58 protein-coding genes and 1 riboswitch (2 of these 59 running past the window's edge) are annotated in these 55,157 nt (G+C 73.5%); of the genes, 18 read left to right on the forward strand and 40 right to left on the reverse strand.

Annotated features, from left to right (window positions below; genetic code table 11):
* The 12 genes from AMK25_RS02210 to AMK25_RS02260 form a co-directional block, all read right to left on the reverse strand.
* Positions 1 to 666, reverse strand: the beginning of a protein-coding gene (locus AMK25_RS02210) for a glycoside hydrolase family 130 protein (protein ID WP_073827035.1). 831 nt of this gene lie to the left of the window's left edge; only the first 666 of its 1,497 coding nucleotides appear in the window; its start codon is at positions 664 to 666; its stop codon lies off the left edge, out of view.
* Positions 663 to 1,715: a glycosyltransferase gene (locus tag AMK25_RS02215; protein ID WP_443189896.1), complete on the reverse strand. Its 1,053-nt coding sequence runs from the start codon at positions 1,713 to 1,715 to the stop codon at positions 663 to 665. The genes AMK25_RS02210 and AMK25_RS02215 overlap by 4 nt, the downstream gene beginning before the upstream one ends.
* On the reverse strand, positions 1,712 to 2,848 hold the full coding sequence (locus tag AMK25_RS02220) for a glycosyltransferase (RefSeq protein WP_073825758.1): 1,137 nt from the start codon (positions 2,846 to 2,848) through the stop codon (positions 1,712 to 1,714). Before AMK25_RS02220 ends, AMK25_RS02215 begins: the two co-directional genes overlap by 4 nt.
* A 132-nt stretch (positions 2,849 to 2,980) precedes the next feature.
* Complete coding sequence (locus AMK25_RS02225) at positions 2,981 to 3,994, reverse strand: glycosyltransferase family 4 protein (RefSeq protein ID WP_073825761.1); 1,014 nt, start codon at positions 3,992 to 3,994, stop codon at positions 2,981 to 2,983.
* Entirely contained in the window at positions 3,991 to 4,164 is a 174-nt protein-coding gene (locus tag AMK25_RS32285; RefSeq protein ID WP_167796972.1) for a hypothetical protein, read from the reverse strand. Before AMK25_RS32285 ends, AMK25_RS02225 begins: the two co-directional genes overlap by 4 nt.
* Before the next feature lie 67 nt (positions 4,165 to 4,231).
* The gene (locus AMK25_RS02230; RefSeq protein WP_073825763.1) at positions 4,232 to 4,597 is read right to left on the reverse strand and encodes a DUF5994 family protein; all 366 of its coding nucleotides are present in this window, start codon (positions 4,595 to 4,597) and stop codon (positions 4,232 to 4,234) included.
* Complete coding sequence (locus AMK25_RS02235; protein WP_143194665.1) at positions 4,597 to 4,989, reverse strand: lipopolysaccharide assembly protein LapA domain-containing protein; 393 nt, start codon at positions 4,987 to 4,989, stop codon at positions 4,597 to 4,599. Before AMK25_RS02235 ends, AMK25_RS02230 begins: the two co-directional genes overlap by 1 nt.
* A gap of 166 nt (positions 4,990 to 5,155) precedes the next feature.
* The gene (locus tag AMK25_RS02240) at positions 5,156 to 5,956 is read right to left on the reverse strand and encodes a SigB/SigF/SigG family RNA polymerase sigma factor (protein WP_083664596.1); all 801 of its coding nucleotides are present in this window, start codon (positions 5,954 to 5,956) and stop codon (positions 5,156 to 5,158) included.
* 140 nt (positions 5,957 to 6,096) lie between these two features.
* On the reverse strand, positions 6,097 to 6,828 hold the full coding sequence (locus AMK25_RS02245; RefSeq protein WP_073825769.1) for a GAF and ANTAR domain-containing protein: 732 nt from the start codon (positions 6,826 to 6,828) through the stop codon (positions 6,097 to 6,099).
* Between the two features lie 139 nt (positions 6,829 to 6,967).
* Positions 6,968 to 7,186 (reverse strand): hypothetical protein, encoded by a 219-nt coding sequence (locus tag AMK25_RS02250; protein WP_241826216.1) that lies wholly within the window; start codon positions 7,184 to 7,186, stop codon positions 6,968 to 6,970.
* 119 nt (positions 7,187 to 7,305) lie between these two features.
* Entirely contained in the window at positions 7,306 to 8,373 is a 1,068-nt protein-coding gene (locus AMK25_RS02255; protein WP_073825772.1) for a DUF2855 family protein, read from the reverse strand.
* Between the two features lie 73 nt (positions 8,374 to 8,446).
* Positions 8,447 to 9,352 carry an oxidoreductase gene (locus tag AMK25_RS02260; RefSeq protein WP_073825776.1) on the reverse strand — a complete coding sequence of 302 codons (906 nt, stop codon included), beginning with the start codon at positions 9,350 to 9,352 and terminating at the stop codon, positions 8,447 to 8,449.
* Positions 9,353 to 9,483: 131 nt separating this feature from the next.
* Here AMK25_RS02260 and AMK25_RS02265 point away from each other — a divergent pair, with 131 nt between their 5' ends.
* Entirely contained in the window at positions 9,484 to 10,368 is an 885-nt protein-coding gene (locus AMK25_RS02265; RefSeq protein ID WP_073825780.1) for a helix-turn-helix transcriptional regulator, read from the forward strand.
* 12 nt (positions 10,369 to 10,380) lie between these two features.
* Here AMK25_RS02265 and AMK25_RS02270 read toward each other — a convergent pair whose 3' ends face one another.
* The gene (locus AMK25_RS02270; protein ID WP_073825783.1) at positions 10,381 to 10,857 is read right to left on the reverse strand and encodes a TspO/MBR family protein; all 477 of its coding nucleotides are present in this window, start codon (positions 10,855 to 10,857) and stop codon (positions 10,381 to 10,383) included.
* Between the two features lie 170 nt (positions 10,858 to 11,027).
* On the opposite strand from AMK25_RS02270, the gene AMK25_RS02275 reads away from it, so the two are divergent.
* The 3 genes from AMK25_RS02275 (at position 11,028) to AMK25_RS02285 (ending at position 13,719) form a co-directional block, all read left to right on the forward strand.
* Positions 11,028 to 12,191, forward strand: a complete 1,164-nt coding sequence (locus tag AMK25_RS02275) for a peptidoglycan DD-metalloendopeptidase family protein (RefSeq protein WP_073825786.1) — start codon at positions 11,028 to 11,030, stop codon at positions 12,189 to 12,191.
* A 166-nt stretch (positions 12,192 to 12,357) separates the two neighbouring features.
* Positions 12,358 to 13,155: a S1 family peptidase gene (locus tag AMK25_RS02280; protein ID WP_073825789.1), complete on the forward strand. Its 798-nt coding sequence runs from the start codon at positions 12,358 to 12,360 to the stop codon at positions 13,153 to 13,155.
* 123 nt (positions 13,156 to 13,278) lie between these two features.
* Positions 13,279 to 13,719, forward strand: coding sequence for a hypothetical protein (locus tag AMK25_RS02285; RefSeq protein ID WP_073825792.1), 441 nt, complete (start codon positions 13,279 to 13,281; stop codon positions 13,717 to 13,719).
* 7 nt (positions 13,720 to 13,726) lie between these two features.
* Here AMK25_RS02285 and AMK25_RS02290 read toward each other — a convergent pair whose 3' ends face one another.
* The 5 genes from AMK25_RS02290 to AMK25_RS02310 are packed head-to-tail and all read right to left on the reverse strand — an operon-like array spanning position 13,727 to position 18,857.
* Positions 13,727 to 14,437, reverse strand: coding sequence for an ABC transporter ATP-binding protein (locus AMK25_RS02290; protein ID WP_073825795.1), 711 nt, complete (start codon positions 14,435 to 14,437; stop codon positions 13,727 to 13,729).
* Positions 14,434 to 15,402 carry an ABC transporter ATP-binding protein gene (locus tag AMK25_RS02295; RefSeq protein ID WP_073825798.1) on the reverse strand — a complete coding sequence of 323 codons (969 nt, stop codon included), beginning with the start codon at positions 15,400 to 15,402 and terminating at the stop codon, positions 14,434 to 14,436. Before AMK25_RS02295 ends, AMK25_RS02290 begins: the two co-directional genes overlap by 4 nt.
* On the reverse strand, positions 15,399 to 16,265 hold the full coding sequence (locus tag AMK25_RS02300; RefSeq protein ID WP_073825801.1) for an ABC transporter permease: 867 nt from the start codon (positions 16,263 to 16,265) through the stop codon (positions 15,399 to 15,401). The genes AMK25_RS02295 and AMK25_RS02300 overlap by 4 nt, the downstream gene beginning before the upstream one ends.
* Entirely contained in the window at positions 16,258 to 17,277 is a 1,020-nt protein-coding gene (locus AMK25_RS02305; RefSeq protein WP_241826217.1) for an ABC transporter permease, read from the reverse strand. Before AMK25_RS02305 ends, AMK25_RS02300 begins: the two co-directional genes overlap by 8 nt.
* Positions 17,259 to 18,857 carry an ABC transporter substrate-binding protein gene (locus AMK25_RS02310; RefSeq protein WP_073825807.1) on the reverse strand — a complete coding sequence of 533 codons (1,599 nt, stop codon included), beginning with the start codon at positions 18,855 to 18,857 and terminating at the stop codon, positions 17,259 to 17,261. The genes AMK25_RS02305 and AMK25_RS02310 overlap by 19 nt, the downstream gene beginning before the upstream one ends.
* A gap of 208 nt (positions 18,858 to 19,065) precedes the next feature.
* On the opposite strand from AMK25_RS02310, the gene AMK25_RS02315 reads away from it, so the two are divergent.
* Positions 19,066 to 20,334, forward strand: coding sequence for a PP2C family protein-serine/threonine phosphatase (locus AMK25_RS02315; protein ID WP_073825810.1), 1,269 nt, complete (start codon positions 19,066 to 19,068; stop codon positions 20,332 to 20,334).
* On the opposite strand, the gene AMK25_RS02320 is transcribed toward AMK25_RS02315, so the two are convergent.
* Positions 20,314 to 20,655 (reverse strand): STAS domain-containing protein, encoded by a 342-nt coding sequence (locus AMK25_RS02320; RefSeq protein ID WP_241826218.1) that lies wholly within the window; start codon positions 20,653 to 20,655, stop codon positions 20,314 to 20,316. The genes AMK25_RS02315 and AMK25_RS02320 overlap by 21 nt on opposite strands.
* Positions 20,656 to 20,920: 265 nt before the next feature.
* On the opposite strand from AMK25_RS02320, the gene AMK25_RS02325 reads away from it, so the two are divergent.
* Entirely contained in the window at positions 20,921 to 22,510 is a 1,590-nt protein-coding gene (locus AMK25_RS02325) for a DUF4139 domain-containing protein (protein ID WP_073825813.1), read from the forward strand.
* Positions 22,511 to 22,582: 72 nt separating this feature from the next.
* Here AMK25_RS02325 and AMK25_RS02330 read toward each other — a convergent pair whose 3' ends face one another.
* The 9 genes from AMK25_RS02330 to kdpF form a co-directional block, all read right to left on the reverse strand.
* Positions 22,583 to 22,852, reverse strand: coding sequence for a GlsB/YeaQ/YmgE family stress response membrane protein (locus AMK25_RS02330; protein ID WP_073825816.1), 270 nt, complete (start codon positions 22,850 to 22,852; stop codon positions 22,583 to 22,585).
* A 109-nt stretch (positions 22,853 to 22,961) separates the two neighbouring features.
* A complete protein-coding gene (locus AMK25_RS02335; protein WP_274534135.1) occupies positions 22,962 to 23,921 on the reverse strand; it encodes an ion transporter in 960 nt (319 codons plus the stop codon).
* Positions 23,922 to 24,020: 99 nt separating this feature from the next.
* Positions 24,021 to 25,127: a magnesium and cobalt transport protein CorA gene (locus AMK25_RS02340; RefSeq protein ID WP_073825822.1), complete on the reverse strand. Its 1,107-nt coding sequence runs from the start codon at positions 25,125 to 25,127 to the stop codon at positions 24,021 to 24,023.
* 58 nt (positions 25,128 to 25,185) lie between these two features.
* Entirely contained in the window at positions 25,186 to 25,866 is a 681-nt protein-coding gene (locus AMK25_RS02345) for a response regulator (RefSeq protein ID WP_030503484.1), read from the reverse strand.
* The gene (locus AMK25_RS02350; protein ID WP_073825825.1) at positions 25,863 to 28,409 is read right to left on the reverse strand and encodes a sensor histidine kinase; all 2,547 of its coding nucleotides are present in this window, start codon (positions 28,407 to 28,409) and stop codon (positions 25,863 to 25,865) included. The genes AMK25_RS02345 and AMK25_RS02350 overlap by 4 nt, the downstream gene beginning before the upstream one ends.
* 80 nt (positions 28,410 to 28,489) lie before the next feature.
* A complete protein-coding gene (locus tag AMK25_RS02355; RefSeq protein WP_073825828.1) occupies positions 28,490 to 29,371 on the reverse strand; it encodes a potassium-transporting ATPase subunit C in 882 nt (293 codons plus the stop codon).
* A complete protein-coding gene (gene kdpB, locus AMK25_RS02360) occupies positions 29,371 to 31,545 on the reverse strand; it encodes a potassium-transporting ATPase subunit KdpB (RefSeq protein WP_073825830.1) in 2,175 nt (724 codons plus the stop codon). Before kdpB ends, AMK25_RS02355 begins: the two co-directional genes overlap by 1 nt.
* A 20-nt stretch (positions 31,546 to 31,565) precedes the next feature.
* Positions 31,566 to 33,221, reverse strand: a complete 1,656-nt coding sequence (gene kdpA, locus AMK25_RS02365; protein ID WP_073825832.1) for a potassium-transporting ATPase subunit KdpA — start codon at positions 33,219 to 33,221, stop codon at positions 31,566 to 31,568.
* The gene (gene kdpF / locus AMK25_RS02370) at positions 33,221 to 33,310 is read right to left on the reverse strand and encodes a K(+)-transporting ATPase subunit F (RefSeq protein WP_036343797.1); all 90 of its coding nucleotides are present in this window, start codon (positions 33,308 to 33,310) and stop codon (positions 33,221 to 33,223) included. Before kdpF ends, kdpA begins: the two co-directional genes overlap by 1 nt.
* A 287-nt stretch (positions 33,311 to 33,597) precedes the next feature.
* Here kdpF and AMK25_RS02375 point away from each other — a divergent pair, with 287 nt between their 5' ends.
* Positions 33,598 to 36,831 (forward strand): ATP-binding protein, encoded by a 3,234-nt coding sequence (locus AMK25_RS02375; RefSeq protein ID WP_073827040.1) that lies wholly within the window; start codon positions 33,598 to 33,600, stop codon positions 36,829 to 36,831.
* Here AMK25_RS02375 and AMK25_RS02380 read toward each other — a convergent pair.
* The 3 genes from AMK25_RS02380 to AMK25_RS02390 form a co-directional block, all read right to left on the reverse strand.
* A complete protein-coding gene (locus AMK25_RS02380) occupies positions 36,773 to 37,567 on the reverse strand; it encodes an ABC transporter permease (RefSeq protein WP_073825834.1) in 795 nt (264 codons plus the stop codon). The genes AMK25_RS02375 and AMK25_RS02380 overlap by 59 nt on opposite strands.
* Positions 37,564 to 38,517 (reverse strand): ATP-binding cassette domain-containing protein, encoded by a 954-nt coding sequence (locus tag AMK25_RS02385; protein WP_073825837.1) that lies wholly within the window; start codon positions 38,515 to 38,517, stop codon positions 37,564 to 37,566. The genes AMK25_RS02380 and AMK25_RS02385 overlap by 4 nt, the downstream gene beginning before the upstream one ends.
* Positions 38,518 to 38,687: 170 nt before the next feature.
* Complete coding sequence (locus tag AMK25_RS02390) at positions 38,688 to 38,906, reverse strand: hypothetical protein (RefSeq protein WP_073825840.1); 219 nt, start codon at positions 38,904 to 38,906, stop codon at positions 38,688 to 38,690.
* Between the two features lie 83 nt (positions 38,907 to 38,989).
* Here AMK25_RS02390 and AMK25_RS02395 point away from each other — a divergent pair, with 83 nt between their 5' ends.
* Both AMK25_RS02395 and AMK25_RS02400 read left to right on the forward strand, forming a co-directional pair.
* Positions 38,990 to 39,745: an SAM-dependent methyltransferase gene (locus tag AMK25_RS02395; protein WP_073825843.1), complete on the forward strand. Its 756-nt coding sequence runs from the start codon at positions 38,990 to 38,992 to the stop codon at positions 39,743 to 39,745.
* Between the two features lie 37 nt (positions 39,746 to 39,782).
* Positions 39,783 to 40,208, forward strand: a complete 426-nt coding sequence (locus tag AMK25_RS02400) for an ATP-binding protein (RefSeq protein WP_073825846.1) — start codon at positions 39,783 to 39,785, stop codon at positions 40,206 to 40,208.
* A 28-nt stretch (positions 40,209 to 40,236) separates the two neighbouring features.
* Here the strand turns inward: AMK25_RS02400 and AMK25_RS02405 are convergent, their stop codons facing one another.
* On the reverse strand, positions 40,237 to 41,085 hold the full coding sequence (locus tag AMK25_RS02405; RefSeq protein ID WP_073825848.1) for a DUF3152 domain-containing protein: 849 nt from the start codon (positions 41,083 to 41,085) through the stop codon (positions 40,237 to 40,239).
* A 139-nt stretch (positions 41,086 to 41,224) separates the two neighbouring features.
* Between AMK25_RS02405 and AMK25_RS02410 the strand changes: the two genes are divergently transcribed.
* The 3 genes from AMK25_RS02410 (at position 41,225) to AMK25_RS02420 (ending at position 44,126) form a co-directional block, all read left to right on the forward strand.
* Entirely contained in the window at positions 41,225 to 42,415 is a 1,191-nt protein-coding gene (locus AMK25_RS02410) for a DUF2786 domain-containing protein (protein ID WP_073825851.1), read from the forward strand.
* 101 nt (positions 42,416 to 42,516) lie between these two features.
* Entirely contained in the window at positions 42,517 to 42,879 is a 363-nt protein-coding gene (locus tag AMK25_RS02415; protein ID WP_241826245.1) for a YciI family protein, read from the forward strand.
* Positions 42,876 to 44,126: an RNA polymerase sigma factor gene (locus AMK25_RS02420; RefSeq protein WP_073825857.1), complete on the forward strand. Its 1,251-nt coding sequence runs from the start codon at positions 42,876 to 42,878 to the stop codon at positions 44,124 to 44,126. The genes AMK25_RS02415 and AMK25_RS02420 overlap by 4 nt, the downstream gene beginning before the upstream one ends.
* A 64-nt stretch (positions 44,127 to 44,190) precedes the next feature.
* Here the strand turns inward: AMK25_RS02420 and AMK25_RS02425 are convergent, their stop codons facing one another.
* The 4 genes from AMK25_RS02425 to AMK25_RS02440 all read right to left on the reverse strand — a co-directional run bounded on the left by AMK25_RS02425 (position 44,191) and on the right by AMK25_RS02440 (position 47,923).
* Entirely contained in the window at positions 44,191 to 44,364 is a 174-nt protein-coding gene (locus AMK25_RS02425) for a CsbD family protein (RefSeq protein WP_073827041.1), read from the reverse strand.
* A gap of 67 nt (positions 44,365 to 44,431) precedes the next feature.
* Positions 44,432 to 46,684 (reverse strand): heavy metal translocating P-type ATPase, encoded by a 2,253-nt coding sequence (locus tag AMK25_RS02430; RefSeq protein ID WP_073825860.1) that lies wholly within the window; start codon positions 46,682 to 46,684, stop codon positions 44,432 to 44,434.
* 17 nt (positions 46,685 to 46,701) lie between these two features.
* A complete protein-coding gene (locus AMK25_RS02435; protein ID WP_073825864.1) occupies positions 46,702 to 47,682 on the reverse strand; it encodes a hypothetical protein in 981 nt (326 codons plus the stop codon).
* 34 nt (positions 47,683 to 47,716) lie between these two features.
* Entirely contained in the window at positions 47,717 to 47,923 is a 207-nt protein-coding gene (locus AMK25_RS02440) for a heavy-metal-associated domain-containing protein (protein WP_073825867.1), read from the reverse strand.
* Between the two features lie 80 nt (positions 47,924 to 48,003).
* Between AMK25_RS02440 and AMK25_RS02445 the strand changes: the two genes are divergently transcribed.
* The 4 genes from AMK25_RS02445 (at position 48,004) to AMK25_RS02460 (ending at position 51,408) form a co-directional block, all read left to right on the forward strand.
* Positions 48,004 to 48,303 carry a metal-sensitive transcriptional regulator gene (locus AMK25_RS02445; protein WP_013283780.1) on the forward strand — a complete coding sequence of 100 codons (300 nt, stop codon included), beginning with the start codon at positions 48,004 to 48,006 and terminating at the stop codon, positions 48,301 to 48,303.
* 124 nt (positions 48,304 to 48,427) lie between these two features.
* The gene (locus AMK25_RS02450) at positions 48,428 to 48,637 is read left to right on the forward strand and encodes an SHOCT domain-containing protein (RefSeq protein ID WP_030503502.1); all 210 of its coding nucleotides are present in this window, start codon (positions 48,428 to 48,430) and stop codon (positions 48,635 to 48,637) included.
* Positions 48,638 to 48,800: 163 nt separating this feature from the next.
* Entirely contained in the window at positions 48,801 to 50,093 is a 1,293-nt protein-coding gene (locus AMK25_RS02455; RefSeq protein ID WP_073825870.1) for a YibE/F family protein, read from the forward strand.
* Positions 50,094 to 50,247: 154 nt separating this feature from the next.
* Positions 50,248 to 50,378: riboswitch (cyclic di-AMP (ydaO/yuaA leader) on the forward strand.
* A 4-nt stretch (positions 50,379 to 50,382) separates the two neighbouring features.
* A complete protein-coding gene (locus AMK25_RS02460) occupies positions 50,383 to 51,408 on the forward strand; it encodes a coiled-coil domain-containing protein (protein WP_073825873.1) in 1,026 nt (341 codons plus the stop codon).
* Between the two features lie 60 nt (positions 51,409 to 51,468).
* On the opposite strand, the gene AMK25_RS02465 is transcribed toward AMK25_RS02460, so the two are convergent.
* Positions 51,469 to 52,128: a carbonic anhydrase gene (locus AMK25_RS02465; RefSeq protein WP_073825876.1), complete on the reverse strand. Its 660-nt coding sequence runs from the start codon at positions 52,126 to 52,128 to the stop codon at positions 51,469 to 51,471.
* A gap of 159 nt (positions 52,129 to 52,287) precedes the next feature.
* Between AMK25_RS02465 and AMK25_RS02470 the strand changes: the two genes are divergently transcribed.
* Positions 52,288 to 52,629 (forward strand): helix-turn-helix transcriptional regulator, encoded by a 342-nt coding sequence (locus AMK25_RS02470; protein WP_073825880.1) that lies wholly within the window; start codon positions 52,288 to 52,290, stop codon positions 52,627 to 52,629.
* A 56-nt stretch (positions 52,630 to 52,685) separates the two neighbouring features.
* The gene (gene mycP, locus AMK25_RS02475; RefSeq protein WP_241826220.1) at positions 52,686 to 53,924 is read left to right on the forward strand and encodes a type VII secretion-associated serine protease mycosin; all 1,239 of its coding nucleotides are present in this window, start codon (positions 52,686 to 52,688) and stop codon (positions 53,922 to 53,924) included.
* A gap of 138 nt (positions 53,925 to 54,062) precedes the next feature.
* Here mycP and AMK25_RS02480 read toward each other — a convergent pair whose 3' ends face one another.
* The 3 genes from AMK25_RS02480 to AMK25_RS02490 all read right to left on the reverse strand — a co-directional run.
* The gene (locus AMK25_RS02480) at positions 54,063 to 54,344 is read right to left on the reverse strand and encodes a WXG100 family type VII secretion target (protein WP_043327076.1); all 282 of its coding nucleotides are present in this window, start codon (positions 54,342 to 54,344) and stop codon (positions 54,063 to 54,065) included.
* 28 nt (positions 54,345 to 54,372) lie between these two features.
* Positions 54,373 to 54,681, reverse strand: a complete 309-nt coding sequence (locus AMK25_RS02485; protein ID WP_073825883.1) for a WXG100 family type VII secretion target — start codon at positions 54,679 to 54,681, stop codon at positions 54,373 to 54,375.
* Between the two features lie 223 nt (positions 54,682 to 54,904).
* Positions 54,905 to 55,157, reverse strand: the 3' portion of a protein-coding gene (locus AMK25_RS02490) for a hypothetical protein (protein WP_073825886.1). 26 nt of this gene lie beyond the right edge of the window; only the last 253 of its 279 coding nucleotides appear in the window; its start codon lies off the right edge, out of view — the gene reads right to left on this strand; its stop codon occupies positions 54,905 to 54,907.

Consider the following 55,157-nt stretch of genomic DNA (forward strand, 5'->3'; position numbering starts at 1 on the left):
GAGCACCCGCTCGAAGGTGGCGTCGTCGTACCGTTCGGGCAGGGCGTCCAGCACGGTGGCGGTGATCTCGTTGTCGCAGTCCACCTCGGCCAGGCCGGCGGCGAGGAGGTCCCGCCGGTGCCGTACGCCGGTCCGCTGCCCCACCACGAGCGGACCGGAGCGTTCGGCGACGGACAGCCGGCGTCCGGGGCCGAGGACTGCGGTGGCGAAGCCGATGGACGACAGGTGGCCCTCGCCGATCTGGCGCAGGCTGACCGCGACGCGTACCTGCCCGGCGCTCAGACCGGTCTGATCGGGGTGGACCACCATCGACGGGTTGCACAGCGCGGCGGACTCGACCGCGTACTCGTGACTGAAGTAGGCGCCGACCAGGAGACGGGCGGCGGGGGAAAGGTCCCAGGCCCGAGCGGCGCGGTGCCGCACCAGGTCGTAGTGGTGATGAAGCCGGCCGTCCAGGTCCCGGTGCCGAGCTCCGAAACGCTCGAAGGTGGCCCGCAACAGGCGGCCGGTCTCCTCCTCGTCGAGGTGCGCGACGCGGTCGATGAGCGCCCGCGCGCGGGTGTGCACCAGGGCGGCGTCCTCGCCCGGGACGAAGAGTTTGAGAATCACCCGGCGTGGGTCCGGGGTGAGGACGACGTCCTGCCGGACGGCCAGGCCCCCGGTCACGACCACCGCCGGGCGTGCTGCAGGGTGGAGATCAGGGCGAGGGTCGACTCAGCGCCCTGGTTGGCGTTCGGCCCGTGCGTGGTCAGACCGTCGTAGGCGCCGCCGGTCGCCGGATCCCACATCCGCGTACCAATGTCGTTCTCGCCGAGGAACCACCCCACCGCCTGCCGTATCCCGGCCTCCCAGCCGCGATCGCCGGTGACCTCGGCGGCCGTGGCGCAGGCGTCGGCGAAGGCGGCGACCTCGATCGGTTGCTGGTCGTGGCGCAACCGTGCCGCGCCGCGCTGCCACCCGCCGGCGGGTACGACCGACAGCCGCCCGTCGCGCAGCTGGACCTCACGCAGCCAGGCCAGCATCCGTAGCCCGTCGTCGAGGGACGGACCGTCGTGACGCAGCTGGCTGGCGGCGACGACGACCTCCGCGAGGGCCGCGCTGGCGTAGGTCAGCCCTTGCTGCGGCCAGGGCCACCGCGGGTCGGATCCGGGGCCGCCGATCGTCGTCGCGGCGTCCGTCAGCAGCGCCGCTGCGGCAGCGTGGGCCGGGTGGCGGCGAAGCACCTCGACCGCGCCGAGCCCGGCGAAGGCCATCGTGTGCGGCGCCGGGGAGCGCCGGTTGGCGCCCCGGCTGAAGGCGACGAGTGCCTCCTCCCGGATCCAGGCGGCGGGACTGCGGGCAGCGGCGGTGCCGAGCCCCCACAGCGCCCGGCCCCACCAGTCGCCGAGGCCGGCCTCGTCGGTCCAGCGCCGGTCGTGCCCGAGCCGGTTGCGGAAGGCACCGCCGGCGTCCTGGGCGTGGGTCAGGAAGGCGAGGTAGCGCTCGGCGAGCCGGAGCACCTCCTCCGCCGGCTCCGGTTCCCGGCTGGTGACGACCAGGCCGCGGGCGACGTCGTCAGTGCAGTAACCGTGCTCGCGCCGGACGATGGCGTGCCGGGCGTGTTCGAACAGCCCGGTGTCGTCACTCAACCGGATCAGGTGCGCGAAGCTCGGCCGGGGCGCCGGATGCCGGCGGGCGCTGCCCGGCATGCTGGACAGACCGGTGGTCGCGGTCACGCCGATGCCGCACTGGCCGCGGGAAGGCGGGCGGCGACGAGCCGTTCGGCGAGGGCGCCGTAGCGGGCCGCCACCGCCGGCCAGCGCAGGTCTGGGGCGAGCGGGCGGACACGGCCGGCCAGCCGGGCCGCCAGGCCCGGTTCGCTGAGGATCCGCCGGATCGCGGCGGCCAGCGCCGCCGGATCCCGATGGGGTACGACCAGACCGGGGCCGCCAGTGAGCAGTTCGACCGCGTGCGGGAAGGCCGTGGCCACGACGGGCACCCCGGCGGCCACCGCCTCGACGAGCACCCCGGACGTGACCTGTTCGCGGGAGTCGTAGGGCAGCACGACCACATCGGCGGAGCGGATCAACCGGCCGAGGGCGGCTGGGTCATGGTAGACGTCCTGGTAGTCCACGGCGTGGGCGATGCCGAGCTGCGCGCCGAGCCGGTGCAGTCCCGACCGGTACGCCTCCCCGTCGTGCTCGACCACCTTCGGGTGGGTGCGGCCGGCGACGGTGTAGGTGGGGGTCGGGTCGAGGTCCTGCAACCGCGCCAGCGCCTGCAACGACCACTCGACGCCCTTGCCGGGGCCGAGCAGTCCCCAGGTCAGCAGGTGTGGGCGGGTACGGCGGTCGGCGGGCACGCGGACGTGCTCGGCGGCGCCGTGCGGGATGACGGTGACCTTCTCCGGCCGTACGGAGTAGCCGACGAGCAGCCGGTCGCGAGCCGTGCCGGTCATCGTGACGACCGCTGCGGCGGCGGTGACGATCTGCTCCAGCAGGGACTTCTGCCGGGCGGTGGGACGGCGGAGCACGGTGTGCAGGACCACGATGCTGGGCACGGTGAGCCGGCGCAACACCGGCAGGACGTCCTCGCCGTCGGCCCCGGGGTAGATGCCGTACTCGTGCTGCACGACGGCCACGTCGAAGGCGTTCAGGGCGGCCGCGGCGTCCCGCCATCCGGCCTGGGTGCACGTCGACCAGGTGTGCACGACCCCGGGCCCGGCCCGCTGGTCGTCGCCGCGGTCGGTGACCCGGACGATGCCACCGCGCGTGCCGTCGGCGGTCAGGTGGGCGGCGAGGGTGAAGTTGAAGGTGGCCAGTCCACACCGTGTCGGCGGGTGGGTGCTGAGAAATCCGTAGCTGGGCATGGGTGTCGGGCCTTCCGGTTGTCGGCCACCTCCGAGTTACGGGGACGAGCCTCACGCGGTATCGGCGTACGCCGGCCAGCGTGTGTGGCCGGCGGAACGGATTCGGGAGCTGCCCGGCGCCGCCCGGCAGGTTCAGCGTCTCGGTCTACGGATGAGGTCGTCGTAGACGGCAAGGTATTCGGTGGCCATCCGGTCGCCGCCGAAGCGCTCGCGGGCCCGCGCCCCACAGCCGGCCCGGTCCAGCTCGGCAGCCCGGGTGACGGCGTCGACGGCCTGCTCGACGGTGTGCACGAGGAAGCCCGTCACCCCTTCGTCGACCACCTCCGGCATGGATCCTCGCGCGTACGCGACGACAGGCGTGCCGCAGGCCATCGACTCCACCACAGACAGTCCGAACGGCTCGTCGAAGGCGATCGGGTGCAGCAGCGCGATGCTCGCGCCCAGCACCTCCGCACGTCGTTTCGGGCCGACCGAGCCGAGGAAGACGACCTGGTCGCCGTCGATGTGCGGGGCCACCTGTTCGGCGAAGTACCGCTCGTCCTGCACGATGCCGCAGATGGTCAGCGGCCGTCCGGCGCGGCGGGCGATCTCGATGGCGGTGTGGATGCCCTTGTCCGGATGGACCCGGCCGAAGGCGGCCAGTCCCGGGCCGGCATCCGGCCTGAACGGCAGCCCGCTGAGGTCGACACCGTGGTGCACGGTGGCGACGTAGTCGAGTTGCGCGCTCCGGTCGGCGTCGGAGATCGACACGTAGGACGAGCGGGCCCGGGCGTACGCGGGGAGGATGCCCGCGCCGGAGAAGCCGTGCACGGTGGTCAGCAGCGGAGCACGACAGTGTTCGGCGAACGCCAGCGGCAGCCAGTCGAGATGACTGTGCACCAGGTCGAACTGGCCGGAACGGGCCATCGCGTGGGACACGTGCATCGCCTCCCACACCCGCCCGTCCATTCCGGGGTCGTCGGCGTAGCCACGGGGGCACACGCCGTCGAGGGCGGCGGAGGTGACGGAGTCGAGTGTCGCGAAGAGGGTCACGTCCACGCCACGAGTGACCAACCCTTCGGCGAGCAGCCCGGTCACCTGCTCCCAGGGGCCGTAGTGGTGCGGGGGTGTCCGCCAGGCGATCGGCCCGAGCAGGGCAACTCTCACCAGGACCGGGTGGCGGCGAGGTCGGCCGGATCGAGACGCAGGGTGGCGAGCAGCCCGGCGTGCTGGTCGGAATCCACCAGCTCCGGCAGTTCCCGCTCGACCCATTCGGCCCTGACCTGCTGCCCGCGCTCGCGCAGCGCCGCAGCGATCCGGTATCTGGCGATCCTCATCGGTACCCCCTTGTGAAGCGGTGCGGAACGGTCATGGCCCGCCCCCGGGCCGGGCTGGTCCGGGCGTTCAGGCCCGGACCGGCGCTGTCACGGCCAGGTCGATCCGCAGGTCCCGCGTGCCCGTGAGGATCACCCGCTCGGCGTCGAGGGTGGCGAACCAGCCCACCCGAACCACGGTGCCGCCGACACCGATCCGCGTCGGATGGCTGTCCCAGGACGCCGGCGGAAGCATGACCCGTTCGATCACGCCGCCGCCTCGGGCGGCGAGCGCGGTGATCAGGCTGGACAGTTCGACGACCGGGTCTCGCGACGTGGGCCACCAACCGCCGTCGAGCATCGCACGGCTGGACGGTGGATCCGCCAGCCGCAGGCGTGCCGTCGGCGGTTCACTGGTGCAGACCCACGTCATGCGGTCCTGGGCTGAGCGGACCATCAGTTTCGTCCCTCTCGTACGCCGGCGTCCGGGTCGGCGCCTGCGGGGTCGGGGCGGGTGCCGGGGGTGGCGCGGCGCCTGCGGGTCGCCAGCCGCAGCTGGATGACGCGTCGCGTGGTGGTCTGGACGGTCACCAGCAGCACGCCGAACACCGCGGCCAGCAGCAGCGCGACTCCCATCGGAAGTTGCCCGTGCGCACCGAAGAAGTGCACGGTCGTGCGTTGACCGTTCTGCAGGATGAAGATCAGAAGCAGGAGCAGCACCACGGCGAAGGCCGTGATCGCGACCAGCGATCCCGCGGCCCGGACGCGTGGCACCGGACGGGGCCGGTTGTTGATCTCAGGTGTGGACCGCACGGTGGCGGAGCGGGTGGAGTCGGCGAACCTCGTCATGGTGGACCTCATCTCGGCGGTGGTGCGCGAATAACGCGAACCGGGGCCGTCGGGGTCCGGGACGACATCCTGAGCCTACTCGCTGCCCGACCGATCGGTACGTCTGAGATGTCGGAATTGCTCCCCTGGACGAACACGTACCGTCAGAGTCCCAGCCGGCGACCGGTCAGCGGAGCATCCCGGCTCTCAGCTGGGCCAGAGAGCGCGTCAGCAGCCGGGAGACGTGCATCTGCGACAGCCCGACGCGGGCGGCGATCTCTTCCTGGGTCAGGTCACCGTAGAACCGCATGGTCAGGATCCGACGTTCACGTAGGGGAAGCGCCGCGAGGAGTCCTCGGAGGGTGAGGCGGTCGTCCACTGCCGCGTATCCCGGATCGGCGGCGCCGACGTCTGCGATCCGCTCGACGCCGTTGCCCCCGGGCCGTGGCTCGTTCACCGACTGCAGACGATAGAAGTCGAAGGCGGTGACGGCGGCCACGATCTGGGCGACGGGCACCTCCAGGTGGTCGGCGAGCTCTGCGTCAGTTGGTTCGCGACCGTGCCGCTGCCCGAGCTTGCTCCGCGCCTCCGGCACCCGGGCGCTCAGTTCCTGCATCGATCGCGGCACCCGGATCGCCCAGGCCGAATCGCGGAAGTGTCGTCGGATGCCGCCGAGGATGGTCGGGATGGCGTAGCCGGCGAACGGCGCGCCCAGGTCGGTGTCGTAACCGTCGACGGCTTTGATCAGACCGAGCGCGCCGACCTGAGCCAGGTCCTCGTAGGACTCTCCGCGGCCGGTGTAGCGGCGGGCCAGCCGGCCCGCCATCGGCAGGTTCGCCTCGATGATCCGGGCTCGCAGCCGGTCCCGGTCGGGATCTTCGGGGTTCAGGGCCGCGCGTCGACGCAACAGTTGTTCACTCGCCCCCGTTGCCGGGGTCAGTGTCGGAGGGGACGGCGCGGCCGGGGCTGTCACGATTGTGGTGACCATTGTCCTGTGCCCCTAACGGGCTGGTGGCGGCGAGACTGGCGGCCACCGGGGACCCGGGCGACACCGTCACCGTACGCCTTAATCCCCCCGACCGAAACCCGGGCGGCCCGGCGAAGCACCCTCAGGTGTCGAACCGGTCGTCAGTCGGACTTGTCGGCGACCGGTACCGGCGCGAGCTGCTCGGAGCCGTCGACGATCGCCTGGGCCAGTTCGGACAGCCGCCGGTTGCGGCTGCGGGCGCCGTCGCGCAACATCGCGAAGGCCTGGCCGACGTCCACCTGGAGGCGCTCGGCCAGAATGCCCTTGGCCTGTTCGATCAGCACACGGCTGTTCAGGGCTGTCTGCAGCTGCTCGGTGACGATGTCGCGCTCGTGGATGGCACGGTGTTGCAGCAGTCCGATGGTGGCCACGTCGGCGAGCGCCCGGGCGATGCGGAGCCTGCCCTGGTCGACAGCTCCCGGCCGGACGTCGAAGAGGCTCAGCGCGCCGATCACCTCGGAACGCAGGCGCATGGGCAGGGCGTGCACCGCAGCGAAGCCGACCTCGGCCGCGGCGGCGCTGAACCTCGGCCATCGGGCAGTGGTCAGGGTCAGGTCGGCGACCGACACCGGTTGCCCGGAGGTGAAGCAGTCGAGGCAGGGCCCCTGGCCGGTCTGGAGCTGGAACAGCTCCAGCAGTCGGGTGCGTTCGGAGGACGCGGCAACCACCCGCAGCGTGACGCGCTTGTCGGCCAGGAGCAGGCCGGCCGCCGACACACCCAGCAGTTCGACACACCTCTCGGTCAGCCCCTGCAGGAACTCGATCACGTCGAAGTCGTCGACGAGGGTGTCGGCCATCTCCACGAAGACGTCGGCCAGCTGGGTCTTGGTCATTTCGGTCACCTCGCGCTCGGCGGTCCCGGGGTCGGACCGCCGAGGGGCGCGTCATCGCCCCGGCGGACCAGATGCACGTGGTGTCCGCCCACGACCCGATTCAGAGGTAGGTGCGCGTCCGTCACGCTGCGGTGACGGCCTAGCGCCGGGCGGGCTCGCCGACCGAGACGCGAGCGGAGCGCTCCGCGGTGAACGGGCTCCGCAGGCGGGTCATGGATTCGGCGCTGATGTCCGCGATCGGACTGCGCTCGTCGTCGGTGACCCCGAACCGCTCCGCACGGAAGGGATTCAGGGTGAACGTATTGTCGGGCACGAGGTGCTCCAAGGGAATCTGCACGGCAGCGCTCGACTCAGTCATCGCGGCTGGGAAACCGTGGGAAAAGCAAGGGGGTCGGCGATCAGCCGTCGGTACCCCGCAGGGACAGCCTAGCGCGCATCGGCCGACCCGGCCCGTCACGGTCGATATCGGCGGCGTACTCAGAGCTGGACGACGTGCCCCACCCGTGGCGGCGTACGGCCCGCGAGGACGTCGAGCCACGCGTCCCGCAGCGCCTCCGGGCCGGTGCCGACCCGTACGTCGAGCCATCCGCTCACCACCTGGGAGAACCGCTGCCAGGCGTCGGCGAAGCGTTCGTCGAGACCGGCCCGGCCCCAGTCCTGGCTCCGCTTGCGGATGCGCACCGGCGCGAAGAAGACCTCCCCGGCGGCGTCGGCGTTGGGCGTCTGCTGGGTCAGGCCGACGGCGATGTCCCGGACGAGCAGGTCGCCGAGGTGCGCCCGCAGGGCGGCGCGGGTCGCGGGTGAGCCGGACAGGTCGAGGTAGACGGTCGGAACGGCGTCGAGCGCGCCGATGTCGTCGTAGGAGAGGACGTCGTCGTAGCAGCCCAGCGAACGGGTGAAGGCGAGGTTGCCGGGCGAGGTGAGCCCGATCAGGCGGGGGCCGCGGCCGTGCAGCTCGAACGCGGCGGCGTACGCCGTCTTGCTCGACGCGGACGACAGCACCAGCGCCGTCGCTCCGTAGCCGTCCTCGTCGATCACCTGGTCGGCGAGCATGAACGAGGTGAAGAACAGCGGCCGGAACAGGATCAGCAGGTCCTCCTGCTCCGCCCGATATGCGGGGTCGCCGGTGGTCGACCGGTAGGAGTTGTACGGCGAGGGCAGCCCGGCCCGGTGCGGGCTCGCGTCGCGGAACCCGGACGCGTCCACCCGGTCCGGGCGTACCACCAGGTGACCGGCGGGCGGCAGGTAGCCGTAGACCCGCACGCCCGGCTCGACTCCTGACACTGTGGATGCAACCACCTCGGCGAAGCCCCACAGCGGCGGCAGCCCCCACTGCCGGTCGAGCCCGCGCGGCTCGGGCGGGAAGAACTCCCAGTAGCGCATCGCCTCGCCGAGCACCGCGTACGTCACGTTGTTGGCGGTCAGGCCGACCCGGTCCACGCGCAGCAGCGCCTCCCCGTCGGCGAGGGCGGGCACCGCGCCGTCGACGAGCGTGGTGCGGGCGAGGTCGGCACGGGCCACAGCGAACGTCCACGAGTCAGCCATGGCCTGACGCTAGGCAGCAGCGAAACCGGAGACAAGTGCACTGGGAGTGCAAAATCCCACTCGCGCCGCGGGTTCAGAGGTAACTGACACCGGTCAGCTCCGCCGCCGCCTGCCAAAGACGCCTGCCCACGGCCGGGTCGGCGGCCTGCCGGCTGAGCCGCGCCTCGGTCACCGGGCCCCAGCTCTCGAAGAGCCGGGACGGGCCGAAGAACTGGCCGCCACGCACGTCCGGGTCGGTCGCGGCCCGCAACTGCGGCAACACGCCCCGCTCGACCGGCTGGGTGGCGAGCAGGCCGAGCCGCCCGATCAGCCGTCCGAGCCGGCCCCGGTGTTCCCAGGCACGCGGCGTGAGGTTGCTGCGGGTGAGACCGGGATGCGCCAGCGCGCTGACGATCGGCGACCCGGCCGCGCGCAAACGGCGGTCCAGCTCGACGCCGAAGACGGTGGTGGCGAGCTTCGACCGGCCGTACGCGGCGGAGGCCCGGTAGTCGCGCTCGGACATCAGGTCGCCGAAGTCGAGCCGCGCGTTGCGGTGGGTGAGGGAGCTGAGGCTCACCACCCGCGCCGCCCGCGCCCCGGCGAGCGCGTCCAGCAGCAGGCCGGTCAGCGCGTAGGGGCCCAGCGTGTTGGTGGCGAACTGCAGCTCGAAGCCGTCGGCGGAGGTACGGCGCGGGCCGAGCAGCACCACGCCGGCGTTGTTGACCAGCAGGTCGATCGTCGGGTGGTCGGCGGTCAGCTTCGCGGCGAACGCGCGTACCGAATCGAGGCGGGCCAGGTCCAGCTCGCGTACCTCGGTGTCGCCGCCCATGCGGCGGGCGGCCTCCCGACCGGCGGCGGTGTTCCGCACGGCCAGCACGACGTGGGCGCCGTGGCGGGCCAATTCGGTGGCGGTGACCAGGCCGAGGCCCGAGTTCGCGCCGGTCACGACGGCGACCCGGCCGCGCTGGTCGGGGATGCGGTCGGTGGTCCATCCGGTCATCTGCTGCTCCTCGGGTGCGGGTTCGCGTCGAGCGATGACGCTAGGAGCGGTCCGGCCGGTCTCGGTCGTTCGCTGTTGCCCAGGTCCGCGGGACCTACCCTGGGCGGGCGGCGTCACGGCACACTGGCCGCATGAGCAGCCCGCATCCGTACGCACGCGAGCTGGGCGCGTTCCTGCGCGCCCGGCGTGGCAGGCTGCGTCCGCGCGACGTCGGCCTGGAGCCGGGCGGCCGGCGCAAGGTGACCGGCCTGCGGCGTGAGGAGCTGGCCCTGCTGGCCGGGCTGAGCACCGACTACTACCAGCGGATGGAGCAGGGCCGGGAGGTACGCCCCTCCGACGACGTGCTGGACGCGATCGCCGGCGCCCTCGCTCTCGACGACACCGAACGCCGGCACCTGTTCACGCTGGCCCGGGCCGCCCGGCGGCCGATGCCGGCCCGCGTCGACCACGGGCCGGAGCGGGTGCCGGACAGCACCCGACGGCTGCTGCGGGTGATGGACACCCCGGCGGTGGTCCTCGGCCGGCACCTGGACCTGCTCGACTGGAACCCGATGGCGCAGGCGCTGCTCGGTGACCCGGCCGACCACCCGCCCGGCCGGCTCAACATGCTCCTGCTGCTGTTCGACGACGCGCTGACCGGGGGACGCAGCTGCCCGGACTGGGAACGGCAGGCACTGGAGTACATCGGCATGCTGCGCGCCGCCGTCGCCGACGACCCCACACATCCCCGCGCCACCGCGATCGTCGGCGAGTTGAGCATCCGCAGCGCGGAGTTCCGGCGGCTGTGGGCACGGCACGACGTCCGCGCGTCGGTCAGCGGCACCAAGACGTTCCGGGTGCCCGGACTGGGCGACATCGTCCTGGACTGGGACACCTATCCGCTGCCGGGCAGTCCCGGCCCGGTCGTGCTCGTCTTCACCGCCGAGCCGGGCAGCCCGGACGCTGATCGGCTGCGGCTCCTGGCGTCGTGGCGCGCGACCCGTCCGGCGTCCGCCGACGGGAACCCGGCCCGATGAGGCGAGCGGCGGTCACCGCCCCCGGTTGAGGCCGACGATCGTGCCGTTGAGGGCGGTGGCGAAGAGGGTCCACGCGACGTACGGGGCGAGCGCCGCCCCGGCGGAACGGTCGGTGCGCGCCGCGCGGCGCAGCAGCACCAGGTTGGAGACGTTCAGCGCGGCGATCTCGGCCAGCGCGGCGCCGGGCTTGCGGGCGCCGAAGAACAGGGCGCTCCAGCCGGCGTTGAGCGCCAGGTTGAGCGCGTAGCCGCGGGCGAAGGCGGCGCGTTCGGGCCCCTCGGAACGGTCCAGCGCCCGGGCGCCCGCCAGCGCGATCAGCCCGTACAGCGGGGTCCAGACCAGGGGGAACGCGGCCGACGGCGGCTGCCAGGCGGGCTTGCGCAGGCGGCGGTACCAGCGCGTCGAAGTGCCGGTGGAGGTGGCGGCGGCGCCCGCGGCAGCGGTCGCGGTGACTGCCGCCGCGGTCTTGACCAGGGTCGGTACTCGCATGTCGCTCAGCTACCCGGCCAGCGGCGGATCAACCCCGCCGCCGCCGGAAGATCCACTTCCGGGTACGCCCCGATGCACAGATCCTTCACCATCACGCGGAGAGTTGTAGACAACTTTCATCGGCGTCGATAGCCTCTCCATTCAGTGACACATGTCGATAGGGAGGCTCCATGCGACGGCTCATGCTCTCCTGCGCCCTGGCGGCGATCGCCGCCTGGGCGGTGGCCCCGGCACCCGCCACTGCCGCTCCTCGCACGACACCGGAACCCGTCGCCGACGCCGTGACCGCGAAGCTTCTCGGCTCGGCGGACGCAGCCACCGCCCGCGCGGCGGGCGCGGAGCGGACCCGGATCAGCGTCACCCGCGCGAACGGACGGTGGGCCTTCGGCACCGCGGTGCTGCTGGCGGACCGGTCCGCGGACGCGCACCCCACCGGTTCGGTCTTCCTCGCCCGGGCCGACGCCAAGGGCTGGACCGTCGCGTTCGACGGGGAGGCCGCGTTCGGTGACCTGGCCGCCGCGTCGCCGCTGGTGAGCGAGACCGAGAAGGCCGTCTTCACCACGCCCGTCACACCGCTGCTCGCGGGCGGAGACTTCCGCACCGGCATGGCGTTGCCGTTCGCGGTCGGGCAGACGTGGACGCTCACCTCCGGGCCGCACGGCTGGGGCGGCGCCGCCGCGCCGTGGAGTTCGGTCGACCTCGCCGGTGGCGACCAGGTCGTCCGCGCCGCCCGGGCCGGCACCGCGTACACGATGTGCACCGGATGGATCCGGGTCATCCACGACCGGGGCTACTCGACCGACTACTACCACCTGTGGAACAGCATCTCCGTCAACGGCGCGGGCGTCGCCCAGGGCACGGTCCTGGGCAACACCGGCACCGACGTCACCTGTGGCGGCTCCGCCACCGGCCGGCACGTGCACTTCGGGCTGCGGCAGAACTCGGCGTACGTCCCGATCGCCGGGCACGGCATCGGCAAGTGGGACTTCGTCAGCGGCGCTGCGGCGTACCAGGGCGGCGCCCGGCACGGATCCGCCTACGTCGGCGGCGGTGGCGGCGTCTACAACTACGGCGCGCTCGGCTTCAACCAGGGAGTCGTCGACGCCAACGGCGGCGGCTCGCTGACCCGGCGCTCCGGCCCCGGCACCGGGTACGGCGCCCTCGGGTCGGTGGCCGACGGCGCCACCGTCACCATCTCCTGCTCCGCCAACGGCACCTCGCACACCGGCCGCTACGGCACCACCGCGCTGTGGGACCGGCTCAGCGACGGCAGCTGGGTGTCCGACGCCTACCTCTCCACCGGCGTCAACGGGCCGATAAACGGTTGGTGCTGACCGCACGGCCCACGCGTGCCGGTGCCCGGAAACGGCACCGGCACGCGCGGCGTATGACGCAGACGGGATGCACAGATTCATTGCCAGACATCGATGGATGCCAATAGGCTCCTGCCACCGCGTGCGGCCCCGGCGGGCGGCACACAGTCGATGTCTGGAGGGGACCATGGTCCGTTGGCGCAGATTTGTCGGCCGGTTGGCGGCCGTGTTGGCAGTCGTCACCGCGGGAGCGGTCACCGTGACCGCGCCGGCCCCAGCGGCGCCGGCCGGGGACATGACGCCGTACGTCGTCGGCGGCACCCGGGCCGCGCAGGGCGAATTCCCGTTCATGGTCCGGCTCTCGATGGGCTGCGGCGGCGCGCTCTACAGCCCGCGACTGGTCCTCACCGCCGCGCACTGCGTCGGCCGCACCGGGTCCAACACCAGCATCACCGCCACGCTGGGCGTGGTGGACCTCCAGTCCTCCAGCCGGATCCAGGTCCGCTCCAACTACGTCTACCGGGCCCCCGGTTACAACGGCAACGGCGACGACTGGGCGCTGATCCGGCTCGCCAGCCCGGTCACCTCGCTCACCACGCTGAAGATCGCCACCACCACGGCGTACGACAGCGGCACGTTCACGGTGGCCGGCTGGGGCGCCGCGCGGGAGGGCGGCGCGCAGCAGCGCTACCTGCTCAAGGCCAGCGTGCCGTTCGTCGACGACACCACCTGCAACCGTTACTACGGCGGCGACGTCATCCCCAGCGAGGAGATCTGCGCCGGGTACGCCAGCGGCGGCGTCGACACCTGCCAGGGTGACTCCGGTGGCCCGATGTTCCGCCCGGACGCCGCCGGCGCCTGGATCCAGGTGGGCATCGTGAGCTGGGGCAACGGCTGCGCCCGCCCCAACTACCCCGGCGTCTACACCCAGGTCAGCACGTTCGCCTCGGCGATCCAGTCCGCCGCCGCGAGTCTGGGCGGCTGACAGCGCAACGCGCCTGGTGGCCCGGTCGCGGCACAGCGGCCGGGCCACCGCCACGTCCGTACGGCCGGTCCGTGACGCCGCCACCGCGTGCGTGGATCACTATTACTGCTACCTTCCGGAAGCATGGACGACTCCCCTCGCTGGTACCGCCCGGCCCCTGACCTGCTGCTCACGGTCGGCAGCGCCACCGCGCTGCTCGGCTACCTGATCCCGTGGTTCCGCGCCAGCCGCCGGCACCAGTGGTCGTACTCGGGCTGGGCCTATCTGGAGACCGAGGGCGGCTGGACCTGGCTGGTCGTGGTGTCCCTGGTGATCGCCGTCCTGGCCGGCCTCTGGGCCGGGCGGAGCGTGGCGTGCGCCAAGCTCGCGATCGGCGCGGCGGTGGCCGGGATGTTCCTCGCCAGTGCGGTGGTCGCGGTGAGCCTGGGCGCGCTGCCGGAGCGCGACAGCATCAACTGGGTCGGTGAGCTGCCCTTCGAGATGGGGATGCCGCTCATGGCGGTCGGATTCGGGACCGTCGTCGCCGGGGCGCTGGGCACCGTGCGCCGCCCGGTGCAGGAGTGAGGCGACGTCACGCCGCCGGCAGGTCCACCACCCGGGTGGCCCAGCGGGCCATCAGCGCCGGGTCGTGGGTGATGACCAGGACCCCGGCGCCCTGCCGGCGCTGGTAGTCGCCGATGACGGCGGCGACGTGCGCCTGCGTGGAGGCGTCGAGCATCGCTGTCGCCTCGTCGCAGAGCAGGTAGTCCGGCCGGTGGACCAGGGCGCGGGCCAGGCAGGCGCGTTGCAGTTGCCCGTCGCTGACCGCGTGCGGACGGCGGGTCAGCAGGTCGGGAGTCAGTCCGACCAGGTCGGCCAGCTCCGCCGCGCGGGCGGCGGCCTGCTGGCGCGGTGTGCCGGTGGCACGTAGCGGCTCGGCGACGATGTCGGCGAGGCTGAGCCGCGGGTCGGTGGCGGCGCGCGGGCTCTGGAACAGGATCGCCACGCGGGTGCGCAGTTCCGCAGGCAGGCGATGGCGGACGCCGCCGAGCGGTTGCCCGTCGATCGTGACGTGCCCGCTGTCCGGGGCGTGCAGCAGGGCGAGGACGCGGGCGAGCGTGGACTTGCCGCTGCCCGACGGTCCGCGCAGCCCGACCGTCTCACCGGGAGCGATGTGCAGGTCGACCCGGTCGAGAACGCGCTGCCCGCCGTACGCGACGGAGACCTGGCACGCGGCGAGCCCGCCGGCCGGCGCGGCGCCCGGGGCGGCGGCGTCGGTCGCGCCGGTAGCGGTGAGCGTCATGCCGGTACTCCCTCGCGCAGCGGGTGGTGACAGGCGACCCGGCCCGCGCCGTCGGTGCCGAGGCGGGGCACTGTCGCGCAGGTGTCGGTGGCGCGGACGCAGCGGGGGGCGAAGGCGCAGCCACCGGGCAGGTCGGTGAGCGCCGGCGGGTGGCCCGGCACCGGCACGAACGCGCGGTCGGGCAGCGCGTCGAGCAGCCCGGCGGTGTACGGGTGGGCCGGGTCGTCGAACAGCGCCTCGGCCGGGCGGTGTTCGACGACCCGGCTGGCGTACATGACGGCCACGGTGTCCGCGACGCGGCGCGCGGCGGACAGGTCGTGCGTGATGAGCAGGACCGCCGCGCCGGTGTCGCAGCGGCGGCGCAGCAGGTCGAGCGTGTGGTCGACGAGCGGCCGGTCGAGGCCGGTGGTGGGTTCGTCGGCGAGCAGCACCGGCGGGTCGGGCGCGAGGGCGAGCGCGGTGGCGAGCCGCTGGGCCATGCCGCCGGACAGCTCGTGCGGGTACCGGTTGAGGTCGGCCGGGTCGAGACCGACGTCGGCGGCGATCCGGTCGGCGGCGGCCGGCGCGTCGCGGCGGGTGTGTCCGTGGGCGCGCAGCGTCTCCTCCAGCAGCTTCCGCCCGGTACGCACGGGGGTGAGCGCGGTGGCGGGGCTCTGCGGGACCAGGCCGACGCCCCGGCCGCGTACGTGCCGGGCGAGGTGCCGTTCCCCCGCGCCGATCAGGTCGACCTCGTCGCGTCCCGGCGCCTGCAGGCGGGCGTGCCCGGTGACTGTGGCGTTGCGCGGCAGCAGGCCGAGCAGGGCGTGCGCGAGGACGGACTTGCCGCACCCGGACTCGCCGACCACCGCCAGCAGCTCGCCGGGCCGCAGCGTGAGGCTCAGGTCGGTGACGGCGTGCACGAGCGCGTCGCGCAGCCGGAAGCGGACGGTCAGCCCGTCGACTGTCAGCAGCGCCGGGGCGGTCACAGGTGCAGCTCCGCCCGTACGCGCGGGTCGAGGCGGTCGCGCCACCGTCCGGTGAGCACAGCGAGCGCCAGCGTGGCCGCCACGAGCAGGAGGCCGGGGACGATGCTGGCCCACCAGGCGCCGGTGAGGAGCGACCGCTGCCCGTCGTTGATCATGTTGCCGATCGAGGCCAGGTGCGGTGGCAGGCCGAGCCCGAGGAACGACAGCGCGGTCTCGTGCCAGACGGCGTGCGGCACCATGAGCGTGGTCGCCAGTGCCAGGCGCGGCAGCACGTGCGGCAGCAGGTGCCGGGTGAGCACCCGGGCCCGGCTCGCGCCGCCGGAGATCGCGGCGTCCACGAACGGCCGGTTGCGCAGGCTGAGCAGCTCGGAGCGGACGATCCGGGCGGTGGACAGCCAGTGCGTCAGCGCGATGGACGCGATCACCGCGCCGAGGCCGGGACGCAGCATCGCCACGATGAAGATGCCCAGCAGCAGGTGCGGCAGCGCGGCGACGGTGTCCACGACGCGCATGAGCGCCCGGTCGACCCAGCCGCCGACGCTGCCGGCGAGCGCGCCGACCAGCCCGCCGATGACTGCGGCGACGAGCGCCGCGACCGCGCCGACCAACAGCGAGACGCGCAGGCCGTAGAGGCTGCGCACCGCCACGTCGCGGCCGAGGTCGTCGGTGCCGGCCAGGTTCTCCGGCGAGGGCGCGAGCCGGGTACGGGAGAGGTCGACGGCGCTCTGGTCCAGCGGCCACAGGACCGGGGCGAGCAGCGCGGCGGCGACCACACCGGCGAGCACGACGACGGCGACAGTCGTGCCGATGCCGCCGGTTCGGCGCAGGCGCCGGACGCGCGTGGGGAGGGCGAGGTCAGTCATCGAGGCGTACCCGGGGGTCGGCGGCGGCGTAGGCGAGGTCGGTGAGCAGGTTCGCGGTCAGCACCACGACGGTGGTGACCAGGGTCGTGGCCGCGAGCAGCGGGAAGTCGGCGCCCAGCGCGGCCTCGACGGTGACCGCGCCGAGGCCGGGCAGCGAGAACACGGTCTCCACCAGGACCGCGCCGCCGACGAGTTCGGGCAGGTGCGTGCCGACCAGGGTGAGGAACGGCAACAACGCGGTACGCAGCGCGTGTCCGAACAGGACGACCCGGCCGGGCAGCCCCCGGGCGCGCGCGGCCAGGACGTGGTCGTCGCGCAGGCTCTCGGCGACCGCGTCGCGGACGAACAGGACGAACCACGGCGCCTGGGAGATCGCCAGCACTGTCACCGGGAGCACCAGGTGCCGGGCCACGTCGGCCGGGTCGGTGCTCGTGGCGGTGATGTCGGTGAGCCCGCCGGCGGGCAGCCAGCCGAGACTGAGCGCGAACACCGCGATCGCCGCGAGGCCGATCCAGAACACCGGCATGGACTGCACGGCGTACGCGACGGCGCGCAGCGCCCTGTCGAACCAGCCGCCACGGCGGTACGCGGCCAGCGTGCCCAGCAGCACGCTCGCCACCAGCACCAGGGCCAGCGCGGTCCCGACGAGCAGCAGCGTCCACCCGGCCCGGGACGCGAGCACCGAGGTGACCGGCTCGTGCCGGCTCGTGGACCAGCCCAGGTCGCCGCGCAGCAGGTTGCCGACCCAGCGGGCGTACTGCACCGGCAGCGGGTCGTCGACACCCCAGTTGGCGCGGATCTGCGCCAGGTTCTCCTCGCTGGTGGTGAACGCCGCCGCGCCCGCGTACTGCTGGGCCGGGTCGATCGGGGAGGCGGCGCCGAGGGCGAACATGCCCATGCTGGTCGCGGCCAGCACGGGCACGGCGACCAGCAGCCGCCGCCGGACCACGGCACCCGCCCCGGCCAGCCGCCGCCGGCCGGTCACGGGCGCCGTCACGACTTCTTCGTCCACGTGTGCACGTTCCACCAGATGCTGTTGGCGACGTCGTGCTCGTGCGGCTCGACCCGCGGCGCCACCCCGGTCACCGCGTCCTTCAGCACGTAGGTGTGCTGAAGGTAGGTGAGGAACACCCACGGCACGTCGGCGGCGAGCTGCTTCTGGAACGTGGCGTACGCGGCCTTGCGGGCCGCCGGGTCGGCGTTGTCCCGGCCGTCCCGCAACGCGGCGTCGGTGACCGCCGAGCGGTACGAGCCGGGGTTGAAGAAGCCCTGCCCGGCGAAGGCCGAGCTGAACAGCTTGTAGGAGACGAAGTCCGGGTCGTACGGCGTGCCGTAACCCATGATCAGCGCGTCGTTCCCCATCCGTGGGGTGATCGCGTCCCAGGTCAGGCCCTCCGGCGTGACAGTGATGCCGACCTTCCTCGCGTCGGCGGTGACGGCCAGGGCCAGTTCCTTGCGGAGGCTGTCGGTGGCCGGGTACATGATCGTGAACGCGGCCGTACGCCCGTCCTTGACCCGGATGCCGTCCGGGCCGGGCTTCCACCCGGCGGCGTCCAGCGCCGCCGTCGCTCCGGCGATGTCGGCGGCCGGCTTGCCCGTGATCGACGGCTCGGCGTACTCCGAGGTGGGCGGCACCGGCCCGAACGCGGGCTCCCCGGCCCCGCCGAGCACACCGGTCACCATGGCCTGCCGGTCCACCGCGACGTTCAGCGCCCGCCGGATCGCGAGGTCGCCGGTGACCGGGTTGCCCATCGGCAGCATGACGCCCCGGTAGTCGGCGGTCGGCACCTTGTGCACCCGGTAGCCGTTGCGGCCCTCGAACCCGGAGGCGAGCTTCGGCGCCAGCTCCGCCGCGTCGAACTCGCCGGCCCGCATCCGCTGGGCCCGAACGTTGTCGTCGGCGACGAACGCCACCACCACGCCCGAGTTCGCCGGCTTGCCGCCCCAGTACGTCTCGTTGGCCGCGAGCACGAGCCGGTCACCCGGCGTCCAGGACGTGACCCGGTACGGGCCGGTGCCGACCGGCTTGCGGTTGAAGCCGGCCTTGTTGACGTCCTGCCCGGCGAACGCCTTCGCCGGAACGATCCCCAGCGCCAGCCGTTGCAGGAACGGCGCGTACGCGTACTTCAGGGTGAACACGACTGTCGCCGGGTCGGGCGCGGTGACGGAGACGAGCACGTCCAGATCGGAGCGCAGCGTCGAGTCGACTCCCGGGTCGAGCACCGCCTGGTAGGTGAACGCCACGTCCTGGGCGGTCAGCGGGCTGCCGTCGTGGAACAGCACTCCCTCGCGCAGCTTCGCGGTGACCGTCTTCCCGTCCGCGGAGACGGTGGGCAGCTCGCGGGCCAGGGCGGGCACCAGTTCGTTGCGGGCGTCCCGGGCGACCAACCCGTCGAAGATCAGTGAAGCGCCGTCGACGCCGTAGTTGAGCACCGGGTTGAGCGTGTCCGGCTCGCCCGCGGTGGCGACCACCAGCGTGCCGGCGTTGCCCGTGCCGCCGGGCGGGGCCGTTGGCGACGAGCAGCCCGCGACGGCGAGCAGTGCGGCGGCGAGCGTCGCGGCCACGCGTACGGGCTTGGGCTTGATCGCCACCGGCAACCCCTCGAACTCGTCCTCGGTAGCGGCCGGGCGGGCGCTCCGGCGAAGATCAGATCATCGCGTGCCCGAGCACCCGCCCGCTTCTGCCACTATTCGGTAGTTGCCAATCATATGCAATAGGGAACCGTCGACGGCGGAGACCCTCCGGGCGCGGGCGTCCGCTCGTGAGGCGGCCGTGCGGCGCGCTGAATATGCTCAGGGGGTGGAGGACAGCGAGCAGGCGGTGCTTGCCGGGATGTTGCAGTCGGCCGAGAACGCCGCCCCGGTGCAGGCGGTCGAGGCCGTCACCGGCGTCATCGCCACGGCGCTGAACGCGCGTGGCGTCTCGCTGCTGATCGCCGATCTCAGCGGCCGTGCGCTGGTCCGGCTGACCCACCAGCCGAACGGCGGCGGTAACGGCCGGCGCCACGGCGAGGAGGACGCCGAGGTCTTCCCGTTCGACGGCGGGCCCTACGAGCGCACCCTGCGTCAGCAGGCCCCCGAGGTCGTCGCCGGCGACGGCACGTGGACCGTGCTGGCGCCGGTCACCGACCGCGGTGAGACGATCGGCCTGCTGGAGGTCGGCCTGCCCGAGGAGCCGGACGGCGACGCGGTGAACTCGATCGCCCGTACCGCGCACGCGCTGGCGTTCGTGGTCATCGCCAACCGCCGGCACACCGACCTGTTCGAGTGGGGGCAGCGCACCACCCCGTTCAGCCTCTCCGCCGAGATCCAGCGCCGCCTGCTGCCCGCCTCGTTCACCTGCGAGGCCGGCGCCTTCGCGCTCTCCGGCTGGCTGGAACCCGCCGCGAGCGTCGGCGGCGACACCTTCGACTACAGCCTCGCCCGGGATCTGCTGCACCTCAGCGTCACCGACGCGATGGGCCACGGTGTGGCGAGCGCGCTCACCGCCACCCTCGGCGTGGGCAGCCTGCGCAACACCCGCCGGCGCGGCGTCGGCCTCGTCACCCAGGCCGAGGAGACCAACCGGGCCGTCGCGGAGCACGCGAACGTACGCGGCGCGTACGTCACCGCCGTGCTGGGCCGCATCGACCTGGCCACGGGGCGCTGCGAACTGCTGAACGCCGGCCACGTCCCGCCGATGCTGGTCCGGGACGGCCGGGTCGTCCCCGTGGAGCTGCCGGGCAACTTTCCGTTCGGGATGTTCCTCGGCGAGAGCTACCGCAGCGGAGAGCTGGCCCTGTTGCCCGGCGACCGGCTGGTGGTGGTCACCGACGGCATGCGCGAACGCAACGCCGCCGACCTGGACCTGCCCGGGGCGCTGCTCCGCCTCGCCCACCTGCATCCCCGCGAGGCGGTCCGGGCGCTGTCCGACGCGGTGCTGGAGATCGCCGGCCCGGCTCTGACCGATGACGCCACGCTGCTCGTCGTCGACTGGTACGGCGGCCACGGCCCACGGCACAGCACCGCCGGCGCCGACAGCGCCCGCGTCAGCCCGGACGAGGAGCCCTCAGCGCACCGCCGCCGCTGATCCGTCCTCGGCGTCCCGCACCGTGTCGAAGAGCGGGATGACGCGGTCCACCGAGGTGATCGAGAAGACGTTGCGGATCGACTGGCGGACGACCGCCAGGCCGAGCCAGCCGCCGCGCTCCCGCAGGTTCTTGTAGACGAGCACGAGTGCGCCCAGGCCGCTGGAGTCCACGAACCCGACCCGGGTCAGGTCGACGACCACCGTCCGCGCACCGGTCTCCACCACCTCGAGCAGCCGGTCACGCAACTGCGGCGAGCTGGCCATGTCCAGATCACCGGCGACCTCGATCACCGGGCCGACACGGCCCTGTCTGGTCGTCACCGAGAACTCCACCACTCCCCCTCAACCGCGCCCGTCGCTACCCGACACCGTGCCAGAATTCGGCCCTGATCGCCTCCCGTGGGCTCACGTCGGCTCGACGGCCTCTCGGCGAAGTGGTGGAGGACACCTCGGCGCCGATCGAGCTGGATCACGATCCGCGTCCCCGCTGCCGTTCACCGAGCGCGAGCCGGCGACGCTCGCAGTCGACCAGCGGATGCGCCTTCGGTAGCCCCGTCGTGGGCGCGGCTCAACTACCCTCGCCGCCGTGGACACTCTGGAGATCGATGCGCCGGTCGTCGGCGTGACCGTCTACCCGGACCGCGCCCGGGTCACCCGCCGCGGCCGCGTCCGGCTGGCCGTCGGCGACCATCGGGTACGCGTCGCTCCGCTCCCGCTGGGCCTGCGCCGGGACTCGATCCGGGTGGGTGGCCGGGGCGCGGTGACGGTGCTCGGGGTGGACGTGGTCGCGTGGCGGCAGGCCCGCAGCACCGACGCCCAGGTCGTCGAGCTGGAACGGCGGCGTCGCGAACTCGCCGACGAGCTGACCGAGGTCGGGGACACCGACGCGATCGAGGAACAGCGCGGCGAGTTCCTCACCCGGCTGGCCGAGCGGGCCGGTGGCACGTACGCCCGGGCGCTGGCCGCGGGCGACGCGGCCCCGGCCGACGTGGCGGCCTTCACCGACTCGGTGTCCGGGCAGCTCGCCGAGTCCCGGGCCCGGCGGCGCGGGCTGGCCCGGCGGCGCACCGAGCTGGCGGAGGAGCTGGCCGCTGTCGACCGCGAGCTGGAGGCGGCGCGCGGCAAGCGGGCGCCGGACCGGCTGGCCGCCGAGGTGTCCGTCTCCGTCGACGCCGACGACACCGAGGTGGAGCTGGAGCTGAGCTACCTGGTCGACGGCGCCCGCTGGACGCCCTCCTACGACCTGCGGCTGGTCGAGGACACCATGACTGTCACCTGGTTCGGGCTGGTCAGCCAGGGCACCGGGGAGGACTGGCCGGAGTGCGAGCTTCTGCTCTCCACCGCCCGCCCGGCGGCGGCCAGCGGCGTACCCGAACTGTCGCCCTGGTATCTCGACCGGCTCCGCCCGCAGCCGCCGATGGGTGTGTCGGCCGCGTCGTTCGACGGCATGGTGCCACCCCCGGCGCCCGGCGCGGCACCGGCGGGCCGGGCCGGCGCGGCGCGGTCCGCGGCGCCCCGGCCGGCGGTGCGGGAGAGCGTCGCCGAGGTCGAGCAGGGCGTCACGGCGGCGACCTACCGGCCCGCCCGGCCGGTGGCGGTGCCGGCCGACGGCAGCGCGCACCGGGTGACAGTCGCGGCGCTGGAGCTGCCGGCCCGGCTGGACCACGTGAGCGTGCCGGTACGCGCCGCCGAGGCGCACCTGCGGGCCACCGTCCGCAACACGTCGGACCACACGCTGCTGACCGGCCCGGCGTCGGTGTTCCACGGCGCGGACTTCGTGGCGGCGACGCGGCTGCCGACGTGGGCGCCGGGCGAGGAGACCGAGCTGGCGCTCGGTGTGGACGACCGGGTACGGGTGGAGCGGAAGCTGCACCGGCGCACCGAGAGCAAGGCGACGCTCGGGTCGACGCGGCGTCGGGAGGTGGAGTACCGGATCACGGTGGCGAACCACACCCCCCGGCTGGCCACTGTGGAGGTGCGCGACCAGCTGCCGGTGTCCCGGGACGAGGCGGTGGCGGTACGCGAGACGGCGCTGACGCCGCCGCCCGCCGAGCGTACGGAGCTGGGCGAGCTGACCTGGCGGCTGTCGCTCGCGCCGGGCGAGAGCGGCGAGATCGCGCTGGGCTTCCGGGTGGAGCTGGCCAAGGGCGTCGAGCTGACCGGCTGGCGGGAGTAGCCGCACGCGCGCGTTAAGAAGGGCCCCTTCTTATGCAGAATGCGTTAAGAAGGGGCCCTTCCTTCGGTCCGGTCAGACGCGGCGACGACCGTACAGACCGGCGAAGACGGCGACGCCGATGGCCGCGAAGCCGACCTGGAGCGCCAGCTCGATCCAGTCGATGCCGGGGGTGTCGTCGACGCCGAACGCGCCGGCGACCAGGGTGCCCACGAACGCGGCGACCACACCGATGAGCAGGGTCAGCCAGATCGGGATGTTCTGCTTGCCCGGCACCACCAGGCGCCCGAGCGCGCCGATGACGAGGCCGATGATGAGCGCGGTGAAGAAGCCCGTGATCTCCACGAGAGGCGTCCCTTCCCTCAGATGTGTTGGCGCCTCGGTGGTTGCCCCGATCAACCGCCCGGCCAAACGTGCGGGCCGTTTTCGTCACAGAACTGTCATGACCTGCCGGTCAGTGGTCCGAGTGCTGGCGGCGGCGCGGCGCGCCGGGCGGCTCCTCCCGGTCGATGCGTAGTTCCCGCTCCAGCTCGGCGACGACCATGCGCAGGTCGTCCAGGCGCTGGCTGATCGCGATCCGGTCCAGCTCGTCCGGTATCCCGTCGCCGTCGGAGTCGTAGTCCGGCGCCAGCCCTTCGGTCATCTCCAGGCGGCGCGCCTCCTCCATCGAGTTGACGATGACCGCGATGAGGATGTTCAGCAGCAGGTTGACGGCGATCATCACGAAACTGACGTAGTAGAGCAGCGTCCACGGCGACACCTCCAGGCCCTGTTCCAGCAGGTCCGGAAGCGTTTCCAGGGACAGCAGCACGAACAGCGTGACGAGGGAACGGCCGATGTCGCCGTACTGCTCGGGGTAGCGGGTTCCGAAGATCAGCCAGCCGGCCATGCCGTACACGTAGAGCGTGACGGCGGCGAGCGCGAGGAAACCCGCGACTCCGGGCAGGCTGCGCCACAGCGCCGCGACGATGGTCCGCAGGCCGGGTGAGAAGCGGACCAGGCGCAGCACCCGGGCGACCCGGATGAACCGCAGCACCGCCGAGTCGCCGTGCAGGCCCGGGATGAAGATGGCGGCGGTGACCAGCAGGTCGAAGACGTTCCAGCCGTGCCGGAAGAAGTCCTGCGGTCGGCGGCCGTACGCGAGGATCCGGATGGTGATCTCCACGACGAAGACCGCCCGGAACGTCCACTCCGTCCACCGCAGCACCGGCCCGGCGGCGCCCAGGTTCGGGTACGTCTCGATGCCCAGCACCACGCCGTTGGCCATGATGAGCACCACGATGGCCACTTCGAACGGCCGGGACGCGACGAGCCGGGCACAGTGGCCCGCCAGCCCTCGCTTCCCCGTGCTCGTCCGGCGACCGCCGCGCGGGGCCGGCACCGTGTCCCCGATCAGCGCATTCCTCCACGACACGAGGCCCGGGCAACGTACGGACGACGGGGGGTAGTCACCCGGACACTTTAGTGGATCACCACTGGCGTGCGGTCACTGCCGAGGCGCGGCCGGTCCGGCTCACAGCCAGCCGCGGCGCTTGAACAGCAGGTAGAGCGCCCCGCAGACGGCGAGCATCAGGGCGAGCGCGAACAGGTAGCCGTACCGCCAGCCCAGCTCCGGCATGTGGCCGAAGTTCATCCCGTAGACGGTGCCGATCAGGGTCGGCGCGAACAGGATGGCCGCCCAGGCGGAGACCCGCTTGATCTCCTCGTTCTGCTCGAAGCTGGCGGCGGTCAGGCTGCGCATCTCCTCGTTCTGCGCCTGCGAGACCAGTGTGGCGTTGACGGTGAGGATGTTCTGGAGCAGGTGCCGGAACCCGTCCACCCGCTCCACCACCTGGGTCAGGTGGTCGGCCACGTCGCGCATCCGGCGGCGCAGCTCCTCGTCCGTGCCGTACCTGTCGAAGCCGTGTGTCAGCTCGTCCACCACCTTCAGCAGCGGGCGGGCGGCCCGCTGGAACTGGATCACCTCGCGGCTCAGCTCGTAGATGCGGCGGCTGGCGTTCGGGTCCCCGCCGAACACCCCGGTCTCGATCTCGTCGATGTCGTTCTCCAGCCCGGCCACCACCGGCGCGTAGCCGTCCACCACCCGGTCGAGCACGGCGTAGAGCACTGCTTCCGGGCCGAACGCGAGCACGTTCGGCTCGGCCTCCAGCCGCCGCCGCACCTCGGCCAGGTCGGGCGTGCCGCCGTGCCGCACGGTGATCACGAATCCCGGCCCGAGGAACAGGTGCAGTTCGGCGAACTCGACAGCGTCCCGCTCGTCCAGGTAGCGGGCGGCGCGCAGCACCACGAACAGGGTGTCGCCGTACCGTTCCAGTTTGGGGCGCTGATGGGCGTTGATGGCGTCCTCGACGGCCAGGTCGGGGAGCTGGAACTCGGCGGCGAGCGAGCCGATCTGCTCGCGGCCCGGCCGGAGCAGCCCGATCCAGGCCATCGCGTCGTCGAGCTGCTGCAGGCAGCGGTACGTGTCGGCGAGGCTCACCGGCGACGCCCGGCGTACCCCGTCGACGTAGACGCCGCTGTCGACCAGCCCGTCGGGGCGCTCCGGCTCCGCCGCGCCGGCGTCGATGGCGTGCTCGTCCAGCCGCCGGCCGAACCCCTCCGAGGACCGGTTTCCCGCCATGCCCCTCCCCCACCGCCCGACCGGCTCGCCGAGTCCCCCGCCGAGGCGGTCGCAAACGTCAGGGGCGGTAGCGGTAGCCCATCCCGGGCTCGGTGATCAGGTGCCGGGGCCGGGCCGGGTCGTCCTCCAGCTTGCGCCGCAACTGGGCCATGTACTGCCGCAGGTAGTTCGTCTCCTGGTGGTACTCCGGCCCCCACACGTCGTGCAGCAGCTGGCGCTGGCTGACCAGCTTGCCCGGGTTGCGCAGCAGCTTCTCCAGCATGGCCCACTGGGTGGGGGTGAGCTTGACCTCGACGCCGTCGTCGCGGGTGACGGTCCGGTCGGCCAGGTCGACGGTGTTGCGGCCGATCCGCAGCGCGGGCACGGCGGGCGTGGCGGGGGCGAGCCGCCGGGTCACCGCGCGGATGCGGGCGAGCAACTCGTCGACCCCGAACGGCTTGGTGACGTAGTCGTCGGCGCCCGCGTCGAGCGCGGCCACCTTGTCCTCGCTGCCGGCCCGGCCGGAGAGCACGATGATCGGCACGCCGGTCCAGCCGCGCAGGCCCCTGATCACCTCGGTGCCGTCCAGGTCGGGCAGGCCCAGGTCGAGCACCACCAGGTCCGGCGGGTGCCCGGCGGCGGCCTTGAGCGCGGCGGCGCCGCTGTCGGCCACCTCGACGTCGTAGCCCCGGGCGCGCAGGTTGATCCGCAGGGCGCGCAGGATCTGCGGCTCGTCGTCGACGACCAGGATGCGGGTCATTCCTGCGGCCCTTCCGGGTGCGGGGCGGCCGGCAGCCGCAACACCATGGTGAGCCCGCCGCCGGGTGTGGTCTCCGGGGTGATGCTGCCACCCATCGCCTCGGCGAGACCACGGGACAGCGCCAGCCCGAGGCCCACGCCGGTCTGGTTGTCCCGGTCGCCGAGGCGCTGGAACGGCAGGAAGACGTGCTCCCACTGGTCCTCCGGGATGCCCGGCCCGGTGTCGATCACCCGCAGCTCGACCTGCCCGGCGTGCGCGCTGCCGGTGATCGTCGGCGGGCGACCGGGCGGGCTGTGCCGCAGCGCGTTCGACACCACGTTGACCAGCACGCGCTCCAGCAGGCCCGGGTCGGCCAGCGCCGCCGGCAGGTCGGCCGGGATGTCCGTGGCGACCTCGGCCGCCGCCGGGCCCAGTTCGTCAAGGGCCCGGGGTACGGCGTCCTCCAGCCCGATCGCGGTGGTGGTGACGCCGAGCGCGCCGGCCTGCAGGCGGCTCATGTCGAGCAGGTTCGCCACCAGCCGGCCCAGCCGGTCCAGCGACTCGTCCGCGGTCGCAAGCAGCTCCTCCCGGTCGTCCGGGTCGAACTCGACGTCGTGGCTGCGCAGGCTGCTCACCGCGGCCTTCGCCGACGCCAGCGGCGTACGCAGGTCGTGGCTGACCGCCGCGAGCAGCGCGGTGCGCATCCGGTCGGCGGCGGCGAGGGGGCGGGCGGTGGCGGCCTCCTCGGCCAGCCGCTCCTGGCGCAGCGCGACGGCGGCCTGCGCGGCGAACGCCTCGACCACCCGGCGGTCCGCCGCCTCCAGCCGCCGGCCGGCGAGCACCACGCTGAGCCGGTCGTCCACCGGCACCACCGTCTCGCCCGCGCTCGGGCTGCCCGGCGGCCGCTCCCCGACCTCGGCCACCACCCGCCAGGCCCCTTCCTCCCGGGCGCGCGCCGGCCGCCCCTCGGCCTCGGCGGTCAGTTCGAGCACGCTCACCGCGCGCAGCCCGAACGTCTCCCGCAGCCGGTCCAGCAGCGCGGGCAGCGGCCGCTCGCCGCGCAGCACGCTGCCCGCGACGGTGGCCAGCGTCTGCGCGTCGGCGGAGGCCCGCGCCGCCTCCCGGGTACGCCGGGCCGCGACGTCGACCACCCAGCTCACCGCGATGGCGACGCCCACGAACACGCCCAGCGCGAGCAGGTTGTCCGCCTCGGCGATGGTCAGCGTCCGGTACGGCGGGGTGAAGAACCAGTTGAGCAGCAGCGAGCCGCCGAGCGCGGCTACCAACGCGGGCCACAGCCCGCCGACCAGCGCCACGCCGACCACTCCGGCGAGGAACAGCAGGATGTCGTTCGTCAGCGTGAGGTCGGGCAGCGTCCGCAGCAGCAGCGTGAGCAGCGGCATGCCGAGCGCCGCGAGCGCGTACCCGACGAGCCGGCGCCTCCGGGACAGCGCGGCGGGCACCGCCCCGGCCCGGCGCCCGCGCCCCGCCTGCGGGTGGGTGACCAGGTGCACGTCGATCGGGCCGGAGAGCGCGGTGGTGGTCACCCCGACGCCCCTGGCGAACACCTGCGCGAACCGGCCCCGGCGGCTCGCACCGAGCACGAGCTGGGTGGCGTTGACGCCCCGGGCGAAGTCGAGCAGCGCCGCCGGGATGTCGGCGCCGAGCACCTGGTGGTACGTGCCGCCGAGGCTCTCCACCAGCACCCGCTGCCGGGCCAGCTGGGCCGGGTCGGCGCCGGCCAGCCCGTCGCTGCGCGCGACGTGCACGGCGAGCAGGTCGGCGCCCTTGCTGCGGGCGGCGATGCGGGCGGCCCGGCGGATCAGCGTCTCGCCCTCCGGGCCCCCGGTCAGCGCGACGACCACCCGTTCCCGCGCCTCCCAGGTGTCGGAGATGCCCTGCTGGGCGCGGTACGCGTCGAGCTGCTCGTCGACCTTGTCGGCCAGCCAGAGCAGCGCCAGTTCGCGCAGCGCGGTGAGGTTGCCGACCCGGAAGTAGTTGCCGAGCGCGGCGTCGATCTTGTCGGGCCGGTAGATGTTGCCGTGCGCCATCCGCCGGCGCAGCGCCTCCGGCGTCATGTCCACCAGCTCGACCTGCTCGGCGGCGCGGACCACCTGGTCCGGCACGGTCTCCCGCTGGGTGGTGCCGGTGATCTGCGCGACCACGTCGTTGAGCGACTCCAGGTGCTGCACGTTGACGGTGGAGAGCACGCTGATGCCGGCGTCGAGCAGCTTCTGCACGTCCTGCCAGCGCTTGTCGTGCCGGGAGCCGGGCACGTTGGTGTGGGCCAGCTCGTCCACCACGACGACCTCGGGCCGCCGGGCCAGCACCGCGTCCAGGTCCATCTCGGTGAACTCGACGCCCCGGTAGGTCATCGACCGGCGCGGCACCACCTCCAGGTCGCCGATCATCTCGGCGGTGTGCCGGCGGCCGTGCGTCTCGACCAGGCCGATCACCACGTCGGTGCCGCGTTCGGCCCGCCGCCGGGCCTCTTCGAGCATCGCGTACGTCTTGCCGACGCCCGGGGCGGCCCCGAGATAGATCCGCAGTTCACCCCTGCCCACAACCCCATCCTCCCTGAGTGCAAGGAAGGGCCCCCTGTTAACGCCTCGCGAGGTGAAGGGGGCCCTTCTTAACACTTCCGTCAGCGCGCCGGGAACGCCTCGTCCAGCGCGAGGTTGAGTTCCAGCACGTTCACCCCGGGCTCGCCCATGAAGCCCAGCGCCCGGCCGGTGGTGTGCTCGGCGACCAGCCGCCGTACCGCCGCCGGGTCCGCGCCGCGCTCCCGCGCCACCCGGGCCACCTGGATCCGGGCGTACGCCGGGGAGATGTGCGGGTCGAGGCCGCTGCCACTGGCGGTGACCGCGTCGGCCGGTACGGCGGGGCGTGCCGGGGCGTCCCCGCGGACCGGGGTGACGATGCCGCCCTCGGCCACGTAGTCGTGGCCGGGCCGGGCCGCCTCCACCGGCACGCCCTGCCAGGTGGTGACGAACGGCGTCGCGGGCGCGGCCTGGTTGACGCTCACCACGCGGGTGATCCGGCCGGTGAGGCCGTCGGCGCGGAACACGGCGAGCACCGCGCCCACCCCGTCCGGCGTGCAGTACGGGCGCCGCCCGTCCACGCCGTCCAGTTCGCCGACCGCCTTGCTGCGGGCGCAGACCTGGGTGAGCAGGCTCTGCGCGGAGGTCTCCTCGTCGCCGGTGAGCGTGTCGACCACGCTCTCCGGGCCGAGGTTGCCGGCCGCGGTGGCGGTCGGGTCGTAACCGTCCCCGGCGGCCGACGGGCGGGACTGGAAGTAGCGCGGGACCGGGTTGCCGTCCGCGTCGGTGAACGACTGGCCGATCAACGAGCTGCCGACGGTACGGCCGTCGACGGTGAGCAGTGAGCCGTCGGCCCTGCCGTCGAGGCCGGGGAGCCGGCCGACGGCGACCAGGGCGAGCGGGTAGAGGAGGCCGAGCAGCACTGTGAACACGAGCACCGCGCGCAGGGCGGCCAGGTGCTGGGCGAGCCAACTGGGAAGGCGCATCACGAGATCCCCGGGACGAACTGGACGAGCAGGTCGATGAGCTTGATGCCGACGAACGGCACCACGATGCCGCCGAGGCCGTAGAGCCACAGGTTGCGGCGCAGCAGCGCGGACGCGCTAGCCGGGCGGTAGCGCACGCCGCGCAGGGCCAACGGGATCAACGCCACGATGACGATCGCGTTGAAGACGACGGCGGAGAGGATCGCCGACTCAGGGCTGGCCAGCCGCATGATGTTGAGCCGGTCCAGCGACGGGTAGATGCCGGCGAACATGGCCGGGATGATCGCGAAGTACTTCGCGATGTCGTTGGCGATGCTGAACGTCGTCAACGCGCCCCGGGTGATCAGCAACTGCTTGCCGATCTCCACGATCTCGATCAGCTTGGTCGGGTCGGAGTCGAGGTCGACCATGTTGCCGGCCTCCTTCGCGGCCGACGTGCCGGTGTTCATGGCCACGCCGACGTCCGCCTGGGCCAGCGCGGGCGCGTCGTTCGTGCCGTCGCCGGTCATCGCGACCAGCCGGCCGCCCTCCTGTTCCTTTCGGATCAGGGCAAGTTTGTCCTCCGGCGTGGCCTCGGCGAGGAAGTCGTCCACGCCCGCCTCGTCGGCGATGGCCTTCGCGGTACGCGGGTTGTCACCGGTGATCATCACGGTCCGGATGCCCATCCGGCGCATCTCGTCGAAGCGCTCCCGCATCCCGGCCTTGACGACGTCCTTGAGGTGGATGACGCCGAGCGCCCGGGCCGGTTCGCCGGCCACGTGCTCGGCCACCACGAGCGGCGTGCCGCCGGTGCCACTGATCGCGTCGACCAGTTCACCGACCTGCTCGGTTGGGTGGCCGCCGTTCTCGCGTACCCATTTCATCACCGCGGCGGCGGCGCCCTTGCGGATCTGCCGGACGTCGCAGTCGGCGTCCAGGTCGACGCCGCTCATCCGGGTCTGCGCGGTGAACGGCACGAACGTGGCGTGCGGGATCACACCGGGCTCGCGCTCGCGCAGCCCGTACTCGTTCTTGGCGAGCACCACCACCGAGCGGCCCTCCGGGGTCTCGTCGGCCAGGCTGGACAGTTGCGCCGCGTCGGCGAGCGTGGCCGCGTCCACGCCGGTCACCGGCAGGAACTCGGCGGCCTGCCGGTTGCCGAGCGTGATCGTGCCGGTCTTGTCCAGCAGCAGCGTATTGATGTCACCGGCCGCCTCGACCGCCCGGCCGCTCATCGCCAGCACGTTGCGCTGCACGAGCCGGTCCATGCCGGCGATGCCGATCGCGGACAGCAGCGCGCCGATGGTGGTCGGGATGAGGCAGACCAGCAGCGAGACCAGGACGACGCCGGTGACGCCGGAGTCGGTGATCGCGGCGCTGTCCGGCGCGGCGGCCTGGTACCCCTTGGCGAAGATCGCCATGGGCTGGAGCGTGACCACGGCGAGCAGGAAGACGATCGTCAGCGCGGCCAGCAGGATGTTCAGCGCGATCTCGTTCGGCGTCTTCTGCCGGTTGGCGCCCTCGACCAGGGCGATCATGCGGTCGATGAAGCTCTCGCCCGGCTTCTGGGTGATCCGCACGACGATCCGGTCGGAGAGGACCCGGGTGCCGCCGGTGACAGCGCTGCGGTCGCCGCCGGACTCCCGGATCACCGGGGCGGACTCGCCGGTGATCGCCGACTCGTCGACGCTGGCGATGCCCTCCACCACGTCGCCGTCGCCCGGGATCACCTGCCCGGCCTCGACCAGGACGATGTCGCCCTGGCGCAGTTGCGGCGCTGGCACCGCCTCGTCCCGGTACGCGTTCGCGGCGGCGCCCGGCGTCCAGCCGACCAGGCGGGTGGCGATGGTGTCCTGCTTGGCCCGGCGCAGCGTGTCGGCCTGTGCCTTGCCGCGCCCCTCGGCGACCGCCTCGGCCAGGTTCGCGAAGATCACGGTGAGCCAGAGCCAGACGGTGATCGCGATCGCGAAGACCGACGGGTCGGTCACCGCGAGCACAGTGGTGAACAACGCGCCGATCTCCACGATCAGCATCACCGGGTTGCGCCACAGCGTGCGCGGGTCGAGCTTGCGCAGCGCGTCCGGCAGCGACCGGAGCAGCTGGCGAGGGTCGAGCAGTCCGCCGCCGACCCGGCCGTCGCGGCGGCCCGGCGTGCCGAGGGCCGGCGCGTCGGCGGTCTGCACAGGTGCTGTCATGTCCGTGTCTCTCATGGGGGTCACAGCCCTTCGGCCAGCGGGCCGAGCGCGAGTGCGGGAAGGAAGGTGAGCGCGACGAGGACCACCGTGACGCCGACGACCATGCCGACGAACAGCGGCCGGTGGGTCGGCAGGGTGCCCTCGGAGGCGGGTGTGGGTTGCTGGCGGGCGAGCGATCCGGCCAGCGCGAGCACGAAGATGATCGGCAGGAACCGGCCGAGCAGCATGCAGAGCCCGAGCGCGATGTTCCACCACGGCGTGTTCACTGTGATGCCGGCGAACGCGGAGCCGTTGTTGTTGCTGGCCGAGGTGAACGCGTAGAGCACTTCGGACAGTCCGTGCGGCCCGACGTTGAGCGCTGTCGAGTCGTTGCCGGTGGCGAACGCGGCGGCGGTGCCGGCGAGCACCAGCGCCGGGGTGATCAGGAAGTACATCGAGGCGAACTTGATCTCGCGCGAGCCGATCTTCTTGCCCAGGTACTCGGGGGTGCGCCCGACCATCAGCCCGGCCACGAACACCGTGATCACGGCGAGGATCAGCAGCCCGTACAGGCCGGCGCCGACGCCGCCGGGCGCGACCTCGCCGAGCATCATGTTGCCCAGCGTCATCATGCCGCCCAGAGCGGTGTACGAGTCGTGGAACGAGTTGACCGCGCCGGTCGAGGTGAGCGTGGTGGCCGCCGCGAACGTGGCCGAGTTGGACACGTCGAAGCGCACCTCCTTACCCTCCAGCGCCGCGCCTACCGCCTGCGGCACCGTGCCGTGGCCGGCCAGCTCGAACACGTTGGTGAGGGTGATGCTGGCGAGCGCGAGGATCGCCATGACGGCGGCGATCGCGTAGCCCTGCCGCTTCTGCCCGACCATCCGGCCGAAGACCCGGGGCAGGCTGAACGGGATCACCAGGATCAGGAAGATCTCCAGCCAGTTCGTCCACGCGGTCGGGTTCTCGAACGGGTGGGCGCTGTTGGCGTTGTAGAAGCCGCCGCCGTTGGTGCCCAGCTCCTTGATGACCTCCTGGCCGGCCACCGGCCCGCCGGTGATCGTCTGGGCCCCGCCGGTCAGCGTGGTCACGTCGGTGCCGCCGGACAGGTTCTGCACCACCCCGCCGAGCATCAGCGCGAGCGCGCCGAGCACCGCGATCGGCAGCAGGATCCGCAGCGTGACCCGGGTCAGGTCGACCCAGAAGTTGCCCAGCTCGCCGGTGCGGCTGCGGGCGAAGCCCCGGACCAGCGCCACCGCGACGGCGATGCCGACAGCGGCCGAGACGAAGTTCTGCACCGCCAGGCCGGCCATCTGCACCAGGTGGCCCATCGTCGACTCACCCGAGTACCACTGCCAGTTCGTGTTGGTCACGAACGACACAGCGGTGTTCCAGGCGCCGTGCGGCACCACCGGGTCGAAGCCCAGCGAGAGCCACAGATGGTTCTGCAGACGCTGGAACGCGTACAGGAACAGCAGGGAGACCGCCGAGAAGGCCAGCACCGAGCGGGCGTACACGCCCCAGGTCTGCTCGGCGGCCGGGTTGACCCCGACCAGGCGGTAGATCCGCCGCTCGAGGAGGGACGACCGGGTTCCGGCGACCACCCGGTACATGTGGTCGCCGAACGGCCGGTGCACGGCGGCGAGCGCCGCCACCAGCGACAGGACGAAGAGCACGCCGGCTGTCGTCATGCTCATCAGAAACGCTCCGGGAACAGCAGGGCGACGACCAGGAACACGCCCAGCCCGATCGCCAGCACCAGGCCGACGGCGTTGACTGCGCTCACAGCTTCTCCACGCCCCTCACCACGAGGGCGAGCGCCGCGAACAGCCCCACCGTCAGCAACACGAACAGCACGTCAGACACGGCTGATCTCTCCTAGCGGAAGATGTCCTCGCGACCGCCTGCCGGTCGCGCCGGGCAATCAAAACGCCAGGTCCGGGGGTACGGACAGGGGCTATAACGCGACCATGACGCGCGGCCGCGGTTTCTTGACGCGCTTTTCACGCCGCCTGCACGAACCGCCCCGGCGCGGGGGCCGTGACGGGCCGGCCCGCCGCCTACGCTGGCCCGGTGGCCACCGAACTGAGCCTGCTGTCGGACGTGGTCTGCCGGGGTGTGCCGGTCGGTGGGGCCCGGCTGCGCGGGCTGTTGGCGCTGCTGGCCGGGCGACTTGGGGCGGGCTGCGGCACCGGGGCGCTGGTCGAGGCGCTCTGGCCGGAGGAACCGCCCCGGCACCCGGTGAAGGCGTTGCAGATCCTGGTGTCCCGGGCCCGCGCCGAGCTGGGTGCCGACCTGATCGTGCGGACCGCCACCGGCTACCGGCTGGCGCTCACCGACGCGCAGGTGGACGCGGCGGCGGTGCTGCGGCACGCGGAGGCGGCGGCGCGGCGGGCCCGAGCCGGTGAGCACGCGGACGCGCTGGCCGAGGCGGAGGCGGGGCTGGCGTACTGGGCCGGCCCGCCGGGCGACGAGCCGGGCGAGGGCGATCCGCTCACCGCGTTGCGCGCGGACCGGGCGGCCACGTACCGCGCGCTGTCCCGGGCCCGGGCGATCGCGTTGTCCCGGCTCGGCCGGCCGGCGGAGGCGCTGCCCGGGCTCGCCGCGCTGGCCGCCGGGACCCGCCACGACGAGGAGCTGCTGGCCGAGCTGCTCCGCTGCGAGGCGGCGGTGACCAGCCGGTCGGCGGCCCTGACCCGGTACGACGACTACCGTCGCTCGCTCCGCGACGAGCTGGGCGCCGACCCGGGGCCGGCGCTGCGCGAGCTGCACCGGGAGCTGCTCGACGGGGAGAGCCGGGTGGCCCGGCCCGGCATCCCGTACGAGCCGAACACGCTGCTCGGCCGCGACGACGACCTGACCGCCGTGGAGTCCCTGCTGACCGACGCCCGGGTGGTCTCCGTCGTCGGTCCGGGCGGGCTGGGCAAGACCCGGCTCGCGTACGCGGTGGCCCGGCGCGCGCCGCAACGCGCCGTACGTCTGGTGGCGCTCGGCGCGGTCACCGCCGACGGCGACGTGCCGGACGCGGTCGCGGCGGCGCTGGGGGTCGGCGAGCCGGTGGCCGGCCCGGTCGGCGCGCTGCCGGTGCCCGCCGACCCGGTCGCCGCGATAGTGGCGGCGCTCGGCACCGGGCCGGTGCTGCTGGTGCTGGACAACTGCGAGCAGGTGGTCCGGGGCGTCGCCGAGCTGGTGGCGGCGCTGCTGGCGGCGACCCGGGAGCTGCGGGTCCTGACCACCAGCCGCACCCCGCTCGGGTTGACCTCGGAGGCGGTGCACGCGCTGCCCGAACTGCCGCTGGACACGGCCGTGGAGTTGTTCACGCAGCGGGCCCGGGCCGCCCGGCCGGGCGTGGTGCTGCCCGCCGAGCAGGTGGCCGAGGTGTGCCGGCACCTGGACGGGATGCCGCTGGCGATCGAGCTGGCCGCGGCCCGGGTCCGGGCGATGAGCGTGCCGGAGCTGGCCCGCCGGCTGGACGACCGGTTCGGGCTGCTGCGCGGCGGCGCACGGGACGCGCCGCCGCGCCACCACACGCTGCACGCGGTGGTCGACTGGAGCTGGAACCTGCTGCGGCCGGAGGGGCGGGCGGCGCTGCGGGCGCTGTCGGTGTTCCCCGACGGCTTCACCACGGCGGCGGCCGACCGGGTGCTGGGCGACGACGCGCTGCCGGTGCTGGAACATCTGGTCGACCAGTCGCTGCTGCGCGTGGAGGAGACGCCCGAGGCGATCCGGTTCCGGATGCTGGAGACGGTGCGGGAGTTCGGCGCGGCCCGCCGGTCCGAGGCCGGCGAGACGGACCCTGTCGTGGCGGCGTTCCTCGCCTGGGCCCGCGAGTTCGGTCTCGGGCAGCACGAGACGCTGCTCGGCCCCGAGCCGTTCACCGCCCTGGCGGCGGTCCGGTCCGAACAGGACAATCTCGTCGCCGCGCTGCGACTGGCCTCGGCCCGGTCGGACGCGCCCACAGTGGTCGGCGTCGCCGCCGCGCTCGCCGCGTTGTGGACGCTCGACACCAGCTACACCCGGATGCTCACGCTGGTCGCCGACACCGACTTCCTGCTGTCCCACTACCGGCCCGCGCCGGAGTTCGTGGCGCCGGCCCGTACCGTGGCCGTGCTCGGCGTGGCGCACAGCCTGATGATCGCCGGACGGCGGGCGACCCGCTCGCTCGTGGTGCTGCGGAGGCTGCCGCCGCCCCCGACGGGCGACCTGGTCGGCGCGATGGCGACGGTCCTGGGCGCGATCCCCGAGATCGTGGCCGACCCGGCCGCGCTCGCCGCGCTGCGCGCGCATCCGCAGCCGCTGGTCGCCGCGATGGCGAACGGCCTGGCCAGCTACCTGCTGGAGCAGGCCGGGCGGCCGGACGACGCGCTGGACGCGGCGCGGCGGATGCTGGACGCGCTGGCCCACCGGCCGATCCCGTGGCTGCGGGTGCTCGTCCACTCGCGGATCGGCGAGTTGTGCATGCAGACCGAACGCTCGACGGAGGCCCGGGATCACCTGACCGCCGCGCTGGACCTGCTTGCCGACTCCGGCCCGTGGTGGGACCGGCTCCAGATCCGGTGGAGCCTGGTCCTGGTGAACCTCGGGCTCGGTGAGGTCGACGAGGCGGAACGCTGGCTGCGGCTGGCCACCGCCGACGCCTGCGACGGCCGGTACGACGCCGCGCCGGCGCAGGACGACCAGTACGGCATGCGGGCGTACGAGCGCGGCATCCGGGCCGAATTCGCGCTGGCCCGGGGCGACGTCGACGCCGGACTGGCCGGCTGGCGGGAGGCGCTGGACGGGTTGCGGCAGCCGGCCGACCCGCTCATCTGGTCCGGACCGCCCGGCGACGCGCCGTGGCACCTGGAGATCCGGGCGGCCGCCCTGGCGGCACACGCCCGGCACGGCCGGCTGGACCTGGTGCCGGGGCTCGCCGACGCGCTGCGCCGCAGGAGCGCGGCTCTGCTGGCCGACCCGATCGCCGACGCGCCGGGCTTTCTCGTGCAACTGCCGATCCACGGGTCTCTGCTGCTCGCCGTCGCACTGGTCGAGCTGGACCGGTCGGGCGGTGCCGGCGACAAGGCTGCCGGCGCCCGGCTCGTCGCGCTCGCCGAACGCTTCGGCTACCAGCGCAACTTCCAGCCCACCATGTCCTCGGCGGCGGCCCGGCAGGCGGCGCGGGACGCCGACCCGGCGGCGTACGACGCGGCCCGCGCGTCGTACGCCGCCCTCGACCACGACGAGCTGCGGCTCGTCGCCCTGGCGGAACTCAGCGGGACGGGTCCCGGTCGTACAACCGGCGCGCCCACAGGTAGCCCACCAGGCTGATCCCGGCACACCAGGCCACCGCCGCGAGCGCGTCGCCGCCGCCGACCGGACCGGCCAGGAGCAGCCCGCGCAGCGTCTCCATGATCGGGGTGAACGGCTGGTGCTCGGCGAACCAGGCGAGCCACCCGGGCATCGAGTCGGTCGGCACGAAACCGCTGCCCAGGAACGGCAGCAGCATCAGCGGCATCGGCAGGTTGCTGGCGCTCTCCACGCTCTTGGGCACCATGCCCAGCGCGACCGACAGCCAGGTGATGGCGAACGCGGTGAGGGTGAGCAGCCCGGCCGCGGCGAGCCACTGCGCCGGGCCGGCATCCGGCCGGAAGCCGACGAGCAGCGCCACGGCGACCACCACCGCCAGCCCGATCAGCGTCTGCGTCACCGCGCCCACGACGTGGCCGGTGAGCACCGCCGCGCGGGCGATGGACATGGTGCGGAACCGGGCCACGATGCCCTCGGTCATGTCCATGGCCACCGAGATCGCGGTGCCCTGCGCCGCGCCGGCCAGGGCGAGCAGCAGGATGCCGGGGGTCACGTAGTCGACGTACGCGGACCGGCCCCCGGCCACGCCGCCGAGCCCGTTGCCGAGCGTGCCGCCGAAGACGTAGACGAACAGCAGCAGGAAGACCACCGGCAGGGCGATCACCACTGCCGTCAGGGACGGATAGCGCACCGCGTGCTTCAGGTTGCGGCGCAGCATCGTCGCCGAGTCGCCGACGGTGTGGGCGAGCGTGCTCATGCGGTCACCTTCTCCTCGGTGCGGTGGCTGGTGAGGGCCAGGAAGACGTCGTCCAGGTCGGGGGTGTGCAGGCTCATCGACTCGACGGCGACGCCGGCCGCGTCGAGCCGGTCGAGCAGGGCCTTCACCCCGCTGACGCCGCCGTCGCCGGGCACCCGCAGCGTGAGGTCGTCGTCGTGCCGGGTGGCCGCCGGGAACAGCCCGGCCGCCGCGGCCAGTTGCGCCGGGTCGGTGAAGTGCAGGCGTACGTGACCGCCGGGCACCAGCCGCTTCAGCTCGGCCGGGCTGCCCTCGGCGACGAGGCGACCGCCGTCGAGCAACGCGACCCGGTCGGCCAGGTGGTCGGCCTCCTCCAGGTACTGCGTGGTCAGGAAGACGGTGGTGCCCTCGGCCACCAGCTCCCGCACGATCTGCCACATCGCCCGCCGGCTGCGCGGGTCCAGGCCGGCCGTCGGCTCGTCCAGGAAGATCAGCCGGGGGCGGCCGACGAGCGTCATCGCCAGGTCCAGCCGCCGCTTCATCCCGCCCGAGTACGCCGCCGCCGGCTTGTCCGCCGCGTCGGTCAGGTCGAAACGGGCCAGCAGGTCGTCCACCACCCGCCGTCCCTCGATCCGGCCCAGATGCCGCAGGTCGGTCATCAGCCGCAGGTTCTCCGCGCCGGTGAGCAACGCGTCGACGGCGGAGAACTGGCCGGTCACGCCGATCACGGCGCGTACCCGGTCCGGCTCGGCGGCCAGGTCGTGGCCGGCGACGCGCACGGTTCCGCCGTCCGGTCGGATCAGCGTGGAGAGGATCTGCACTGTGGTGGTCTTGCCGGCGCCGTTCGGGCCGAGCAGGGCGAAGACCGTGGCCCCGGGTACGCGCAGGTCGATGCCGTCGAGCACCACCTGCTTCCGGTACGCCTTGCGCAGCCCGGTCGCCTCGACCATCGGTGAGGTTGTCGTCGTCATGCGGTAACCGTGACGGCGGCGGGGATCAGCGCGGTTTCACGGCGGTTTCACGCCCACCGGACAGGGGCGCGGACCTCAGCGCTCGACAGCGCGGGCAACTAGTGCCTCGGCGAGGTCGCCGAGTCACTCGTGCACCGCGCTGTGCACGGCCCTCGTGACTGAGCGTGCGGTCAGCGGGGCATCGCCCGCCAGCCGGAGCCACTCGCGCGCCACGCGCCCGCCAGGATGCTCGCCGAGCCACGGCTCGGGCACTGCTGGATCTTGGACCGGCCGGACGCCCCGCCGATCTGTGCCTGGACCTGCCACTGGCTTCCGTCGGTGCAGATGTAGACGTCACGCCGTCCGCGAGGGTTGTTGACGCCGTTCCACCAGTGTTCCTCGACCACCATGTCGTGACCGTACCGCAGGAGACCCGGAGCAGCACAGACGCAAATCGGTTGCCGCCGTCGGCCGGGCGGCGCACGCTCCCCGGATGACAGCACCGGACCTGCCGCGCAGCTTCACCATCCGCGAGGGCGACCTGCGGATCCTCAATCCGTTCGACGACGTCAAGCTGGCCACGCTGGGCCGCGCGATCCGGCTGCGACCCGGCGACGAGCTGCTGGATCTGTGCAGCGGCAAGGGCGAGCTGCTCTGCACCTGGGCCCGCGACCACGGGGTCACCGGCACCGGGGTCGACATCAGCAGCGCCTTCACCGCCGCCGCCCGGGAACGCGCCGCCGAACTGGGCGTCACCGAGCACGTACGGTTCGTGCACGGCGACGCGGCGGCGTACTCACCGGAGCGGCCGGTCGACGTGGCGGCCTGTGTCGGGGCGACCTGGATCGGCGACGGGGTGCCGGGCACGCTGGAACTGCTCGGCCGGGCGTTGCGGCCCGGCGGCATGGCGCTGGTCGGCGAGCCCTACTGGCGGCGGGACCCGCCGGACGAGGAGACGGTCACCGGCTCGCACGCCCGGTCCCGGGACGAGTTCCACGACCTGCCCGGCCTGGTGCGGCTCTTCGGCGAGTGCGGCTGGGACCTGGTCGAGATGGTCCTCGCCGACCAGGACAGCTGGGACCGGTACGCGGCCGCGCACTGGCTGAACCTGCGCCGCTGGCTGGACGCCAATCCGGACGACGAACTGGCCCCGGAGCTGCGGCGGGAGCTGACCGAGGACCCGCTGCGGTACGTCCGCTTCCAGCGCGAGTACATGGGGTGGGGAGTGTTCGCGCTGTTGCGACGGTGACTGCTTAACGAACGGCTACGCAGGGTAAAGCCAGATCATGGGACAGTTGCGCACCTCGCCGCCGCCGCCACAGGCCTCGGAGCTGGAGCGGTGGGTGCTCGACTCCCCGGAGGATCTGCGCGTCCTGCGCGCCTCGCTGCGCGACGCGCTGAACCGGCACGGCCTGGTGCAGGGTGAGGACCTGGACGAGGTGCCGCACCTGGTCGTGCTGGTCGCCACCGAACTGGCCAGCAACGCGCTGCGGCACGGCCGCCCGCCCACCATCATCACGCTGCTCGCCACCGACGACCGGTTCCTGCTCGACGTGGCCGACCACGACGTCAGCTCGGTGCCGGAGCTGACCGACATCAGCCCGACGGACTCGGGCGGGCGCGGACTGTTCCTGGCCCAGTCGGTCTCGCTCGACGTCGGCTGGTACGCCACCGGGTCCACCAAGAACATCTGGGCCGCGTTCTCCCGCTGACGGCCCGGGACGGTCGCCGGGCGAGGGCTCAGCGGTCCCCGGCCGGGATCGGGTCGTCGTACTGGCCGGACGGCCCGGCGAGCGGTTCGCCGTCCACGATCGGCCACGGGTTCGGCGTGCACCCGTGCAGCCCGAGCGTCTGCTGCACCATCACCGGCGCCGGACCGCCGGCCCGGGGGCAGCGCTCGTGTCCCCGGCCCAGCCGGTGACCGACCTCGTGGTTGAGCAGGTACTGCCGGTAAAGGTCGAGGTCGGGCACGTGCGGCACCCCGTACACCCAGCGGGCCACGTTGATCACCACCTGGTCGCCGTTGCGGCAGGACGTGTATCTGTCGCTCGGGTCGCCGCAGAGCCGCCCCCGGGTCACCGGCGTGGTGAGCAGCACGGTGAAGTCCGCCCTGTCGTCGCGGCCCACCCGTTGCAGCCGCCACCGGCCGTCGCCGGTCCAGCCCCGCCGGTCGGCGAGCGTCGCCGCGACCTCGCGGGCGAAGCGTTCCACGTCCACGTTGCGGATGCCGTCCTCGACGGCGACCCGGTAGCGCAGCAGCTCGCCGGAGCGCCCCGCCACCGCGCCGACGGTGTCGGCGGTGCGGAAGGTGCCGCTGCCCCGGGTCGGGTAGCCGATGCCGGGCGCCACCCGTCCGGCCGCCGGGACCGGCGTCGGCACCGCCGTCGGCGAGGGACGCGCGTCCGGCGCGGGCGCGCTCGGCGCCGCCGCCTGCACGGTCCGCCGCACGTCGACGCGGTCCAGCAGGTCCGGGTGCCGCGCGGCGTACCCGCCGGCGGCGAGCACGGCCCCGACCAGGACCACCGCCAGGATCCGCCCGGATCGCGGCCTCCGCCGTCGCCGGTGCAGCCCTCGGTCACGCCCGCCCACGTCGATCTCCGTCCGTCGCCCCCACCCGCTCGGGCAGGAGTACGGACGGCAGGCCGGGAAGGTTGAACGGGCGGGCCGGGTACCGTCGGGTGTCGGGGTGAGCGAGAGGCCGCCTGCCGGAGTTCAGGGAGAGCCACCCGTGTCACCAGCCGACCGACTGCTCGACGACGCCGTGGCGACGGCGCGCGGCACCGACGTACGCGCCGCCGAACGGGCCCTCGACGGGCTGGTGGTGGCCGACGGCGCCGCGGTGGACGCGGCGCTGCTGGCCCGGCTGACCCGGGACGTGGGCCGGCTCTGGCCACGCGGCTGGCAGCCCGCCGACCTGGACCGGCTCGCCACCCGGCGGCTGACCCCGCGCGGGGCCCGCCTGCTGCGCGACGCCATGGCCGCCCAGCGGCGCACCCTGCCGGCACCCGTCCCGGAGTGGTTCGACGCGCAGCTCACCGAGGCCGGCGCCCGCTGGGACGACGACGCGGGCTGGCTGGACCGGCGCGCCGACGGCGACCGGATCACCGCGCTGCGGGACGCCGTCGACGCGCTCGTCCTGGTGGCGGGGCTGCCGCCGATCGCGGTACTGCGGCCCCCGCCGGGCTCGGCCGCCGTCCCACACGCCGCCGCGACGCCGAGCGGTTCCCGGATGCTCGACCGGGTACGCGCGCTGCTCGCCAAGGCCGAGTCGACCGCCTATCCGGCCGAGGCGGAGGCGTTCACCGCGAAGGCGCAGGAGCTGATGGCCCGGCACAGCATCGACGCGGCGCTGCTCGACGCCGCCGCCGAGCGGTCCGGTGCTCCGGGCGGGGTCCGGATCGGCGTCGACGCCCCGTACGCGGCGGCGAAGGCGCTGCTGGTCCAGGAGGTGGCGGCGGCGAACCGGTGCGAGTCGGTCTGGTCCGACGACCTGGGTTTCGCCACGGTGCTCGGCTTCCCGGCCGACCTGGCCGCGGTGGAGCTGCTGCACACCTCGCTGCTGGTGCAGGCCACCGCCGCGATGCTGCGCGGCCGGGGTGAGCGCGGCAAGGCCGGCGGACGGCGTACCAAGGGCTACGACGAGTCGTTCCTCAACGCGTTCGCGCTGCGGATCGGTGACCGGCTGCGCGAGGCCAGCGCGGTCGCGGCCGAGGAGAGCGACGACGACCGGCTGCTGCCGGTGCTCGCGGCCCGCTCGGACGCCGTCCGGGAACGCGTCGACCAGCTCTTTCCCGGCACCACGCGGCACCGGCTCCAGGTGCGCGACGAACAGGGCTGGGTCTCCGGCACCAGCGCGGCCGACCGGGCCTCGCTCGACCCGGGCCGCCCGGCGCGCCGCCCGGTACGCGGGGCCCGCTGACCTTTTCCCGGGATGATGTCGGTTCGGGCGGACCGGCTCCGACCCGTCTGCGAGGCGCCACCGACGGTGGCCCCGGACCCGAGGAGTGACCCGTGAAGTACATGCTGCTGATCTGGAACCGGCCCGGCTTCGTGGAGGAGCTGTCCGAGGCGGAGCGCAACGCGATCTTCGGCGAGGTCGACGTGATCATGAAGGAGCTGACCGAGTCCGGTGAGCTGGTCGGCGGTGAGGCGCTGGCGCACCCGTCGCAGGCCCGGACGGTACGGCCGGCGGCTTCCGGCGGCACCGAGATCACCGACGGGCCGTTCGTGGAGAGCAAGGAACAGTTCGCCGGCTACCTGACTGTCGACTGCGAGACCCCGGAGCGGGCCGCCGAGATCGCCGCGCGCTGGCCGGACGTGCGGCACGGTTTCGGCGTGCTGGAGGTGCGCGCGGTGATGGAGCAGGCCGGGACGGAGATGTGACCTCACCTGCGGTCGAGGACCTGCTGCGCACGCTCGCGCCGCAGGTCCTCGGCGTGCTCGTGCGCCGGCACGGCCAGTTCTACGCCTGCGAGGACGCGGTCCAGGAGGCGCTGCTGGCCGCCGCCGTCCAGTGGCCGGAGCAGGGCCTGCCGGACCACCCCCGCTCGTGGCTGGTCACCGTCGCCACCCGCCGGCTCACCGACGAGTGGCGCCGTGAGCACGCCCGCCGGGCACGCGAGGTCGCGGTGGCGGTCCGGCAGCCCGCGTACGCGACTGTCGCGCCGCCCGCCGACGAGGAGCCGCCGAGCGGGGACGACACGCTGAAGCTGCTGTTCCTCTGCTGCCATCCGGCGCTGCCGGTCAGCGCGCAGGTGGCGCTCACGCTGCGTGCGGTGGGCGGGTTGAGCACCGCCGAGATCGCCCGCGCGTACCTGGTGCCGGAGGCGACCATGAGCCAGCGGATCCGCCGCGCGAAGCAGCGGATCGAGGCGGCCGGCGCGCGTTTCACGCTGCCTTCGCCGGCCGACCGCGACGAGCGGCTGGGCGCGGTGCTGCGCGTGCTCTACCTGGTCTTCAACGAGGGGTACGCGGCGTCGAGCGGCGAGGCGCTGCACCGGGCGGAGCTGACCGCCGAGGCGATCCGGCTGGCCCGGGAGCTGCGCCGGCTGCTCCCGGACGACGGCGAGGTGGCCGGGTTGCTGGCGCTGATGCTGCTCACCGACGCGCACCGGGCGGCGCGTACCGGGCCGGACGGCGAGCTGGTGCCGCTGGCCGAGCAGGACCGCGGCCGGTGGGACCGGGCTGCGATCGAGGAGGGGGTGGCGCTGGTGACCGAGGCGCTGACCTGGTCGTCGCCGGGGCCGTACCAGGTGCAGGCGGCCATCGCGGCGGTGCACGCGGAGGCCCCCTCCGCGGCGACCACTGACTGGCCGCAGATCGTCGCGCTCTACCGGGTGCTGGCCCACATCGCGCCGAATCCGATGGTCACACTCAACCAGGCGGTCGCGGTGGCCATGGTGGACGGTCCGCGCGCCGGGCTCGCGCTGCTGGAACCGCTCGACGCCGACGGCCGGACCGCCGGCCACCACCGTCTCGCCGCCGTCCGCGCGCATCTGCTCGACCTGGCCGGGGACCGGGCGGACGCGCGGGCCGCGTACCTGGCCGCCGCGCGGGCCACCACCAGCCTGCCGGAGCGCCGTTACCTCCAGGCCCGCGCCGCGCGCCTGACCGGTGACCGGCCGCGCTGAGGCGGGCCTGGACAGCACGCCGGGCCGGCCCGAGGGCCGACCCGGTGGGTGTGCGTCGCGTACGTCAGCTCTTGAAGGCGTCCTTGATCTTCTCGGCGGCCTGCTTGAGCTTGGCGCCGGCCTGGTCGTTGCGGCCCTCGGCCTCCAGGCGCTCGTTGTCCGTGGCGCGGCCGACGCCCTCCTTGACCTTGCCCGCGGCGTCCTGGGAAGTGTTGTCGATCTTGTCGTCGAGACCCATGATGACCTCCACTGATGCGATTGCCTGACGACAACTGGTTACCCCGTCGGCCGCCCGCCCAATCCCCTCACCCGATCGGGCGGAAACGCCGCAGCCGCAGACTGTTGCCCACCACGAAGACCGACGAGAAGGCCATCGCCGCCCCGGCGAGCATCGGGTTGAGCAGCCCGGCCGCCGCGAGCGGCAACGCCGCGACGTTGTAGGCGAACGCCCAGAACAGGTTTCCCTTGATGATCGCCAGCGTGCGCCGGGAGAGCCGGATCGCGTCCACAGCCGCGGTCAGGTCACCCCGGACCAGCGTCAGGTCGGCGGCCTCGATGGCCGCGTCGGTGCCGGTGCCCATGGCCAGCCCGAGGTCGGCCCGGGCCAGCGCGGCGGCGTCGTTGACCCCGTCGCCGACCATCGCGACCACCCGGCCCTCGCCCTGGAGCCGCTCGATCACCGCGACCTTCTCGGCGGGCAGCACCTCCGCGATCACCTCGTCGATGCCGACCTCCTCAGCGACCGCCCTCGCCACCGTGGCGTTGTCGCCGGTGAGCAGCACCGGTGTGAGCCCCAGCTCGCGCAGCCGGGCGACGGCCGTCCGGCTGGTCGGCTTCACCGCGTCGGCCACCGCGAGCACGCCCCGGGCCCGCCCGTCCCAGCCGGCCAGGATCGCCGTCCGGCCCGCCGCCTCCGCGCCGGTCGCGGCCCGCGCGACCTCCTCGGGTACGTCGAGACCCCGCTCGCGCAGCAGCCGCGCCCGGCCGACCACCACGGTCCGGCCCTCGACCGTGCCGGTCACGCCGAGCCCTTCGGCGTTGGCGAACTCGCCGACCGGCGGCAGCGGCCCGGCCTCGGCCGCGCCCTCGGCGACGGCCCGGGCGATCGGGTGCTCGGAAGCGGCCTCCAGCGCCCCGGCCACCCGGAGCAGCTCGGCGGCGTCCTCGCCGTCGGCGGGCAGCACCTCGGCCAGCGCCATCCGGCCGGTGGTGACGGTGCCGGTCTTGTCCAGCACCACGGTGTCGACCCGGCGGGTGGACTCCAGCATCTCCGGCCCCTTGATCAGCACACCGAGCTGCGCGCCGCGTCCGGTGCCGACGAGCAGCGCCGTCGGCGTGGCCAGGCCGAGCGCGCACGGGCAGGCGATGATCAGCACGGCCACCGCGGCGGTGAACGCGGCGGTCGTACCCGAGCCGGTGCCGAGCCACCAGCCGAGCGTGCCGGCGGCCAGCGCGATCACGATCGGCACGAAGACGCCGGAGATCCGGTCGGCGAGCCGCTGCACGGCCGCCTTGCCGGTCTGCGCCTGCTCCACCAGCCGCGCCATCTGGGCGAGCTGGGTGTCGCCGCCGACCCGGGTGGCCCGCACGACCAGCCGGCCGCCGGCGTTCACAGTCGCGCCGACCACCGTGTCGCCCGGCCCCACCTCGACCGGCACCGACTCGCCGGTGAGCATGCTGGCGTCGACGGCCGAGGTGCCCTCCTCGACCACGCCGTCGGTGGCGACCTTCTCGCCGGGCCGGACCACGAACCGGTCGCCGACCGCGAGCCGGTCGACCGGGACCTGGACCTCCTGGCCGCCGCGCAGCACCGCGACGTCCTTGGCCCCGAGTTCGAGCAGGGCGCGCAGCGCCGACCCGGCGGTGCGCTTGGAACGGGCCTCGAAGTACCGCCCGGCCAGGATGAACACGGTCACCCCGGCGGCGGCCTCCAGGTAGATGTTGCCGGCGCCGTCGCCACGGGTGATGTCGAGGCTGAACGGGTGCTTCATCCCGGGCATGCCGGCGTCGCCGAGGAACAGCGCCCAGAGCGACCAGCCGAACGCGGCGAGCGTGCCGAGCGAGACGAGCGTGTCCATGGTCGCCGCGCCGTGCCGCAGGTTGACCAGGGCGGCGCGGTGGAACGGCAGCCCGCCCCAGACCACGACCGGCGCGGCCAGCGTGAGCGAGGCCCACTGCCAGTAGTCGAACTGCCAGGCCGGAACCATGGCGAGCACGATCACCGGCACGGTGAGCACGGCGGAGACCCAGAGCCGCGTACGCGCGGCGCGCAGCTCGTCCACCGGCTCCCCGGCCGCTGCGGCCGCCTGCTCGGGCGGGGGCGGCACCACGGCGGTGTAGCCGGTCTTCTCGACTGTGGCGATCAGGTCGGCCGGCGCGATGTCGTCGGCGTACCGGACGGTGGCCTTCTCGGTGGCGTAGTTCACAGTCGCCTCGACGCCGTCCATCCGGTTGAGCTTCTTCTCGATCCGGGCGGCACAGGACGCGCAGGTCATCCCGCCGATCGCCAGCTCGATCAGGTTCGGCGCGGTGGGCAGCGCCTTTCCCGTGGCAGTCATCGCGGCGCCTCCGGCGCTCAACTGTGCCCGTGCCCCGGCGTGCCGTGTCCGGCGTCCGGGGTCGGTGCGGTGGTGGATGCCGGCGCGGTGGGCGCCGGCGCGGTCCGGTCGCCGGCCAGGACTGTGAACTCGGCCGTGTGCACCGCGTCGCCGTGCCGGAAGTCCAGGTAGAGACGGTACGCCCCGGCCGAGGGCACCTCCGCGGCGAACGTGATCGCCGGACCGGCCGGTGTGCGCCCGTCGCCGGGCGTGCCCTCCGGGTGCACGTGCAGGTAGGCAAGGTCGCCCTGCCGCAGCGCCACCAGGTGCCCGTACGCGCCGAGGTAGGGCTGCAGGTCGGTGACCGGCCGCCCGTCGCGGCTGACGGAGAGCGTGAGCCGGCTGGTCCGGCCCGGCTCCGGCGTGCCGGTCAGGGTGACTGTGTAGCCGTCGACCGTGGTGCTGGTGGCCGGTTCCGGCAGCGGACGGGCGGCCAGCTCACCGGGGACCGTGACGTCCAGGCCGAGCGTCAGCGGCTCGCCGCCTTCGGGCGTGAAGTCGGCGAACGCCCGCCAGGCCCCGGGGCCGTCGAGCGGGGAGGCGACCCGCCAGGTGCCGTCGCCGGCCATCTCCGGGTGGACGTGCCGGAACCCGGAGAGGTCCCGGCGGGCGACGATCAGGTGCATGCGCTTGTCGTGGGCCACCTCGAAGCGGGTGACCGGCGCGCCGTCCGGGCCGGTGATCCGGAAGGCGAACTGCCCGGCCGCCGCGGTGGCGGGCTGGAGCGTGTAGCCGCGTTCGGAGACGAGCAGCCCGCCGGGCAGGTGCGCGGCGGCGCCGCCCGCCTGGCTCTCGTCACCGTGACCGGTGTCGCCGGTCCCGTGGTCGCTGCCGCTGTCGTCGTGGCGGGTCTCGGCGGCCGGGGCGACGGGGTCGGCCAGGTTGCCGATCCCGTACGCCGCGCCGAAGACCGCCACGAGGCCGAGCGCGAAGCCGCCGAGCTTCGTCGCCGTATTCATGGTTTCTCCTCGTTCCCGCGGGTCCGTGGACCCGTCACGCACCGACGAGGTCGTAGCCGGCCTCGTCGACCGCCGCCCGGACGGCGTCCGCGTCCAGCGGGTTCTGACTGGTGACGGTGACCCGGCCGGTGGCCAGGTCGACCTGGACGTCGGTGACGCCCGGAAGCGCGCTCAGCTCGGTGCTCACCGACTTGACGCAGTGGCCGCAGGTCATGCCGCTCACCTGGTAGGTGCTCTCCATCTCGCCCTCCGATCCTATACCCCCTGGGGGTACTGTCGACACGTTAGCATACCCCCGAGGGGTACGCTATCCTCGTTTTCATGACCGCGCCGTCCAGCCCGACCCGGGGCTACACCGCCAGCAAGGACCAACTCCTCGCCCGGCTCCGCCGCATCGAGGGTCAGGTCCGGGGCATCGAGAAGATGGTCGAGGACGACCGTTACTGCATCGACGTGCTGACCCAGATCTCGGCCATCCAGGCGGCGCTGGACAAGGTCGGCCTCGGCCTGCTCGACGGGCACGCGCGGCACTGCATGCACGAGGGCGCCGCCGAGGGCCGGGCCGACGAGATGGCGACCGAGATGATGGCCGCCGTCGGCCGCCTGATGAAGCGCGGCTGAGGGGGACCTCCGGCCCTCGGAGCAGGGCACATCGACCCGACCCGACGCGCCCGCGCGGACGTACCGTCGAAGTGGCGGGCAGGCCGGCCCGGCGGACCCGCGGTGACGGACGGAGGGCGGCCCGATGATGTGGCAGAGCCCGATGATGGGCTGGATGTGGATCTGGTCCCTGCTGGTCCTCGCGGTGCTGGCGGGGCTCGTCTGGGCGGCCGTGCGGTGGACCGGCCCGCAGTACCTGGGCCCGACGACGGCCCGGCGCATCCTCGACGAGCGGTACGCCCGCGGCGAGATCGACGAGGACGAGTACCGGCGACGCCGGGCCGGCCTGGCCTGACCGCGCGGGCCGCGCGTCCCCGGCCACGGTGCCCGGGAGCGCTCAGCCGGGCTGCCTACCATGTCGGGGCGACGACCCGGACGTGGTCGACACGTCCGCGCCGGCCCGGTGACCAGACCGGTCCGGCGGACCAGGCGTCGCCGCGACCGTTGGGAGAGACGCCTTGGGTGCCGACCACACCCGCCCCGCACCGCCCACGCCACCGGGCGTACGGCGGCTGCTCGTCGCCGTCGTGGTGCCGCTGTTCGCGCTCACCGTGATCGCGGCGCTGGTGCTCTGGCCCCGGCAGGACCGGGAGCCGGTCGGCGGCGCGGACGTCCCCCGCTACCACGGCACCGTGACCCGGGTGGTCACCGAACCCTGCCCGCCGACCCCGGAGGCCCCGGAGGGCGCGGAGGGCGCGGGCGGCCCCTGCGGCACCGCGACCGTCACCGCCGAGCAGGGCCCGGACGCGGGCCGGCAGGTCGAGACGCCGCTGCCGGCCGGGCCGGGGGCGCCACGGGTCGAGGTCGGCGACAAGATCGTGCTGGTCGAGCTGATCGACCCGGCCGACCCGTCGGTGAAGTCCTACAACATCGCCGAGCACCAGCGCGGCACCCCGCTGATCTGGCTGCTGGTGCTCTTCGCCGCCGCGATCGTGGCGTTCGGGCGCTGGCGCGGGCTCGCCGCGCTCGGCGGCCTGGTGGCCAGCTTCGCGATCCTGCTCGGCTTCGTGCTGCCCGGCATCGGCGGCGGCCAGCCGCCGCTGCTGGTGGCGATCGTGGGCGCCGCGTTGATCATGTTCGTGGTGCTCTACCTGACGCACGGGGTCACCGCGCAGACGTCGGTGGCGGTGCTCGGCACGCTGGGCAGCCTGGTGATCACCGGCGTGCTCGGCCTGCTCGCCACGTCCGCCACCCACCTGACCGGCTTCGGCAGCGAGGACGCCACCACCCTGTCCATGTTCCGGGCCGACGTGGACCTGCACGGGCTGCTGCTGGCGGGCATCATCATCGGCTCGCTGGGCGTGCTGGACGACGTCACGGTCACCCAGGCGGCCACCGTCACCGAACTCGCGCACGCCAACCCGGGACTGTCCCGGCGGCAGCTCTACCGGGCGGCGACCCGCGTCGGCCGGGCCCACATCGCGTCCACCGTCAACACCATCGTGCTGGCGTACGCGGGCGCCTCGCTGCCGCTCCTGCTCCTGCTGGTCGCCGACTCCCGCCCGGTGAGCCAGATCCTCACGAGCGAGTTCCTCGCCCAGGAGATCGTCCGCAGCGCGGTGGCCACGCTCGGCCTGATCGCGGCCGTACCGCTGACGACCGCACTGGCCGCGATCGTGACCACCGCCGGACGGCGCGCGCCCGGCGCGGAGCCCGCGGAGCCGGCGGCCCCCGCGCCCCGTCCGCCGGCCGGACGCGACGACGCGCTGGAGGCGCTCGGCGGCGGAAGGAGTACGGAGGCGACATGGTGAGACTCCGCACGGTGACCATCGATTTCAAACGCGACGCTGGTCACGGCGGGCCACGGCGAAATCTCGCTATTGGTCGGCTTCCGGACGTAGATCCGCAGGAGTGCTGTCGGGTAACCTCGCTGCCGGTCACCGCCGAAGGCGCGCACCGGCGCCAGCGGTGCCGCCGCCCAATCGCCTACGGGCGAGCCGGGGAACCAGGTACATGGGGTGAATCCGCGCGAGCGGTAGGGGCCACTTCCGTCCCGAACCCGTCAGCTAACCCGGTCGGCGGCCGACGGAAGGGAACACTGTGACGCCACCCCTGCGCCGCTGGCTGACACCCCTGGTGGCCGTGCTGGCCTCGCTGGCAGTGCTGGCCGGGCCGAACGCGGCGACGGCGGCCCCCGCCGCCGCGGCCCCGAAGCCGTCCGGGCACGAGGAGGACGGCGAACCACCGCTCATCACCGAGGCCATCGACAGCGCCAACCGGAACTTCCTCCAGGCGAAGGCGAAGCTGGCCAAGTCGCAGGACCGCCAGCGGCGGCTGGCCGCCGAGGTGCAGACGGCACAGGCCGAACTCGAGGCGCTCAGCCCGCAGGTCAACCAGCTCGCCGCCCAGTCCTACCGGACCGGCCGGATGGGCGCGATGGCGATGCTGCTGGAGAGCAACTCGCCCGACTCGTTCGTCCGCCGCGTCAACGCCCTGGACGAGCTGAACCTCCTCAACGCGCAGCGCCTGGCCGCCATCAACGCGGTCAAGACCCGCGCCGAGCAGGCCAAGATCGCGCTCGACGCCGAGGTGCGCGAGCAGGAGAAGCAGAAGAACGCGATGGAGCGCGAGAAGGTGCAGGCCGAGCGCGCCCTCAAGCTCGTCGGCGGCCTCGGCTTCACCGGCGGCCTGGTCGACGCCACCTCACCGGTCGCCAAGATCGGTCCCGGCCGCACCGCCGACGGCGGCTGGAAGGCCGAGTCGTGCAGCGAGAACGACCCGACCACCTCGGGCTGCGTCACGCCGCGGACGCTGCACGCCTACAAGGAGGTCCGGCGCGCCGGCTATACGCGCTTCGTGGGCTGTTACCGGCCGGGCGGGCCGTGGGAGCACCCCAAGGGCAAGGCGTGCGACTGGTCGCTGCAGAACAGCGGCTTCGCGCCCTGGCACAACGACGACACCCGCAAGTACGGCAACGACGTGGCCGCCTTCCTCATCCGCAACGCCGACCGGCTGGGCATCTACTACGTCATCTGGAACCGGCAGATCTGGTTCCCGGCCACCGGCTGGAGTTCGTACAGCGGGCCGTCGAACCACACCGACCACGTCCACATGTCGATGCTCTGACCTGGACGCAGACAGAAGGGGCCGCCCGTGGGCGGCCCCTTCTGTCGTCCGGCGCCGCGGTCAGCCGGCCAGCGCCGCGTCCGCGTCCGCCGGCGCCGAGGGAGCGGGCAGTGGCGCCGGGACCTGCGCCACTGTCCGCACCTCGCCGCCGGAGAGCCGGTACGACATTCCCACCACCGTGCATCGGCCCGCAGCGACCCGCTCGGCCAGCACGGCGGACCGGGCCAGCAGCGTCTCCACGGTCTGCGCGATGTGGACGTCGACGATGCCGTCGAGGTCGTCGATCCCCTGCCGGGCGGCCCGCAGCAGGCTGGGCGAGACCGCGTCCACCACCGCGCCCAGGTGTCCGGCCGGCGCGGCGCCGGTGCGGACCCCCTCCCGGGCGGCCTGGACCGCGCCGCAGGAGTCGTGCCCGAGCACCACCACGAGCGGCGTACCAAGCACGGTGACCGCGTACTCGACGCTGCCGAGCACCTCGGGCCCGGCGGTGTGCCCGGCGGTACGCACCACGAAGAGGTCGCCGAGACCCCGGTCGAAGATGATCTCCGCCGCGAGCCGCGAGTCGGAGCAGCCGACGATCACCGCGAAGGGGTGCTGGCCGTCGGCCACTGCCGCCCGGTGCCCGGCGTCCTGATTCGGATGCTGCGGCACACCGGTGACGAACCGGTGGTTACCGGTGCGCAGTTCCGCGAGCGCCTGCTCCGGGCTTCTCGGCGTCATCTGCCTCACCTCGTCTACCTGGGGAACGACCAGGCCGTACGGCCTCACGACTTCACGGTCACACGACGTCTGGGGCACGTCAAGATTCGTGATACGCATTTCATACTTTCCCGTGCCGGGCCGCGTCCGATTCGGGTCGACCGCGTCGGTGGCCATAGCATGACCACCATGGCGACGACACCAGGTGAGGACGGGAGCCGCCGTAACTGGACCTTCCTCACCAATCACGGGCATGTGCTGCTGGCGATCGCGCGCAACCCCACCGCGCGGCTGCGGGACGTGGCCGACGAGGTGGGCGTGACCGAACGGGCGGCCCAGGCCATCGTCGCCGACCTGGAGGCCGGGGGTTACCTGCAGCGCACCCGGGTGGGGCGGCGCAACGAGTACACGATCAACCCGACGGGACGCTTCCGGCACCCGGCGGAGGCCGACCAGCAGGTCGGCGCCCTGCTGGCTCTCTTCGCCGCCGAGCCGGCCGGCGACGTCGCCGCCGACCGGTGACCGGCTCCCGCGACCGCGTGCGCCCGCGCGGGCGCGCGCGACGGTAATCTCACCGCGTGCGCGACAGCTTGCGGCCGGGCGCGACAGAGCGACGCGTCCGGGCCGGACACCGGATCAGGTCCGTCCTCTCCGGAGCGGCGGCGGCCGCCCTGCTCGGCGGCGCGCTGACGGTGCCCTCGCCCGCGGTGGCCGCCCCGAAGTGCGGGCCCACCGGTGGTCCCGCGCCCACCGAGACACCGTGGGCGCTGAGCCGCCTCGACCCGGCCGCCGCGTGGCGGGTCGGCAAGGGCGCGGGGATCACCGTCGCCGTGATCGACTCCGGGGTCTCGCCGTCCCATCCCCTGCTGCGCGGGCGGGTGCTGCCCGGTGAGGACTTCAACCAGCTCGTCCGGCTCCAGGGCCAGTGTGACCTGGTCGGTCACGGCACCATGGTCGCCGGCATCATCGCGGGGCGGGAGGGCACCGGCTCGCCGTACACCGGCATCGCGCCGGAGGCCCGCATCCTGCCGCTGCGCGTGCTGGCCGAGAACAAGGAGAACTTCGACCCGGACGTGCCGGCCGAGATCGGCAAGGCGATCCGCTGGGCGGTCGACAACGACGCCGACGTGATCAACCTGTCCCTGGTCACGCTCGACGACCCGGCGCTGAAGTCGGCCGTGCAGTACGCGCTCGACAAGGACGTGGTGGTCGTCGCCTCCGCCGGCAACCGGCAGGAGAACCGGGAGGACCGGCCGGCCTATCCGGCGGCGTACCCCGGGGTCATCGCCGTCGCCGGCCTGGACGAGCAGGGCGGGCATGTGGGCAGCTCGGTCAGCGGGGACTATGTGGACATCGCCGGTCCCGGGCTGAACATCGTCGGGCCCGCGCCGCAGGGGTCCGGCTACCGGGCCGAGCCGCAGGGCGGGACGAGCTTCGCCACCGCGTACGTCTCCGGGGTCGCCGCGCTGGTACGGGCCGCCCACCCCGACATCAGCACCGCCGAGGTCGCCCACCGGCTGACCCGCACCGCCGACAACCCGCCCGACGGACACAACGCCGACGTCGGCTACGGGATGGTCAACCCCTACCGGGCGGTGACCAGCCTGCTCGGCACCCGTGCGGACCCGCCGCTGGGCGCCATGCCGCCGCCGGCGCCGCCCACCGACCCGCTGGCGTGGCAGCGCACCGTCGCGATCTGGGTCGCCGTCGTCGGCGGGCTGCTCGCCGGCGTCCTGCTGACGCTGCGGCCGATCCTGGTACGCGGCCGGCGACGCGGCTGGCGCCCCGGCCGACGGGACGTCCCGCAGGACGCCTGACCGGCCGCCGCGCCGTCGACGCGAGGCGCGACGGCACTGCCGGAATACACGACATGCCGCAACACACGACGAGGCCGGAATACACGACGGCTCCGCCCGGCACGAGCCGGAGCGGAGCCGCTGTGGACCGGTCCTGGTTCAGCTGCCCCAGACCTTGGAGTTGCTCATCTCCGTGGTCATGTAGTTCTCGCGCGCGATGCCCACCGCGCCGCCGATCTCGTTCAGGACCTTGTTGATGTCCCGCACGGCGGCGTCCCACTGGGCCTGGTGCTGCTGGTAGGCGGCCCGGTCCTGGCCCTCCCACTCGAGCTTGGTCAGCATCGCCCGCAGCGTGTCCAGCTTCTCGTCGATGATCCGCGAGATGGCCTGCATCTGCTGGTTGCTGCTCTCGAGAACAGCGTAGTCAACCTTGATGCTCATCAGTTCCTCCTCTGCCTGTCTTCGCGGATCACGGGTTGAGAGCAGCGTGGAACTTGTCCAGCATCTGCTGCTGCTCTTCGTCGTTGACCTGGTGCGTGGTGCCCGACTTGTCGAGCAGGTCCGCGATGTTGTCCATCGCGGTCAGCAGCTTGGTCGTGTCCTCGGTCCAGCGGTTCATCAGGCCCTGGAAGCCCGTGGACGCCTGGCCCTTCCAGGCCATCGCGAGGTCGTCGACCACGTTCCACAGCTTCTTCAGCTCGCCGTCAACCTCGCTGCGCGTGGACCGCACGTCACTCGCGGCGGTGTGCAGAGTCGCTGCACTGACCTCGAACGCCATGCTTCACACCCTTCCGTCATCTTGTGGCGGCGGTTCCGCCGCGCCCTCCCCCGCGGCAAGGCGAACACACCCCACCGACGGACACTTCATCCGAACCGTAGCGGACGATGTCCAACCCGCGCAGCCCTGCTGTCCCATCGATGTATTCCGACAGCCCAGGACCGACAAGGCGATCCGGCGCTCTCCGTACGAGTTGGACGGTCCATCCCGAGGTCAGGACCGCTCAGGTGCCGCTCTGGCGGTCATCGGCACGTCTCACGATCGTCGACACGCCGAAGGCCAGCACCGCGACCAGCAACACCACCACGACCCACAGCAGCGGCTTCTCGAACGCGCGCTGGAACGTCAGCACCAGCAACGCCGCGCAGGTGCTCAGCGAGACCACCTCGGCGGCCCGCCGCAGCCGCGCCGAACGGGTCAGCGCGGCGAACAGCATCAGGACCACGAAGACCGGGATGGTCAGCAGGACGTACAGA

Source organism: Micromonospora sp. TSRI0369 (genome assembly GCF_001905625.1).
Classification (GTDB): domain Bacteria; phylum Actinomycetota; class Actinomycetes; order Mycobacteriales; family Micromonosporaceae; genus Micromonospora; species Micromonospora echinospora_A.

Bases quoted from the DNA above. Each gene is read 5' to 3' on its own strand.
- AMK25_RS02425 (WP_073827041.1), bottom strand. From the start codon at position 44,364: ATGGGTCTCGACGACAAGATCGACAACACTTCCCAGGACGCCGCGGGC.
- AMK25_RS02465 (WP_073825876.1), bottom strand. From the start codon at position 52,128: ATGACGCCGAGAAGCCCGGAGCAGGCGCTCGCGGAACTGCGCACCGGT.
- AMK25_RS02395 (WP_073825843.1), top strand. From the start codon at position 38,990: ATGACAGCACCGGACCTGCCGCGCAGCTTCACCATCCGCGAGGGCGAC.
- AMK25_RS02415 (WP_241826245.1), top strand. From the start codon at position 42,517: ATGCTGCTGATCTGGAACCGGCCCGGCTTCGTGGAGGAGCTGTCCGAG.
- AMK25_RS32285 (WP_167796972.1), bottom strand. From the start codon at position 4,164: ATGAGGATCGCCAGATACCGGATCGCTGCGGCGCTGCGCGAGCGCGGG.
- AMK25_RS02385 (WP_073825837.1), bottom strand. From the start codon at position 38,517: ATGACGACGACAACCTCACCGATGGTCGAGGCGACCGGGCTGCGCAAG.
- AMK25_RS02355 (WP_073825828.1), bottom strand. From the start codon at position 29,371: ATGCGCCTTCCCAGTTGGCTCGCCCAGCACCTGGCCGCCCTGCGCGCG.
- AMK25_RS02245 (WP_073825769.1), bottom strand. From the start codon at position 6,828: ATGACCAAGACCCAGCTGGCCGACGTCTTCGTGGAGATGGCCGACACC.
- AMK25_RS02220 (WP_073825758.1), bottom strand. From the start codon at position 2,848: ATGCCCAGCTACGGATTTCTCAGCACCCACCCGCCGACACGGTGTGGA.
- AMK25_RS02285 (WP_073825792.1), top strand. From the start codon at position 13,279: ATGGACGACTCCCCTCGCTGGTACCGCCCGGCCCCTGACCTGCTGCTC.
- AMK25_RS02485 (WP_073825883.1), bottom strand. From the start codon at position 54,681: ATGGCGTTCGAGGTCAGTGCAGCGACTCTGCACACCGCCGCGAGTGAC.
- AMK25_RS02340 (WP_073825822.1), bottom strand. From the start codon at position 25,127: ATGGCGGGAAACCGGTCCTCGGAGGGGTTCGGCCGGCGGCTGGACGAG.
- AMK25_RS02400 (WP_073825846.1), top strand. From the start codon at position 39,783: ATGGGACAGTTGCGCACCTCGCCGCCGCCGCCACAGGCCTCGGAGCTG.
- AMK25_RS02240 (WP_083664596.1), bottom strand. From the start codon at position 5,956: ATGGTCACCACAATCGTGACAGCCCCGGCCGCGCCGTCCCCTCCGACA.
- AMK25_RS02380 (WP_073825834.1), bottom strand. From the start codon at position 37,567: ATGAGCACGCTCGCCCACACCGTCGGCGACTCGGCGACGATGCTGCGC.
- kdpB (WP_073825830.1), bottom strand. From the start codon at position 31,545: ATGACAGCACCTGTGCAGACCGCCGACGCGCCGGCCCTCGGCACGCCG.
- AMK25_RS02280 (WP_073825789.1), top strand. From the start codon at position 12,358: ATGGTCCGTTGGCGCAGATTTGTCGGCCGGTTGGCGGCCGTGTTGGCA.
- AMK25_RS02235 (WP_143194665.1), bottom strand. From the start codon at position 4,989: ATGACGAGGTTCGCCGACTCCACCCGCTCCGCCACCGTGCGGTCCACA.
- AMK25_RS02445 (WP_013283780.1), top strand. From the start codon at position 48,004: ATGACCGCGCCGTCCAGCCCGACCCGGGGCTACACCGCCAGCAAGGAC.
- AMK25_RS02430 (WP_073825860.1), bottom strand. From the start codon at position 46,684: ATGACTGCCACGGGAAAGGCGCTGCCCACCGCGCCGAACCTGATCGAG.
- AMK25_RS02270 (WP_073825783.1), bottom strand. From the start codon at position 10,857: ATGCGAGTACCGACCCTGGTCAAGACCGCGGCGGCAGTCACCGCGACC.
- kdpA (WP_073825832.1), bottom strand. From the start codon at position 33,221: ATGAGCATGACGACAGCCGGCGTGCTCTTCGTCCTGTCGCTGGTGGCG.
- AMK25_RS02345 (WP_030503484.1), bottom strand. From the start codon at position 25,866: ATGACCCGCATCCTGGTCGTCGACGACGAGCCGCAGATCCTGCGCGCC.
- AMK25_RS02480 (WP_043327076.1), bottom strand. From the start codon at position 54,344: ATGAGCATCAAGGTTGACTACGCTGTTCTCGAGAGCAGCAACCAGCAG.
- AMK25_RS02450 (WP_030503502.1), top strand. From the start codon at position 48,428: ATGATGTGGCAGAGCCCGATGATGGGCTGGATGTGGATCTGGTCCCTG.
- AMK25_RS02250 (WP_241826216.1), bottom strand. From the start codon at position 7,186: ATGACTGAGTCGAGCGCTGCCGTGCAGATTCCCTTGGAGCACCTCGTG.
- AMK25_RS02230 (WP_073825763.1), bottom strand. From the start codon at position 4,597: ATGGTCCGCTCAGCCCAGGACCGCATGACGTGGGTCTGCACCAGTGAA.
- AMK25_RS02390 (WP_073825840.1), bottom strand. From the start codon at position 38,906: ATGGTGGTCGAGGAACACTGGTGGAACGGCGTCAACAACCCTCGCGGA.
- AMK25_RS02440 (WP_073825867.1), bottom strand. From the start codon at position 47,923: ATGGAGAGCACCTACCAGGTGAGCGGCATGACCTGCGGCCACTGCGTC.
- AMK25_RS02275 (WP_073825786.1), top strand. From the start codon at position 11,028: ATGCGACGGCTCATGCTCTCCTGCGCCCTGGCGGCGATCGCCGCCTGG.
- AMK25_RS02290 (WP_073825795.1), bottom strand. From the start codon at position 14,437: ATGACGCTCACCGCTACCGGCGCGACCGACGCCGCCGCCCCGGGCGCC.
- AMK25_RS02265 (WP_073825780.1), top strand. From the start codon at position 9,484: ATGAGCAGCCCGCATCCGTACGCACGCGAGCTGGGCGCGTTCCTGCGC.
- AMK25_RS02260 (WP_073825776.1), bottom strand. From the start codon at position 9,352: ATGACCGGATGGACCACCGACCGCATCCCCGACCAGCGCGGCCGGGTC.
- AMK25_RS02435 (WP_073825864.1), bottom strand. From the start codon at position 47,682: ATGAATACGGCGACGAAGCTCGGCGGCTTCGCGCTCGGCCTCGTGGCG.
- AMK25_RS02300 (WP_073825801.1), bottom strand. From the start codon at position 16,265: ATGACTGACCTCGCCCTCCCCACGCGCGTCCGGCGCCTGCGCCGAACC.
- AMK25_RS02255 (WP_073825772.1), bottom strand. From the start codon at position 8,373: ATGGCTGACTCGTGGACGTTCGCTGTGGCCCGTGCCGACCTCGCCCGC.
- AMK25_RS02470 (WP_073825880.1), top strand. From the start codon at position 52,288: ATGACCACCATGGCGACGACACCAGGTGAGGACGGGAGCCGCCGTAAC.